Raw genomic sequence first — 55046 nt, 5'->3', positions numbered from 1 at the left:
GGCAAGGAACACGATGTCGCCATCGTGATCGCCAAGCACGGCAAGGAAGAAGTCGAGGCCCCGGCCGAGGCTCCGGCCGAAGTCCCGGCGGCCAAGGTCGCCAAGAAGGACGAAGACAAGAAGTGATCGCGAACCGGCGCGCCCTGACCGGCGCGCCGGTTCGCGTTCGCGGATTGTGCTGATCCATGGCGGGACTGCGCCTGATCGTCGGCCTGGGCAACCCCGGCGCCGAATACACCCGGACCCGGCACAACGCCGGGTTCTGGTTTGTGGACGCCGTGAACGAGAAGTTCGGCGGCCGGTTCGGCCTGGAATCCAAGCTGTTCGGCGAGACGGCCAAGGTCGAGATCGGCGGCCGTCCGGTCTGGCTGCTCAAGCCGGCCACGTTCATGAACCTGTCCGGCAAGTCCGTGACCGCGGCGCTGCGCTACTGGAAGATCGAGCCCGAGGAGGCGCTGCTGGCGCACGACGAGCTCGACCTGGCGCCGGGCATCGCGCGGCTCAAGTTCGACGGCGGCCACGGCGGCCAGAACGGCCTGCGCGACACCATCAAGCTGCTCGGGCACGGCAAGTTCCACCGCCTGCGCGTGGGCATCGGCCATCCCGGCCACAAGGACAAGGTCACCCCGTGGGTGCTGGGGCGGCCCGGCCGCGACGACGAGGCCTCGATCCTGCGTTCCATCGACGACGCCCTCGACGTGCTGCCGCTGGCGGTGCAGGGCGACGTCAACGAGGCGATGAAGCGACTGCATACGAGCCGAGATTAGGGATTGGGGATTAGGGATTCGTAAAGCCCTGGCTTTTACGAATCCCTAATCCCGAATCACGAATCCCGGATTTCCAGCCATGGGCATCAAATGCGGCATCGTCGGCCTGCCGAACGTCGGCAAGTCGACCCTTTTCAACGCCCTGACCAAGGCCGGTATCGCCGCGGCCAACTTCCCGTTCTGCACCATCGAGCCCAACGTGGGCGCGGTGCCGGTGCCGGATCCGCGCCTGAACGCGCTGGCCGAGATCGTCAAGCCGCAGAAGCTGATCCCGACCGCGGTCGAGTTCGTCGACATCGCCGGCCTGGTCGCCGGCGCGGCCAGCGGCCAGGGCCTGGGCAACAAGTTCCTGGCCCATATCCGCGAGGTCGACGCGATCACCCACGTGGTGCGCTGCTTCGAGAACCCGGACGTCATCCACGTCAACAACAAGGTCGACCCGATCGCCGATATCGAGACCATCGATACCGAGCTGGCCCTGGCCGACCTGGAATCGGTGGAAAAGGCCCTGCAGCGCGCCGAGCGCAGCGCCAAGACCGGCGACAAGGAGGCCAAGGCCCGCGTCGACGTGCTCACGCGCGTGCGCGCCGGCCTGGACGCCGGCCAGCCCGCGCGCGCCCTGGGCCTGTCCGAGGACGACGTGGCCCAGGTCCGCGACCTGTTCCTGCTGACCCTCAAGCCGGTCATGTACGTGGCCAACGTGCTCGAGGACGGCTTCGAGAGCAACCCCCACCTGGACGCCGTGCGCGCCCGCGCGGCCGGCGAGGGCGCCCAGGTGGTGCCGATCTCGGCCGCGATCGAGGAGGAGCTGAGCCAGCTCGAGGACGCCGACCGCGACGCCTTCCTGGCCGACCTGGGCCTGGCCGAGCCGGGCCTGAACCGCCTGATCCGGGCCGGCTACGCCCTGCTGGGCCTGCAGACCTATTTCACCGCCGGCGTGAAGGAAGTCCGGGCCTGGACCGTCAAGGCCGGCTCGACCGCCCCGCAGGCCGCGGCGGTGATCCACACCGACTTCGAAAAGGGCTTCATCCGCGCCGAGACCATCGGCTACGACGATTTCATCAAGTACAAGGGCGAGGCCGGCGCCCGCGACGCCGGCCGCCTGCGCCTGGAAGGCAAGGAATACCGGGTCCAGGAAGGCGACGTGCTGCACTTCCGTTTCAACGTTTGAGGCCCGGAACGGGTAGAGTCGCGCGCTCCGGAAAAAAATCTGCGAAACTTGTGTCCGGACACGTTGACTTCCTCCGTTTCGAGCGCCAGAATTGCGGGCTCTTTTGGAGGGATACCCAAGCGGCCAACGGGGGCAGACTGTAAATCTGCTGGCTTACGCCTTCGGTGGTTCGAATCCACCTCCCTCCACCAGTTAGTTCCAACGCTGTAGCGGTTTCCGGCGCGGGAGTAGTTCAATGGTAGAACCTCAGCCTTCCAAGCTGATGGTGCGGGTTCGATCCCCGTCTCCCGCTCCATTGATTCTGCTCCAGGCGACACCATTACAGCGGTAGGCAAAAGTTTCACGCTCACGTAGCTCAGTCGGTAGAGCACCTCCTTGGTAAGGAGGAGGTCGAAGGTTCGATTCCTTTCGTGAGCACCATCCAAGCAGTACGTCAAACGCAACAAGCCACCTAAAGAAACCAAGCGAGAAGCGAGTCATGGCTAAGGGTAAATTCGAGCGCACCAAGCCGCACGTGAACGTGGGCACCATCGGCCACGTGGACCACGGCAAGACCACGCTGACCGCAGCGCTGACCAAGGTGGGCGCGGAGCGTTTCGGCGGCGAGTTCAAGGCGTACGACGCGATCGACGCGGCGCCGGAAGAGAAGGCGCGCGGCATCACGATTTCGACGGCTCACGTCGAGTACGAATCGGCGAACCGCCACTACGCGCACGTGGATTGCCCGGGCCACGCCGACTACGTGAAGAACATGATCACGGGTGCGGCGCAGATGGACGGCGCGATCCTGGTGTGCTCGGCCGCCGACGGCCCGATGCCGCAGACCCGCGAGCACATCCTGCTGTCGCGCCAGGTCGGCGTGCCGTACATCGTCGTGTTCCTGAACAAGGCCGACATGGTGGACGACGCCGAGCTGCTCGAGCTGGTCGAGATGGAAGTGCGCGAGCTGCTGACCAAGTACGAGTTCCCGGGCGACGACACCCCGATCATCCACGGTTCGGCCCGTCTGGCGCTGGAAGGCGACCAGTCTGAGATCGGCGTGCCGTCGATCCTGAAGCTGGTGGACGCGCTGGACACGTTCATCCCGCAGCCGGAGCGCGCGATCGACAAGCCGTTCCTGATGCCGGTGGAAGACGTGTTCTCGATCTCGGGCCGCGGCACCGTGGTGACCGGCCGTATCGAGCGCGGCATCATCAAGGTGGGCGACGAAATCGAAATCGTCGGTATCCGTCCGACTCAGAAGACCACGGTCACGGGCGTGGAAATGTTCCGCAAGCTGCTGGACCAGGGGCAGGCGGGCGACAACGCCGGTCTGCTGCTGCGCGGCACCAAGCGCGACGACGTCGAGCGCGGCCAGGTGCTGGCCAAGCCGGGTTCGATCACCCCGCACACCGAGTTCGAAGCCGAAGTCTACGTGCTGTCGAAGGACGAGGGCGGCCGTCACACCCCGTTCTTCAAGGGTTACCGTCCGCAGTTCTACTTCCGCACCACCGACATCACCGGCGCGGTGACGCTGCCGGACGGCGTCGAGATGGTCATGCCGGGCGACAACATCAAGATGGTTGTGTCGCTGATCAACCCGGTGGCGATGGACGACGGCCTGCGCTTCGCGATCCGCGAAGGCGGCCGTACGGTCGGCGCCGGCGTGGTGGCGAAGATCATCAAGTAAGATCTCAGCGACGGTCGCAAGGCCGTCGCGAGCCGCGAACGGCGGGCCGGTAACGACGGTCCGCCTTCGCTGTTTAGAGGAAACCGAGTCTTGCGGGGCTCCCGCGGGCCAGGTCCGAAGCAATACGCCAGTAGCTCAATTGGCAGAGCAGCGGTCTCCAAAACCGCAGGTTGGGGGTTCGAGTCCCTCCTGGCGTGCCACCTAGGCAATGCGGATCCCTCCGCGCAAGCCCGGTCCTCGCGGCCGGACTTTCACCAAGAAGGCGGCTGCGCAAGCGCCCCCGCGATGGAACGGATGAACAGCAAGGTCGAACAACACGGTTCTGCGTCCGCAGGCGACTTCGTCAAGTACGCCCTGGCGGTGCTTCTGGTCGCCGGCGGCGTGTTCGCGTTCTACTGGTTCGACTGGGCGACCCCGCTGCGCGCGCTGGTCGTGGTCGCCGGCCTGATCGCCGGTATCGGCGTGTTCCTGGTCAGCGCCAAGGGCCGGCAGACGCTGGAATTCCTGTCCGAGTCGCGTTTCGAGCTGCGCAAGGTGGTCTGGCCGACCCGTCAGGAAGCCATGCGCACCACCTGGGTAGTGATGATCGCGGTCGCGATCCTCAGCCTGATCCTGGCCGGCTTCGATCTGATCATCGCCGAACTGGTCAAACTGATTTTGGGGCACTGAGGCAATGACCGAAGTACATAAGCGCTGGTACGTCGTTCACGCCTACTCCGGCTTCGAGAAGTCGGTGGCGCAGGCGCTGCGCGATCGCATCGTGCGTTTCGAGATGCAGGAGCGCTTCGGCGACGTCCTGGTTCCGACCGAGGAAGTGGTCGAGATGCGCTCCGGCCAGAAGCGCCGTTCCGAGCGCAAGTTCTTCCCGGGTTACGTCCTGGTCCAGATCGCCACCCACGACGAGGCCGGGATTCCGCGCATCGACAGTGAGAGCTGGCACCTGATCAAGGAAACCCCGAAGGTCATGGGCTTCATCGGCGGCACCGCCGACCGCCCGCTGCCGATCCAGGACCGCGAGGCGGACATGATCCTGCAGCGCGTTCAGGATGGCGTCGAGAAGCCCAAGCCCAAGGTCCTGTTCGAGCCGGGCGAGATGGTCCGCGTCATCGACGGCCCGTTCGTGGATTTCAACGGCGTGGTCGAGGAAATCAACTACGACAAGAGCCGCCTGCGCGTGGCGGTGCTGATTTTCGGCCGCTCGACCCCGGTCGAGCTCGAGTTCGGCCAGGTCGAGAAGGCCTGACCGGGGCTCCGGCGCCCTTCAGCAGGGCTCCGGAAAGCCTGCTATACTTTCCGGCTGCGCAGCCCAGGGCGCGCACCGAACCAGGAAACCGCAGCCGCCGCAAGGCGGCTGTCGGCGTCTGAAAAAACGTGAAGCCGGGACACGTGATATTCCCGGTCCGATGGGGAGCCTGAGACCCAGGCGCTTGCACCCGGAGAGAAGAAGATGGCTAAGAAAGTAGTTGGTTACATCAAGCTGCAGGTGAAGGCCGGTCAGGCCAATCCGTCGCCGCCGGTGGGCCCCGCCCTCGGTCAGCGCGGCCTGAACATCATGGAGTTCTGCAAGGCGTTCAACGCCGCGACCTCCAAGCTGGAGCCGGGTCTGCCGACCCCGGTGATCATCACCGCGTACTCCGACCGTACCTTCACCTTCATCACCAAGAGCACCCCGGCTTCGGTGCTGCTGAAGAAGGCCGCCGGCATCAGCTCGGGCTCCAAGCGCCCGAACACCGAGAAGGTCGGCAAGGTCACCCGCAAGCAGCTCGAGGACATCGCCAAGGCGAAGGAAGCCGACCTGACGGCGGCCGACCTGGACGCAGCGGTGAAGACGATTGCGGGTTCGGCCCGCAGCATGGGTCTCGTGGTGGAGGGCTAAGACATGGCGATCAGCAAGCGCGAAAAAGCAATCAAGGCCGCCGTGGTCCCGGGTAAGGCCTACGCCTTCGACGAGGCCATCAAGATCGTGAAGACCGCGACCAAGGCCAAGTTCGTCGAGTCCGTCGACGTGGCCGTCCGTCTGGGCGTGGACGCGAAGAAGTCCGACCAGCAGGTGCGCGGTTCGACCGTGCTGCCGGCCGGTACCGGCAAGTCCGTGCGCGTGGCGGTGTTCGCCCCCGCGGGCGCCAAGGCCGACGAGGCCCTGGCCGCCGGCGCCGAGGCCGTCGGTATGGACGACCTGGCCGAGAAGATGCAGGCCGGCGACCTGAACTACGACGTCGTCATCGCGACGCCGGACGCCATGCGCGTGGTCGGTAAGCTGGGCCAGGTGCTGGGCCCGCGCGGCCTGATGCCGAACCCGAAGGTCGGCACCGTCTCGCCGAACCCGGCCGAAGCGGTCAAGAACGCCAAGGGCGGCCAGGTGCGTTACCGCACCGACAAGGCCGGCATCATCCACTGCACCATCGGCAAGGCTTCGTTCGAAGACGCCTCGCTGAAGGACAACCTGCAGGCGCTGCTGCTGGACCTGATCAAGGCCAAGCCGTCGACCGCCAAGGGTCAGTACCTGCAGAAGATCTCGATCAGCTCGACCATGGGCCCCGGCGTGACCGTGGACCAGGCCTCGCTGGCGCTCAAGTAAGAAACAAACGGGAGTGGGTGCGGAGAAGTGAGGAGTGAGCGAAAAGCCAAGTTCGCTCTTACTCGTTTCTCGCTGCTCCAATCTCACTCCTAGATTTTTGAGGGCATCGCCAGGGGCAAGTCCCCGAACGAAGCCGTCAAAGACCGCAGGCGCGGTCAGCGCGTATCGACGACGGGCACGGAAGCTCGGTCTGGCAAGGAATCGCCGTCGGTACTAGCGGGTTCGCTTAATTCGGACTCTTCGGAGCCGGGCCAGCGTAGATGGTGCCGCCCTACTGAAACCTTTCAGGAAAGGCCACCACCCGGGACGCCCCAGGCGTCCCCGGCGCCATGGAAGGTGCCGCTCAGGACCGCAAGCGGCAGGAGCCGTGAGCGGAGTTCACAAGAGGAGTGTTTATGGCTCTCAATCTGTCTCAGAAGCAAGAAGTAGTCGCCGAGCTGGCAGAAGTCGCCGCGAAGGCTCACTCCTTGGTTGCTGCCGAGTACGCGGGCACGACGGTCGCTCAGATGACCGCCATGCGCAAGAAGGCTCGTGAAACCGGTGTGTACTTGCGTGTCGTCAAGAACACCCTGGCTTCCCGCGCCGTGGCTGGTACCGAATACGAGTGCGCCCAAGACGCCCTCGTCGGTCCGCTGCTGTACGCGTTCTCGACGGAAGAACCCGGCGCCGCCGGGCGTCTGATCAAGGAATTCGCCAAGGGCAACGACAAGCTGCAGGCCAAGGTGGTCGCCATGGGCGGCCAGCTGTATCCGGGCAGCCACGTCGAAGTGCTGGCCTCGTTGCCGACCCGCGAGCAGGCCCTGGCCATGCTGGCGCGCGTCCTCGCCGAACCCGCAAGCATGTTCGCCCGCGCCGTCAAGGCCGTGGCCGACAAGCAAGGCGGCGGCGAAGCCGCGCCGGCCGAAGCCGAAGCGGAAACGGCGTAATCGCCGTTCGCTCAGCGAATACCTACTGAACCGATTCGTAAGATCAATTTCCTAAAAGGTTAATCACATGTCCCTGTCCAACGAACAGATCGTCGACGCCATCGCCGAGAAGACCCTTCTCGAAGTGATGGAGCTGGTCAAGGCGATCGAAGAGAAGTTCGGCGTCTCCGCCGCCGCCCCGGTCGTCGCTGCCGCCGGCCCGGCCGTCGCCGCCGCCCCGGTCGAAGAGCAGACCGAGTTCAACGTCATCCTGAAGGCCGCCGGCGAGAAGAAGGTCGAGGTCATCAAGGCCGTCCGTGCCATCACCGGCCTGGGCCTGAAGGAAGCGAAGGACCTGGTCGAAGGCGCTCCGCAGACCGTGAAGGAAGCCGCTTCGAAGGAAGAGTCCGAGAAGATGAAGAAGGACCTCGAGGCCGCTGGCGCGACCGTCGAAGTGAAGTAAGTTGCATCGCGTCGCCGGATTCATTACTGGCGACCACCCAAGGCTGGGGACGAAAGTCCCCGGCCTTTGGCCGTTGTTGAAGTACCGGAAATAAAGTCCCGAGTTGGCAGTGTGAAGTAGCGGGAGAAGGCGTGCTGGTGCCGGCAATACCAGCGACTTCCCACTGTCAGTTCTTCGTTCCCCCTGGGTTTGCGGTCGCGGACGCGCGATCTGCCCGAGACGCCGCAACGGCGTGTCGAAAACCCACCAGAAACCGAGGCGGTAGCTCACCATGACGTACTCGTTCACCGAAAAGAAGCGCATCCGCAAGGACTTCGGCAAGCGCAAGTCGATTCTCGAAGTGCCTTTCCTGCTGGCCATCCAGGTCGACTCCTACCGCGAATTCCTGCAGGAGAACACCGAGCCGGGCAAGCGCGCCGATCGCGGCCTGCACGCGGCCCTGAAGTCGGTGTTCCCGATCTCCAGCTACAGCGGCAACGCCGCGCTCGAATACGTCGGCTACAAGCTCGGCGATCCGGCGTTCGACGAGCGCGAGTGCCGTAACCGCGGCCTCAGCTACGGCGCCCCGCTGCGCGTGACCGTGCGCCTGGTGATCTACGACCGCGAGTCCTCGACCAAGGCCATCAAGTACGTGAAGGAGCAGGAGGTCTACATGGGCGAGATTCCGCTCATGACCGACAACGGCACCTTCATCGTCAACGGCACCGAGCGCGTCATCGTCTCGCAGCTGCACCGTTCGCCGGGCGTGTTCTTCGACCACGACCGCGGCAAGACCCACAGCTCGGGCAAGCTGCTGTACAGCGCCCGCATCATTCCCTACCGCGGCTCCTGGCTGGACTTCGAGTTCGACCCGAAGGACGCGCTGTTCACCCGTATCGACCGCCGCCGCAAGCTGCCGGTCACCGTGCTGCTGCGCGCGCTGGGCTACAACAACGAAGAGATGCTCGCGCAGTTCTTCGAGATCAACACCTTCCACATCGATCCCAAGGAAGGCGTCCAGCTCGAGCTGATCCCCGAGCGCCTGCGCGGCGAGACCCTCAACTTCGACCTCGCCGACGGCGACAAGGTCATCGTCGAGGCCGGCCGCCGCATCACCGCGCGCCACGTCAAGCAGCTCGAGCAGGCCGGCGTCGCCGCCCTGGCCGTGCCGGACGAGTACCTGGTCGGCCGCATCCTGTCCAACGACGTCGTCGACGCCAAGACCGGCGAGTTGCTGGCCTCGGCCAACGACGAGATCAGCGACGACCAGCTGGCCGCGTTCCGCAAGGCCGGCATCGACACCGTCGGCACGATCTGGGTCAACGACCTCGACCGCGGCCCGTACCTGTCCAACACCCTGCGCATCGATCCGTCCAAGACCCAGCTGGAAGCCCTGGTCGAGATCTACCGCATGATGCGTCCGGGCGAGCCGCCGACCAAGGACGCCGCGCAGAACCTGTTCCACAACCTGTTCTTCACCTTCGAGCGCTACGACCTGTCGGGCGTCGGCCGGATGAAGTTCAACCGCCGCATCGGCCGCAAGGAAACCACCGGCGCCTCGGTGCTGTACGACGCCAAGTACTTCGCCGAGCGCAAGGACGAAGAGTCCGCGCGCCTGCGCAACGAACTGGGCGACAGCTCCGACATCCTGGACGTGATCCGCGTCCTGACCGAGATCCGCAACGGCCGCGGCACCGTCGACGACATCGACCACCTGGGCAACCGCCGCGTGCGTTCGGTCGGCGAAATGGCCGAGAACGTGTTCCGCGTGGGCCTGGTCCGCGTCGAGCGCGCGGTCAAGGAGCGCCTGTCGATGGCCGAGTCCGAAGGCCTGACCCCGCAGGAGCTGATCAACGCCAAGCCGGTGGCCGCCGCGATCAAGGAGTTCTTCGGCTCCTCGCAGCTGTCGCAGTTCATGGACCAGAACAACCCGCTGTCGGAAGTCACGCACAAGCGTCGCGTGTCTGCCCTCGGCCCGGGCGGTCTGACCCGCGAGCGCGCCGGCTTCGAAGTGCGCGACGTGCACCCGACCCATTACGGCCGCGTCTGCACCATCGAGACGCCGGAAGGCCCGAACATCGGCCTGATCAACTCGCTGGCCGTTTTCGCCCGCACCAACAAGTACGGCTTCCTCGAGACGCCGTACCGCAAGGTCGTGGACGGCAAGGTCACCGACGACATCGAGTTCCTGTCGGCGATCGAAGAGAACGAGTACGTCATCGCCCAGGCCAACGCGACCCAGGACGACAAGGGCGCGATGACCGACCAGTTCGTGGCCTGCCGCTACCAGGGCGAGTCGCTGCTGAAGCCGCCGAGCGAGATCCATTACATGGACGTCTCGCCGATGCAGACCGTGTCGGTCGCGGCGGCGCTGGTTCCGTTCCTCGAGCACGACGACGCCAACCGCGCGCTGATGGGCGCGAACATGCAGCGTCAGGCCGTTCCGACCCTGCGTAGCCAGAAGCCGCTGGTCGGCACCGGCATCGAGCGCGCCGTGGCGCGCGACTCGGGCGTGACCGTGAACGCCCTGCGCGGCGGCGTGATCGAGCAGATCGACGCCGGCCGCATCGTGGTCAAGGTCAACGAGGACGAGATCACCGACGTCACCGACGCCGGCGTCGACATCTACAACCTGATCAAGTACACGCGTTCGAACCAGAACACCTGTATCAACCAGACCCCTCTGGTGAAGGTGGGCAACGTGATCGCCCGCGGCGACGTGCTGGCCGACGGTCCCTCGACCGACATCGGCGAGCTCGCGCTCGGCCAGAACATGCTGGTCGCGTTCATGCCGTGGAACGGCTACAACTTCGAAGACTCGATCCTGCTCTCCGAGCGCGTGGTCGAAGAGGATCGCTACACCACGATCCACATCGAAGAGCTGACCTGCGTCGCCCGCGACACCAAGCTGGGGCCGGAGGAAATCTCGGCCGACATCCCGAACGTCTCCGAGCAGGCGCTGAACCGCCTCGACGAGTCGGGCGTGGTCTACATCGGCGCCGAAGTCCGCGCCGGCGACATCCTGGTCGGCAAGGTCACGCCGAAGGGCGAGTCGCAGCTGACCCCGGAAGAGAAGCTGCTGCGCGCGATCTTCGGCGAGAAGGCCTCCGACGTTAAGGACAGCTCGCTGCGCGTGCCCCCGGGCATGGACGGCACCGTCATCGACGTGCAGGTCTTCACCCGCGACGGCATCGAGAAGGACAAGCGCGCGCGCCAGATCGAGGAATCCGAGATCAAGCGCGTCAAGAAGGACTTCGACGACCAGTTCCGCATCCTCGAGAGCGCGATCTACGCCCGCCTGCGCACGCAGCTGGTCGGCAAGGTCGCCAACGGCGGCGCCGGCCTGAAGAAGGGCGACACCGTCACCGAGGCGTTCCTCGCGGGCCTGAAGAAGTCCGAGTGGTTCACCCTGCGCATGAAGGACGACGACGCGATCGACGCGATCGAGCGCGCCCAGAAGCAGATCGACACGCACGAGAAGGAATTCGAGCGCCGCTTCACCGACAAGCGTTCGAAGATCACCCAGGGCGACGACCTCGCGCCGGGCGTGCTGAAGATGGTCAAGGTGTTCCTGGCCGTCAAGCGCCGCATCCAGCCGGGCGACAAGATGGCCGGCCGTCACGGCAACAAGGGCGTGGTCTCGACCATCGTTCCGGTCGAGGACATGCCGTACGCCGCCGACGGTCAGACCGTCGACATCGTGCTGAACCCGCTGGGCGTGCCGTCGCGTATGAACATCGGCCAGATCCTCGAAGTGCATCTGGGCTGGGCCGCCAAGGGCCTGGGCCAGAAGATCCAGCGCATGCTGGAGGCGCAGCAGAAGATCGCCGACCTGCGCAAGTTCCTCGACGACATCTACAACCACGACCAGAAGGTGCACGGTCAGCGCGTCGACCTGAAGCAGTTCAGCGACGACGAGCTGCTGACGCTGGCGCACAACCTGACCGACGGCGTGCCGATGGCGACGCCGGTGTTCGACGGCGCGGCCGAAGTCGAGATCAAGCGCATGCTGGAGCTTGCCGACCTGCCCAGCAGCGGCCAGACCATCCTGCACGACGGCCGTACCGGCGAGGCGTTCGAACGCCCCGTCACGATCGGCTACATGCACATGCTGAAGCTGAACCACCTGGTCGACGACAAGATGCACGCGCGCTCGACCGGTCCGTACTCGCTCGTCACCCAGCAACCGCTGGGCGGCAAGGCGCAGTTCGGCGGCCAGCGTTTCGGCGAAATGGAAGTCTGGGCGCTGGAAGCCTACGGCGCGGCCTACACCCTGCAGGAAATGCTGACGGTGAAGTCCGACGACGTGCAGGGCCGCAACCAGATGTACAAGAACATCGTCGACGGCGAGTACGAGATGGTCGCCGGCATGCCGGAGTCCTTCAACGTGCTGGTGAAGGAAATCCGCTCGCTCGCGATCAACATGGAGCTGGAAGAGAACTGAGGACCGCCGGGAATCGGGAATGGGGAATAGGGAATCGCGAAAGCCTCCCACGCCCCTCCCGAAGCCCGCTTTGACGATTCCCAATTCTCGATTCCCGATTCTCGGAGAAACCCATGAAAGACTTGCTCAATCTCTTCAACCAGCAGCGCCCCGCGCTGGACTTCGACGCGATCAAGATCGCGCTGGCTTCGCCCGACCTGATCCGTTCGTGGTCGTTCGGCGAAGTGAAGAAGCCGGAAACCATCAACTACCGTACCTTCAAGCCCGAACGCGACGGCCTGTTCTGCGCCGCGATCTTCGGACCGATCAAGGACTACGAGTGCCTGTGCGGCAAGTACAAGCGCATGAAGCACCGTGGCGTGGTCTGCGAGAAGTGCGGCACCGAGGTCACCCTGGCCAAGGTCCGTCGCGAGCGCATGGGGCACATCGACCTGGCCTCGCCGGTCGCCCACATCTGGTTCCTCAAGTCGCTGCCCTCGCGCATCGGCCTGATGCTGGACATGACCCTGCGCGACATCGAGCGCATCCTGTACTTCGAAGCCTACGTCGTCACCGAGCCGGGCCTGACCCCGCTCGAGCGCGGCAACCTGCTGACCGAAGAGCAGTTCCTGCAGGCGCGCCAGGAGCACGGCGACGACTTCGAGGCCGCGATGGGCGCCGAGGCGGTCTACGACCTGCTGCGCACGATCGACCTCCAGGCCGAGATGATCCAGCTGAAGGAAGAGATCGCCTCGACCAACAGCGAAACCAAGCTCAAGCGCCTCACCAAGCGCATCAAGCTGGTCGAAGCCTTCCTCGAGTCGGGCAACCGCCCCGAGTGGATGGTCATGACCGTGCTGCCGGTGCTGCCGCCGGACCTGCGTCCGCTGGTCCCGCTGGACGGCGGCCGCTTCGCGACCTCCGACCTGAACGACCTGTACCGCCGCGTCATCAACCGCAACAACCGCCTGCGCCGCCTGCTCGAGCTCAACGCGCCCGACATCATCGTGCGCAACGAGAAGCGCATGCTGCAGGAGTCGGTCGACGCCCTGATGGACAACGGCCGTCGCGGCCGCGCCATCACCGGCACCAACAAGCGCCCGCTCAAGTCGCTGGCCGACATGATCAAGGGTAAGCAGGGCCGGTTCCGTCAGAACCTGCTCGGCAAGCGCGTCGACTACTCGGGCCGTTCGGTCATCGTGGTCGGCCCGACCCTGCGTCTGCACGAGTGCGGTCTGCCGAAGAAGATGGCGCTGGAGCTGTTCAAGCCCTTCATCTTCGCCAAGCTGCAGCGTCGCGGCCTGGCCACCACGATCAAGGCCGCCAAGAAGCTGGTCGAGCGTGAAGAGGCCGAGGTGTGGGACATCCTCGAAGAGGTGATCCGCGAGCACCCGGTGCTGCTGAACCGCGCCCCGACCCTGCACCGTCTGGGCATCCAGGCGTTCGAGCCGGTCCTGATCGAAGGCAAGGCGATCCAGCTGCACCCGCTGGTCTGCACCGCGTTCAACGCCGACTTCGACGGCGACCAGATGGCCGTGCACGTGCCGCTGAGCCTCGAGGCCCAGCTGGAAGCGCGCGCCCTGATGATGGCGTCGAACAACATCCTGTCGCCGGCCAACGGCGAGCCGATCATCGTGCCGTCGCAGGACGTCGTGCTCGGCCTGTACTACATGACCCGCGCCCTCGAGAACAAGATGGGCGAGGGCATGGCGTTCGCCAACGTGGCCGAAGTCAAGCGCGCCTACGACAACCGCGTCGTGCAGATCCACGCCAAGGTCAAGGTCCGCATCAGCGAGATCGTGATCAACGAGGACGGCACCCGCGCGCCCAAGACCTCGATCGTCGACACCACCGTCGGTCGCGCCCTGCTGCGCGAGATCCTGCCGGACGGCCTGCCGTTCGCGCTGGCCAACACCGAGCTGACCAAGAAGAACATCTCGCGCCTGATCAACAGCTGCTACCGCATGCTGGGCCTGAAGGACACGGTCGTGTTCGCCGACAAGCTGATGTACACCGGCTTCGCCTACGCGACCCGCGCCGGCGTCTCGATCGGCATCGACGACATGATCATCCCGAAGGAAAAGGAAGGCATCGTCGCCGAGGCCGAAGGGGAAGTGCTGGAAATCCAGCAGCAGTACCAGTCGGGCCTGGTCACCGCCGGCGAGCGCTACAACAAGGTCGTCGATATCTGGTCGCGCACCAACGAGCGCGTGGCCAAGGCGATGATGGACGCGATCGGTACCGATCACATCACCAACGCCAAGGGCGAAGCCGTCGACCAGAAGTCGATGAACTCGCTGTACATCATGGCCGACTCCGGCGCCCGCGGTTCGCAGGCCCAGATCCGTCAGCTGGCGGGTATGCGCGGCCTGATGGCGCGTCCGGACGGCTCGATCATCGAGACGCCCATCAAGGCGAACTTCCGCGAAGGCCTGAACGTGCAGGAGTACTTCAACTCCACGCACGGCGCCCGTAAGGGTCTGGCCGATACCGCGCTCAAGACCGCGAACTCGGGTTACCTGACCCGTCGTCTGGTCGACGTGGCGCAGGACGTGGTGATCACCGAAACCGACTGCGGCACCGTCGAGGGTCTGATGATGACCCCGATCGTCGAAGGCGGCGACGTGGTCGAGCCGCTGCGCGACCGCGTGCTGGGCCGCGTCGTGGCCGAGGACGTGTTCCTGCCGGGCAACGACGAGGATCCGATCGTCACCCGCAACACCCTGCTCGACGAAGCCTGGGTCGCCAAGCTCGAGGACGCCAGCGTCCAGTCGATCAAGGTCCGTTCGACCATCACCTGCGAAAGCGCCTTCGGCGTGTGCGCGCACTGCTACGGTCGCGACCTCGGCCGCGGCCACCTGGTCAACCACGGCGAAGCGGTCGGCGTCGTCGCCGCGCAGTCGATCGGCGAGCCCGGCACGCAGCTGACCATGCGTACGTTCCACATCGGCGGCGCGGCTTCGCGTGCGGCGGCGATCGACAACGTCACGGTCAAGACCACCGGTTCGATCAAGTTCAACAACCTCAAGCACGTCGCGCACGCCAACGGCCACCTGGTCGCGGTGTCGCGTTCGGGCGAACTGTCGGTGCTCGACCCGCACGGCCGCGAGCGCGAGCGCTACAAGCTGCCCTACGGCGCCACCATCAGCGTCAAGGACGCCGCCGAGATCAAGGCCGGCCAGCAGGTCGCCAACTGGGATCCGCATAACCACCCGATCGTCTCGGAAGTGGCGGGCTTCATCCGCTTCGTCGACTTCGTCGACGGCGTGACCGTCATCGAGAAGACCGACGAACTGACCGGCCTGGCCTCGCGCGAGATCACCGATCCGAAGCGTCGCGGCTCGCAGGGCAAGGACCTGCGTCCGGTCGTGCGCATCGTCGACAAGAACGGCAAGGACCTGTCGATTCCGGGTACCGATCTGCCGGCGCAGTACCTGCTGCCGCCGCGTTCGATCGTCAACCTGCAGGACGGCGCCCCGGTGGGCGTGGGCGACGTGGTCGCCAAGATCCCGCAGGAAGCCTCCAAGACCCGCGACATCACCGGCGGTCTGCCGCGCGTGGCCGACCTGTTCGAGGCGCGCAAGCCCAAGGATCCGGCCGTGCTGGCCGAGCGTTCGGGCATCGTCTCGTTCGGCAAGGACACCAAGGGCAAGCAGCGCCTGATCATCAAGGACACCGACGGCAACGAGCACGAAGAGCTGATCCCGAAGTACCGCCAGATCATCGTGTTCGAAGGCGAGCACGTGGAGAAGGGCGAGACCGTGGTGGACGGCGAGCCGAGCCCGCAGGACATCCTGCGCCTGCTCGGCGTGGAGCCCCTGGCCGTGTACCTGACCAAGGAAATCCAGGACGTCTACCGCCTGCAGGGCGTGAAGATCAACGACAAGCACATCGAAGTGATCGTCCGTCAGATGCTGCGCAAGGTCGAAATCACCGACCAGGGCGACAGCAAGTTCCTGCATGGCGAGCAGATCGAGCGTCAGCGCTTCGTCGAAGAGAACGCCCGCCTGCTGGCCCGCAACGAGATTCCGGCCAAGTACGAGCCGGTGCTGCTGGGCATCACCAAGGCCTCGCTGGCGACCGAGTCGTTCATCTCGGCCGCGTCCTTCCAGGAGACCACCCGCGTCCTGACCGAGGCCGCCGTGCGCGGTACCCGCGACGGCCTGCGCGGCCTGAAGGAAAACGTGATCGTGGGCCGCCTGATCCCGGCCGGTACCGGCCTGGCGTACCACACCCAGCGCCGCAAGAACGCTTCGGGTCTGACCGACTCGGAGATGGAGGCCCTGTCCGGCCCGGTCGCGGTGGCGGTCGAGGCTCCGGCCCCGGCGGTCGTCGAGGCCGAAGTCGCGGCGCAGGACGGCGACGAGTCCAGCGCCTCCTGAGGCCTGGACCCGCGCCCCGGCCCTCTCCCGTACGCGGGGGAGGGCGGTGGCGGGCCGGCGCTGGCATGCCGGCACCAAGTAACGTATAGTTAGCAGTTCGGACTGTCCTTCGGGACGTCCCAGATCACGAAAAGAGGCGCATGGAGCGCCTCGTGTTCGGCCCAGGGCAGGGCGGGATCGCAGGTAGTAGAACGGCTGTGCCACGCGGAAACCCGCGGCGGGCGGCTGTTCCGATAGCTCGCGTTGACGGTAACGTCGAACGCGGGCTATACTTTTTCGTCTCGGTGAGCCGGTTTTTGGCTTGCCGTTCGCTTCTCAACGTAGTGGCCTCACCGCCCCTCACCAAAGAGTTCCTGATGGCAACGATCAACCAGCTCGTCCGCAAGCCGCGGCAGGCGACCACCTACAAGAGCGCCTCGCCGGCGCTCGCGAACTGCCCGCAGCGTCGCGGCGTTTGCACCCGCGTGTACACCACCACCCCGAAGAAGCCGAACTCGGCGCTGCGCAAGGTGGCCAAGGTTCGTCTGACCAACGGTTACGAGGTCATCTCGTACATCGGCGGCGAAGGCCACAACCTGCAGGAGCACAGCGTGGTGCTGATCCGCGGCGGCCGAGTCAAGGATCTGCCGGGCGTGCGCTACCACACCGTTCGCGGCTCGCTCGACGCCGCCGGTGTCGCCAAGCGTCGCCAGAGCCGTTCCAAGTACGGCGCGAAGCGTCCGAAGTCCTAAGCGCGTAGCTGCCCAGGCGCGCGCCTTCCGGCGCCGCCGCCCGCAAGCACGTCTGTCAAGAATCACGAGAATAGGTACGCACCATGTCGCGTAAAGGTTCCACCCCGCAGCGTTCGGTCCTGCCCGATCCCAAGCACGGCAGCGAGACGATCGCGCGCTTCATCAATATGGTCATGCAGAGCGGCAAGAAGTCCGTCGCCGAGAAGATCGTCTACGGCGCCATGGACGTGATCGGGGAGAAGAACCCGAACGCGCTCGAGCTGGTCGAAAAGGCCCTCGGCAACGTCTCGCCCGCGGTCGAAGTGAAGTCGCGCCGCGTCGGCGGCGCCACCTACCAGGTGCCGGTCGAAGTGCGTTCGTCGCGCCGCATGGCCCTGGCGATGCGTTGGCTGATCGAGTCGGCGCGCAAGCGCGGCGAGAACAGCATGCCGCGCAAGCTGGCCGCCGAACTGCTCGACGCCTCGGAAAACCGCGGCGGCGCGATCAAGAAGCGCGAAGAAACCCACCGTATGGCGGAAGCGAACAAGGCGTTCGCCCACTACCGCTGGTGATCCGAGCGCCCCACGGCACCTGAGTGCCTGGGCCTCAGCAGCGCGTCGTGCGCTGCCGCGGCGGCGTAAAGGCCGCCTTGCGAACCGGAGGCCGCCCACGAGGCGGCGTCCGGCCATCTGGAATTCGAAAACTTATTACGAGAGGGTCCCGTGGCTCGCACCACTCCCATCGAGCGTTACCGCAACTTCGGCATCATGGCCCACATCGACGCGGGTAAGACCACCACGTCCGAGCGCATCCTGTTCTACACCGGCGTCAGCCACAAGATCGGCGAAGTGCACGAAGGTGCCGCGACGATGGACTGGATGGAGCAGGAGCAGGAACGCGGCATCACCATCACTTCCGCCGCGACCACCGCGTTCTGGAAGGGCATGGACAAGTCGTTGCCCGAACACCGCTTCAACATCATCGACACCCCCGGACACGTCGACTTCACCATCGAAGTCGAGCGTTCGCTGCGCGTGCTCGACGGCGCGGTGTTCGTGCTGTGCGCCGTGGGCGGCGTGCAGCCGCAGTCGGAGACCGTGTGGCGCCAGGCCAACAAGTACTCCGTGCCGCGCATGGCCTTCGTCAACAAGATGGACCGCACCGGCGCCAACTTCGACAAGGTCGTCGAGCAGCTCAAGGCCCGTCTGGGCGCCTACGCCGTGCCGATGCAGGTGCCGATCGGCGCCGAAGAAGGCTTCGAGGGCGTGGTCGACCTGCTCAAGATGAAGGCGATCCATTGGGACGTCGCCTCGCAGGGCACCAAGTTCGAGTACCGCGACATCCCGGCCGACCTGCAGTCCAAGGCCGAGGAAGCGCGCGCGTTCATGGTCGAAGCCGCGGCGGAAGCCTCGGAAGAGCTGATGGACAAGTACCTCAACGAGGGCGAGCTGACCGAGGAAGAGATCATCGCCGGTCTGCGTACGCGCACCCTGCGCGTCGAGATCGTGCCGGTGTTCTGCGGCTCGGCGTTCAAGAACAAGGGCGTGCAGGCCATGCTCGACGGCGTGATCAACCTGCTGCCGTCGCCGTCCGACCGTCCGCCGGTTCCCGGCATCGACGAGGACGAGAAGGAAGACAGCCGCAAGGCCTCCGACACCGAGCCGTTCTCGGCGCTGGCGTTCAAGATCATGACCGACCCGTTCGTCGGTTCGCTGACCTTCTTCCGCGTCTACTCGGGCGTGCTGAATTCGGGCGACCAGGTGTACAACCCGGTCAAGTCGAAGAAGGAACGCGTCGGCCGCATCCTGCAGATGCACGCCAACCAGCGCGACGAAATCAAGGAAGTCCGCGCCGGCGACATCGCCGCGGCCGTGGGCCTGAAGGACGTGACCACCGGCGACACGCTGTGCGCGCAGGATCACATCATCACCCTCGAGCGCATGGTTTTCCCGGAGCCCGTCATCTCGATGGCGGTGGAGCCCAAGACCAAGTCGGACCAGGAAAAGATGGGTATCGCCCTGGGCCGTCTGGCGCAGGAAGATCCTTCGTTCCGCGTGCGCACCGACGAAGAGTCGGGCCAGACCATCATCGCCGGCATGGGCGAGCTGCACCTGGACATCCTCGTCGACCGCATGAAGCGCGAGTTCAACGTCGAAGCCAACGTCGGCAAGCCGCAGGTGGCCTACCGCGAGACGATCCGCAAGTCGGACGTCAAGTCGGACTACAAGCACGCCAAGCAGTCCGGCGGTAAGGGTCAGTACGGTCACGTCGTGATCGAGCTGTCGCCGATGAACGAGAAGGACCGCGCCAACGAGGACGTCGAGAACGATTTCCTGTTCGTCAACGACATCACCGGCGGCGTGATTCCGAAGGAATTCATCCCGGCGATCGAGAAGGGCCTGCGCGAAACCATCACCAGCGGTCCGCTGGCCGGCTTCCCGGTCGTGGGCGTCAAGGTCAAGCTGGTGTTCGGCTCGTACCACGACGTCGACTCCTCGGAAATGGCGTTCAAGCTCGCCGCGTCGATGGCGTTCAAGGAAGGTTTCCGCAAGGCCGATCCGGTCCTGCTGGAGCCGATGATGAAGGTCGAAGTCGTGACGCCGGAAGAGTACGTCGGCGACGTGATGGGCGACTTGAGCCGCCGTCGCGGCCTGTTGCAGGGCCAGGACGACACGCCGTCGGGCAAGACCATCAACGCGATGGTGCCGCTGGGCGAGATGTTCGGTTACGCGACCACCATCCGTTCGCTGACCCAGGGCCGCGCCACCTTCACGATGGAATTCGATCACTACGCCGAGGCGCCGAACAATATCGCCGAAGCCGTGATCAAGAAGGGCAGTTGATGTAAGCCGGGATTCGGGAGTGGGGTTCGGGATTCGCAATAGCGGATTCCACTCGCTCCCGGGCCTCGCATCGAAGTCCGATCACACGCAAGTGCAGGGATGCGGCGGCCTCCGATCGCCAATCCCAAATCCCGAATCACGAATCACAGAACTTGAGAGAGACATCATGGCTAAGGGTAAATTCGAGCGCACCAAGCCGCACGTGAACGTGGGCACCATCGGCCACGTGGACCACGGCAAGACCACGCTGACCGCAGCGCTGACCAAGGTGGGCGCGGAGCGTTTCGGCGGCGAGTTCAAGGCGTACGACGCGATCGACGCGGCGCCGGAAGAGAAGGCGCGCGGCATCACGATTTCGACGGCTCACGTCGAGTACGAATCGGCGAACCGCCACTACGCGCACGTGGATTGCCCGGGCCACGCCGACTACGTGAAGAACATGATCACGGGTGCGGCGCAGATGGACGGCGCGATCCTGGTGTGCTCGGCCGCCGACGGCCCGATGCCGCAGACCCGCGAGCACATCCTGCTGTCGCGCCAGGTCGGCGTGCCGTACATCGTCGTGTTCCTGAACAAGGCCGACATGGTGGACGACGCCGAGCTGCTCGAGCTGGTCGAGATGGAAGTGCGCGAGCTGCTGACCAAGTACGAGTTCCCGGGCGACGACACCCCGATCATCCACGGTTCGGCCCGTCTGGCGCTGGAAGGCGACCAGTCTGAGATCGGCGTGCCGTCGATCCTGAAGCTGGTGGACGCGCTGGACACGTTCATCCCGCAGCCGGAGCGCGCGATCGACAAGCCGTTCCTGATGCCGGTGGAAGACGTGTTCTCGATCTCGGGCCGCGGCACCGTGGTGACCGGCCGTATCGAGCGCGGCATCATCAAGGTGGGCGACGAAATCGAAATCGTCGGTATCCGTCCGACCCAGAAGACCACGGTCACGGGCGTGGAAATGTTCCGCAAGCTGCTGGACCAGGGGCAGGCGGGCGACAACGCCGGTCTGCTGCTGCGCGGCACCAAGCGCGACGACGTCGAGCGCGGCCAGGTGCTGGCCAAGCCGGGTTCGATCACCCCGCACACCGAGTTCGAAGCCGAAGTCTACGTGCTGTCGAAGGACGAGGGCGGCCGTCACACCCCGTTCTTCAAGGGTTACCGTCCGCAGTTCTACTTCCGCACCACCGACATCACCGGCGCGGTGACGCTGCCGGACGGCGTCGAGATGGTCATGCCGGGCGACAACATCAAGATGGTCGTGTCGCTGATCAACCCGGTGGCGATGGACGACGGCCTGCGCTTCGCGATCCGCGAAGGCGGCCGTACGGTCGGCGCCGGCGTGGTGGCGAAGATCATCAAGTGATCCTTTGACCCGGGCGCCACTGGCGCCCGGCTTTGTCAAAGGGTCATCCCCGAGTGCTCTAGTCGGGGATCCAGGCCGCCAGCGTCGCCCGGTTACCCTGCGAACCAGGGCAATCCGAACAGCGACGGCAGGCGGTCCGGCACGCTCCGGCGGGGATCCAGTCTCACTGAGCCAAGCAACACAGGACATCGGGTTCGCCCCCGGGTTCCAGGTCCCCCGGCCCGCCGCCCTCCGGCGCGCGATCCGGGCCTCCGACCGATGCCAGGGCAGGACGCTTGCGTCCTCCCAGGCAATACGGTTAGAATGCGCGACCACCGTGCCAGTCCTGTAAATCCAGGGCGGCACGACCAGCGAAATGAGGAGCAGGACGCACCTCGTATTCGCCAGACAGGGATATGTCGCACGGCAGCGCTCCGTACGTTCCGGGCCCCGAACCTAACGGTTCACGGCTTCCAAGGAACGCTACACGGGGCCCTTCGTGCGTTCTGCTCAGTCTGGGCGGGCCGGGAAACCGGTCTGCCTTAGTTTTTTTCCAGGCAAGGAAGCTCCGGGGCGAGGGTGCTGCTCTGGAGTGTTTGCGTTTTCGTGGGGTTCGGCACACCCAGAAGCCGGCCCGTCGCTCTTTCAACCAAGGAATTCCGTCATGGCGGACCAAAAGATCCGGATTCGGCTGAAGGCGTACGATCATCGTCTGATCGACCGCTCGGCCAGCGAGATCGTCGAGACGGCCAAGCGGACCGGCGCGCAAGTGCGCGGCCCGATCCCGCTGCCGACCAAGATCGAGCGTTACACCGTTCTGGTTTCCCCGCACGTCGATAAGGACGCGCGCGACCAGTACGAGACCCGCACGCACAAGCGCGTGCTCGACATCGTCGACCCCAACGACAAGACCGTGGACGCGCTGATGAAGCTCGAACTCGCGGCTGGCGTCGACGTGCAGATCAAGCTGACCTGAGGCAAGCCACCATGACCGCGAAGAAATATTCGTTGGGCATCGTCGGCCGCAAGGCCGGCATGAGCCGCGTCTTCCTCGCCGACGGTAAGTCGGTGCCGGTGACGCTGATCGAAGCCACTCCGAACCGTATCACCCAGATCAAGACCACCGACACCGACGGCTACAGCGCCGTGCAGGTGACGGTCGGCGTGCGCCGCGCCGCGCTCGTCAATAAGCCGGAAGCCGGTCACCTCGCCAAGGCGAAGGTCGAAGCCGGTCGCGGCCTGTGGGAGCTGCGCGTGGAAGCCGACCAGATCGGCGCTTTCGAAGTGGGCGGCGAGATCAAGGCCGACATCTTCTCCGAAGGCCAGATCGTCGACGTCCAGGGCATCACCAAGGGCAAGGGCTTCCAGGGCACGATCAAGCGCTGGAATTTCCGCATGGGCGACGCGACGCACGGTAACTCGCTGTCGCACCGCTCGCCGGGTTCGATCGGCCAGCGCCAGACGCCGGGCCGCGTTTTCCCGGGCAAGAAGATGTCCGGTCACATGGGCGCCGTCCAGCAGAGCACGCAGGGCCTGGAAGTGGTCAAGGTCGACGCCGAGCGCGGCCTGATCGCCATCAAGGGCGCCGTGCCGGGCGCGCCGGGCGGCGACGTGATCGTCCGTCCGACGAGCAAGGGAGCATAACGATGGAACTTGCCATCAACGGTAGCGACAAGAAGCTGTCGGTTTCCGACGCCATCTTCGATCGCGAATTCAGCGAAGACCTGGTCCACCAGGTCGTTGTGGCCTACCGCAACGCGGGCCGCGCCGGCACCAAGGCGCAGAAGACGCGTTCGGAAGTCAACGGCACCACCAAGAAGTCGAAGAAGCAGAAGGGCGGCGGTGCGCGTCACGGCGCGCTGACGGCTCCGATCTTCGTCGGCGGCGGCGTGACCTTCGCGGCCAAGCCGCGCAGCTTCGCGCAGAAGGTCAACCGCAAGATGTACCGCGCAGCGATGGCTGCGATCCTGTCGGAATTGAACCGCCAGGGCCGCATCACCGTCGTCGAGTCGCTGGACATCGACTCGCCGAAGACCTCGGGCATGGTCGCCAAGCTGAAGTCGCTCGAAATGGGCCGTCGTCCGCTGCTCGTCACCGAGGAAGCCTCCGAGAACCTGTACCTCTCGGCGCGCAACCTGCCTTACGTGGAAGTCCGCGACGTGCAGGGACTCGATCCGGTCGCCCTCGTCGGCGCCGATTCGATCGTGTTCACGACCGATGCGGTCAAGAAGATCGAGGAGTGGCTGGCATGAACGACGCCAAGCTCTACAGCATCATCCGTGCGCCGCGCGTGTCCGAAAAGACCGCGCGTCTGCAGGAAGTTTCCAACCAATACGTCTTCGAAGTCGCGACGGACGCTACCAAGGCCGACATCAAGGTCGCCGTGGAAAAGCTGTTCGACGTTAAGGTCGAGGCGGTGAATGTGGTCAACGTGAAGGGCAAGAACAAGGCCTTCAAGTTCCGCATGGGCCGTCGCGGCGACTGGCGCAAGGCGTACGTGAAGCTGGCCGCTGGCCAGTCGATCGACGTGATTGCCAAGCCCTGAGGAAAGACCCATGGCATTGATGACTTTCAAGCCCACTTCCCCCGGCCGCCGTAGCGCGGTCCGCGTGGTGACGCCGGGCCTGCATAAGGGCGCGCCGCACGCGGCGTTGGTCGAGAAGCAGAGCAAGAGCGGCGGCCGTAACCACCACGGTCGCATCACCACCCGTCATATCGGCGGTGGCCACAAGCAGCATTACCGCATCATCGACTTCAAGCGCGACAAGGTCGGCATCCCCGCCCGCGTCGAGCGGATCGAGTACGATCCGAACCGCACCGCGCACATCGCGCTGCTGTGCTACGTCGATGGCGAGCGTCGTTACATCATCGCCCCCAAGGGCCTGAAGGACGGCGACCAGGTGATCGCGGGCCGCGACGCCCCGATCCGCGTCGGCAACACGCTGCCGCTGAGCAACATCCCGGTCGGCACCACCGTGTGCTGCGTCGAGATGAAGCCGGGCAAGGGCGCCCAGCTGGCCCGTGCGGCCGGCGCCAGCGCCTACCTGGTGGCTCGCGAGCAGGGCTACGCCACGCTGCGTCTTCGCTCCGGCGAAATGCGCAAGGTGCCGGCCGAATGCGGCGCCACGATCGGCGAAGTCGGCAACGACGAACACAGCCTCGAGAAGCTCGGCAAGGCCGGCGCCAAGCGCTGGCGCGGTATCAAGCCGACCGTCCGCGGTGCGGCCATGAACCCGGTCGACCATCCGCACGGCGGTGGTGAGGCCAAGGCTGGCCAGGGCAACCCGCATCCGGTCACGCCGTGGGGCGTGCCGACCAAGGGTTACAAGACGCGTAAGAACAAGCGTACGCAGCAGTTCATCGTTCGCGATCGCAGGAGCTAATCGGCCATGGCACGTTCACTCAAAAAGGGTCCGTTCGTCGACCACCATCTGATGAAGAAGGTGGAAGTCGCGGGCAACAACAAGAAGCCGATCAAGACCTGGTCGCGTCGCTCGATGGTGCTTCCGGAGATGGTGGGTTTCACCATCGCCGTGCACAACGGCAAGAACCACATCCCGGTGTTGGTCAACGAAAACATGGTTGGCCACAAGCTTGGCGAATTCGCCCTGACCCGTACGTTCAAGGGTCACGGCGGCGACAAGAAGTCGGGTAAGTAAGGAGATGACCATGGAAGCGAAAGCCATCCTGCGCACCGCGCGCATCTCCCCGCAGAAGGCCCGCCTGGTCGCCGACCAGGTGCGCGGTCTGTCCGCCGAACGCGCCGTCAACCTGCTGAAGTTCTCGGACAAGAAGGCAGCTGCACTGATCCGCAAGGTCGTGGAGTCCGCCATCGCCAACGCCGAGAACAACCAGGGCGCCGACGTCGACGAGCTCAAGGTCAAGACCATCATGGTGGACGAGGGTCCCGCACTTAAGCGCTTCATGGCGCGTGCGAAGGGCCGCGGCACCCGCATCCTCAAGCGCACCAGCCACATCACTGTGGTTGTGGGCGCGGGCAAGTAAGGCGGAGTCAGACAATGGGTCATAAAGTTCATCCGACCGGTATCCGCCTTGGTATCTCCAAGGACTGGAACTCCAAGTGGTTCGCCGGCAAGAAGCAGTACGCCGAGTACCTGGCCGCCGACCTCAAGGTCCGCGAGATGCTTCGCAAGAAGCTCGCGCAGGCCGGTATCTCGAAGATCTTCATCGAGCGCCCGGCCAACAACGCTCGCGTCACGATCCACACCGCCCGTCCGGGCGTGGTGATCGGCAAGCGCGGCGAGGACATCGAGAAGCTGCGTAAGGAAGTCAGCGCGCTGATGGGCGTTCCGGCGCACATCAACGTGACCGAGGTCCGCAAGCCGGAACTCGACGCGCAGTTGGTCGCCGAGTCGATCGCTCAGCAGCTCGAGCGCCGCATCATGTTCCGCCGCGCGATGAAGCGCGCCGTCGGCAACGCGATGCGCCTCGGCGCCCTGGGCATCAAGGTCAACGTCGCCGGCCGTCTCAACGGCGCCGAGATCGCGCGTTCGGAGTGGTACCGCGAAGGCCGCGTGCCTCTGCACACCCTGCGCGCCGACATCGACTACGGCTTCGCTGAAGCCAAGACGACGTACGGCATCATCGGCATCAAAGTCTGGGTCTACCGCGGCGAAATCTTCGATTTCTCGCAGGTCGGCCAGGAAAAGCAGGACGATTCGCCGCGCAGCGATCGTGGTGACCGCGGCGACCGCGGCGACCGTAACGACCGCCCGGGCCGTCCTGCCCGCGAACAGAGGTAATCCGCCATGTTGCAACCCAAGCGAACCAAGTACCGCAAGGTACACAAGGGCCGCAATGAGGGCCTGAGCTGGAACGGCAATGCCGTCAGCTTCGGCGAATACGGCCTCAAGGCGACCGCACACGGCCAGCTCACCGCGCGTCAGATCGAGGCGGCTCGCCGTTCGATCAGCCGTTACGTGAAGCGCGGCGGCAAGATGTGGATCCGCGTGTTCCCGGACAAGCCGATCACCAAGAAGCCGATCGAAGTCCGAATGGGCTCCGGTAAGGGCAACGTCGAGTACTGGGTCGCCCAGATCCAGCCCGGTCGCATGATTTACGAGATCGAAGGTGTCGCCGAGGACGTCGCGCGTGAAGCGTTCCGTCTGGCGGCCGCCAAGCTCTCGGTGACCACCACTTTCGTTACCCGGACGGTGCGCTAATGGAACTCAAGCAACTGCGCGAGAAGTCGGCAGACGAGCTCAAGGCTCACCTGGTCGATCTGCACAAGGAGAGCTTCGCCCTCCGCATGCAGAAGGCCACCGGTCAGCTCGCCAAGACCCATGAGGCCCGCCGTGTTCGCCGCGAAATCGCTCGCGTGAACATGCTGCTGGGTCAGAAGAAGTAAGGACCCACGCCATGACCGACAACAACACAGAGAAGGCGCTGCGCACGGTTGAAGGCCGGGTCGTCAGCAACAAGATGGACAAGACCGTCACCGTGCTCGTCGAGCGTCAAGTCAAGCACGCGCTGTACGGCAAGTACATCCGCCGCTCGACCAAGCTCCACGCCCACGACGCCGAGAACGCCTGCAAAGAAGGCGATATCGTGCGAGTGAAGGAAATTGCGCCGATGTCGAAGACCAAGAACTGGAGCGTGGTTGAGATCGTCAGCCGCGTGGCCGAATAAGAGGAGGCTGAACCATGATCCAGATGCAAAGCTACCTCGCAGTGGCCGATAACTCCGGTGCGAAAGAAGTGATGTGCATCAAGGTGCTCGGCGGCTCCAAGCGCCGTTACGCGCACATTGGCGACATCATCAAGGTCACCGTCAAGGACGCGATCCCGCGCGGCAAGGTCAAGAAGGGCGACGTCTACGACGCCGTCGTGGTCCGCACCCGCAAGGGCGTTCGCCGCCCGGACGGTTCGCTGATCCGCTTCGATGGCAACGCTGCGGTGTTGCTCAACAACAAGCATGAGCCGATCGGCACCCGTATCTTCGGGCCCGTGACTCGCGAGCTGCGCTCGGAGAAGTTCATGAAGATCGTCTCGCTCGCGCCTGAAGTGCTCTGAGCGGAGGAACTAGACCATGAACCGTATCAAGAAGGGCGATCAGGTGATCGTCACCGCCGGCAAGGACAAGGGCAAGAAGGGCGACGTCGTGCGCGTTCTCGGCGACAAGGTCGTCGTGGCGAACATCAACATCGTCAAGCGCCACACCAAGCCGAATCCGCAGGCCAACCAGCCGGGCGGCGTGATCGAGCGCGAAGCGCCGATTCACATTTCCAACGTCATGCTGTTCAACCCGGCCACCGGCAAGGGCGAACGCATCGGTTTCAAGGTGCTGGAGGATGGACGCAAATTGCGTGTGTTCCGCTCCAGCGGTGAGGCGGTTGACGCCTGAGGAATGCTGAGATGACCACCCGGCTCGAAGAGTTTTACAAGAAAGAAGTGGTTCCTGCCCTGACCGAGAAGTTCGGTTACAAGAACCCGATGGAAGTGCCGCGCCTGAGCAAGATCACGCTGAACATGGGCGTGGGCGAGGCTGCGACCAACAAGAAGATCCTGGAAAATGCCGTCGCCGACATGGCCAAGATCTCCGGTCAGAAGCCGATCGTGACGAAGACCCGCGTGTCGGTGGCTTCGTTCAAGATCCGCGACGGCTGGCCGATCGGCGCCAAGGTCACCCTGCGCCGCGCCAAGATGTACGAGTTCATGGACCGCCTGATCAACATCTCGCTGCCGCGCGTGCGCGACTTCCGCGGTGTCTCGGGTCGTTCGTTCGACGGCCGTGGCAACTACAACATGGGCGTCAAGGAACAGATCATCTTCCCGGAAATCGATTTCGACCAGGTCGACGCGCTGCGCGGCATGGACATCGCGATCACCACGACCGCGAAGACCGATGCCGAGGCCAAGGCCCTGCTCGAAGCCTTCCGCTTCCCGTTCCGCAACTGAGTCTAGGATTGAACTATGGCTAAGACCTCCATGATCAACCGCGACATCAAGCGGACCAAGCTGGTGAAGAAGTTCGCCGGCAAGCGTGATGCGCTCAAGAAGATCATCTCCAGCGACAGCTCGTCCTACGAGGAAAAGCTGGAAGCCGCCGTGAAGCTGCAGAAGCTGCCGCGCGACTCCTCGCCGAGCCGCCAGCGCAACCGCTGCGCCCTGACCGGCCGTTCGCGCGGCGTCTACAGCAAGTTCGGCCTGGGCCGCAACAAGCTGCGCGAAGCCACCATGCGCGGCGACGTGCCTGGTCTTCGCAAGGCAAGCTGGTAAGATAGTCGGCTGTCCCAGCTGTACCGCCGCGGCCCTCGGGTCGCGGCGGCGCTGTTGAAAGCGTTGTAACCCGTTGTATCTATTACTGAAATTCGCAATCCCGCGGATATCGGTGCTACTCATAGGTGATATTCAATGAGCATGACTGATCCCATCGCCGACATGCTGGTCCGCATCAAGAATGCGGCGGCTGTTCGGAAGCAGACGGTGAAGATGCCGTCGTCCAAGGTGAAGGTGGCCATCGCCGCCGTCCTGAAGGACGAGGGCTACATCCTGGACTCGCGCGTGACCCAAACCACGCCGGGCAAGGCCGAACTCGAAATCTCGCTGAAGTACTACGAAGGCAAGCCGGTGATCGAGCGCCTCCAGCGCTACTCCCGCTCGGGCCTGCGTCAGTACCGCGGCAAGGAAGCGCTGCCCAAGGTCCTCGGCGGCCTGGGTATCGCCATCATCTCCACCTCGAAGGGCATCATGACCGATGCGCAGGCGCGCCAGCAGGGCGTCGGCGGTGAAGTCCTGTGCTTCGTGGCCTAAGGGAGGAATCGTAATGTCCCGAGTTGCCAAGAAGCCGATCGCCCTGCCGAAGGGCGTCGAACTGAACGTGCAGGCCGACAACGTCAGCGCCAAGGGCCCGAAGGGCACCCTGTCGATCGCGAAGCCGGCGGCCATCAACCTGCAGATCGAAAACGGCGAAGCCGTGTTCACCACCGAAGACGCCGCGCTGATCCCGCTGACGGGTACCCTGCGCGCGATCCTCGCGAACATGGTCAAGGGCGTCTCCGAAGGCTTCGAGCGCAAGCTCGAGCTGGTCGGCGTCGGCTACCGCGCCTCGATGCAGGGCCAGGACCTGAACCTCTCGCTGGGTTTCTCGCACCCGGTGCTGTTCAAGGCTCCGGAAGGCATCACCATCGCCACCCCGACCCAGACCGAGATCGTGGTCCAGGGCGCGGACAAGCAGCGCGTCGGTGAAGTCGCCGCCAAGATTCGTGGTTTCCGTCCGCCGGAGCCCTACAAGGGCAAGGGCGTGAAGTACGCCGGCGAAGTCATCATCCGCAAGGAAGCCAAGAAGGCCTAAGGAACGCATCGCCCCGCGCGGGCCGTGCCGACCCCCCTTCAGCTTTCGGAGATCAGAACATGAACAAGAACATTTCCCGCCTGCGCCGCGCCAAGTCCACCCGCGCGCACATCCGCGAACTCGGCGTGCCGCGCCTGTCGGTGCTGCGCACCGGCCAGCACCTGTACGCCCAGGTCTTCACCGCCGACGGTTCCAAGGTCCTGGCTGCCGCCTCGACCGTGCAGGCCGACGTCAAGGAAGGCCTGAAGAACGGCAAGAACGCCGAGGCCGCCGTCAAGGTCGGCCACGCGATCGCCGCCAAGGCCAAGGCCGCCGGCATCGAGAAGGTCGCGTTCGACCGTTCGGGTTACCGCTACCACGGTCGCATCAAGGCCCTGGCCGATGCGGCTCGCGAAGGCGGCCTGAAGTTCTAAGCCTTGAAGGCGAGGGGATCCGTCCCCACGCCTGAACGGACAACTGCCGGCGCGGTCTGCGCCGGGCGTCAGGACGGGTTCCCGTCCTGGTCGCGGCACCCGATGCATATCACAACCATAAGCGGCGACGCCGCAAATCCCATAAACCAACGAGATATCGAAATGGCTGAAGAACAGCGTGCACCGCGGGGTCGTGATCGCGACCGTAACCGCGAAGAGATCGACGACGGCATGATCGAGAAGCTGATCGCGGTCAACCGCGTCAGCAAGACCGTCAAGGGCGGTCGCCAGTTCACCTTCACCGCGCTGACGGTGGTGGGCGACGGCAACGGCAAGGTCGGCTTCGGCTACGGCAAGGCGCGCGAAGTGCCGGTCGCGATCCAGAAGTCGATGGAATACGCCCGCAAGGCGATGAACAACGTCGATCTGAACAACGGCACCCTGTGGCACGCCGTGAAGTCGGGCCACGGCGCGGCGCATGTGTTCATGCAGCCGGCGTCGGAAGGTACCGGCGTGATCGCCGGCGGCGCGATGCGCGCCGTGCTCGAAGCGGTCGGCGTCAAGAACGTGCTGGCCAAGGCCACCGGTTCGCGTAACCCGATCAACCTGGTTCGCGCCACGCTGAAGGGCCTGACCGGCATGCATTCGCCGGCCAAGATCGCGGCCAAGCGCGGCAAGAAGGTGGAGGATCTCAACCATGGCTAAGGCTGCTAACAAGCCGGTCGAAGGCGGCACCGTCACGGTGCGCCTCGTCAAGGGTCTGCGTGGCTGCCAGTCGCGTCACCGTCTGTCGGTGAAGGCGCTGGGCCTGAACAAGCTCAACGACGTGCGGACGCTGAAGGACAGCCCGCAGGTTCGTGGCCTGATCAACACGGTCCACTACCTGGTTCAGGTCGAGGGCTAAGGAGAACATCATGCGTCTCAATACACTCAAGCCGGCTGACGGCGCCCGCGAAGACCGCAAGCGCGTCGGTCGCGGTATCGGTTCCGGCCTCGGCAAGACCGCCGGTCGCGGCCACAAGGGTTCGTTCGCTCGTTCGGGCAAAGGCAAGATCAAGGCCGGCTTCGAAGGCGGTCAGACCCCGATGCAGCGTCGCCTGCCGAAGATCGGCTTCCGCTCCAAGACCGCCAAGGACACCGCCGAAGTGTTGTCCTACCAGCTGGACAAGCTGGAAGCCGGCGAGGTCGATTTCGCCAAGCTGCTGGCGGCCAAGCTGGTGCCGACCACGGCCAAGCAGGCGAAGATCGTCAAGAAGGGCGAGCTGAACAAGGCGTTCGTGCTCAAGGGCGTGCTGGCCACGGCCGGCGCGAAGGCCGCTATCGAAGCGGCCGGCGGCAAGGTCGAGGAGTAAGCGATACATGGCGCGGAGCAGCAACGCGATGGCCGGTCTCGGCGGCGGTCTCGGTAAGTTCACCGAGCTCCGCCAACGTCTGCTGTTCGTAGTCGGCGCATTGATCGTCTACCGCATCGGTTGCTACATCCCGGTGCCGGGCGTCAATCCCGAGGCGATGCTCCAGCTGATGGAATCGCAGAAGGGCACGATCGTGGACATGCTCAACATGTTCTCGGGCGGCGCCCTTCACCGCTTCAGCCTGTTCGCGCTGAACGTGATGCCGTACATCTCGGCGTCGATCATCGTGCAGCTGCTGGTGCAGATCGTGCCCAGCCTGAAGGCCATCCAGAAGGAAGGCGAGTCGGGCCGGCGCAAGATCAACCAGTGGTCGCGCATGGGCGCGATCCCCCTGGCCGTGTTCCAGGCCTGGGGTATCGCGACGGCCCTGCAGGCCGGCGGCGCGAGCCAGGGCATCCCGGTGGTCTACAACCCGGGCCCGGGCTTCATCCTGACCGCGGTACTGGCGTTGACCGCCGGCACCATGTTCCTGATGTGGATCGGCGAGCAGGTGACCGAGCGCGGCATCGGCAACGGCGTGTCCCTGATCATCTTCGCCGGCATCGTCGCGGGCTTGCCCGCCGCGGTGATCACCATGTTCACCCAGATCAACGACGGCACCATGAACCCCATGATCGCGATCGCGGTGGTGGCCATCGTGGTGGTGTTCACCTATCTGGTGGTGTTCGTCGAACGCGGCCAGCGCCGGATCACGGTCAATTACGCCCGCCGTCAGGGCGGCCGTAACGCCTACATGAACCAGTCGTCGTTCCTGCCGCTGAAGCTCAACATGTCCGGCGTGATCCCGGCCATCTTCGCTTCCAGCATCGTGATGTTCCCGGCGACGGCGGCCACCTGGTTCAGCCAGAGCAGCTCGGCGACGTGGCTGCAGCGGGTCAGCCAGTGGCTGAACCCGGGCGAGCCGCTGCACATGATCCTGTACGCGGCCCTGATCATCGGTTTCGCCTTCTTCTACACGGCGCTGGTGTTCAATTCGCAGGAAACGGCCGACAATCTGAAGAAGTCGGGCGCGCTGATTCCGGGCATCCGCCCGGGCAAGGCGACGGCCGACTATGTCGACGGCGTGCTGACCCGCCTCACGGCGGCCGGCGCGGCTTATCTGGTGATCGTCTGTCTCCTCCCGGAGATCATGCGCACCCAACTGGGCACCTCGTTCTACTTCGGCGGCACCTCGTTGCTGATCGTGGTGGTGGTGGTGATGGATTTCATCGCTCAAATCCAGGCTCATCTGATGTCCCATCAGTACGAGAGCCTGTTGAAGAAGGCGAACTTGAAGGGCGGCTCGCGCGGCGGTCTCGCGCGCGGGTGAGTCAGGGCCATTCCGCGCGCCAGAGTAGCGCGCGGGGCGAGCAGGGCGGGATCGCCCTGTTCAGCCAGTCCTGATTCGTCGCCGGAGCATGGGCACACTCCCCATGCCGTGGTTCCGTGGCACCCCTGGGTGCCGCGGGGCTTCCTATTAACCCGAGACCTTGTTAAAATTTCCAGTTCACTCCGCCGGGATTAATCCGTCTCGGCCGCCAAACTCAGTTGGAGATCGCGTTATGGCGCGTATTGCGGGCGTCAATCTGCCTGCCCAGAAGCATGTCTGGGTCGGTTTGCAAAGCATTTTCGGCATCGGCCGTACCCGTTCGAAGAAGGTCTGCGATGCCGCAGGCGTGAATTCTTCGACCAAGATCCGTGACCTGTCCGAGCCGGAAGTCGAGCGCCTGCGCGCCGAAGTCGGCAAGTACGTGGTCGAAGGCGACCTGCGTCGCGAGGTCGGTATCGCTATCAAGCGTCTGATGGACCTGGGCTGCTACCGCGGCCTGCGTCACCGCCGCGGCCTGCCGCTGCGCGGTCAGCGCACGCGTACCAATGCACGTACCCGTAAGGGTCCGCGCAAGGCCATCAGGAAGTAAGGGGTAGACCATGGCTAAGCCGGCAGCTGCAAAAACCAAGAAGAAGATCAAGCGCGTCGTCACCGACGGCATCGCCCACGTCCACGCTTCTTTCAACAACACGATCATCACGATCACCGACCGCCAGGGCAATGCGCTCTCGTGGGCGACTTCGGGCGGCGCGGGTTTCCGCGGTTCGCGTAAGTCGACCCCGTTCGCCGCTCAGGTCGCCGCCGAAAAGGCCGGCCGTGCTGCGCTCGACTACGGCGTGAAGTCGCTGGAAGTGCGCATCAAGGGTCCGGGTCCGGGCCGTGAGTCCGCCGTTCGTTCTTTGAACAACGTCGGTTACAAGATCATGAACATCATCGACGTGACGCCTATCCCGCACAACGGGTGCCGTCCGCCGAAGAAGCGTCGCGTCTGAGGAGCTGAAGAAAAATGGCTCGTTATATCGGTCCCACCTGTAAGCTCGCTCGTCGCGAAGGCGCCGACCTCGGCTTGAAGTCGTCCGCTCGTGCACTCGATTCGAAGTGCAAGCTCGAGCAGAAGCCCGGCCAACACGGCCCCACCGCCCGCAAGGGCAAGCTGTCCGACTACGCCACCCAGCTTCGCGAGAAGCAGAAGGTCAAGCGTATCTACGGCCTGCTGGAACGTCAGTTCCGCAACTACTACAAGAAGGCCTCGACCAAGAAGGGCAACACCGGCGAGAACCTGCTGCAGCTCCTGGAGACGCGTCTCGACAACGTGATCTACCGCATGGGCTTCGCGGTTACCCGTCCGGCCGCCCGTCAGCTGGTCTCGCACCGCGGCGTCACGGTCAACGGCAAGTCCGTCAACCTGCCGTCCTACCAGGTCAAGGCCGGCGACGCGATCGCGTTGTCCGAGCGGGCCCAGAAGCAGCTGCGCGTGCAGGAATCCCTGACCGTCGCTTCGCAGATGGACCTCTCGCCGTCCTGGGTCGAGGTCGACAGCAAGAAGTTCAGCGGCGTGTTCAAGGCCGTGCCGGATCGTGCCGATCTGCCGGCCGATATCAACGAAGCGCTGATCGTCGAGCTGTACTCGAAGTAATTATCTTTTGAAGCCCCGGTTCGCCGGGGCCTCGCAGGAGACACCGAAACATGACGGTTACCGCCAACCAGGTACTGCGTCCGCGCGGTCCCCAGATCGAACGCCTTGCCGGCAATCGCGCCAAGGTCGTGATCGAGCCGCTGGAACGCGGCTACGGCCACACCCTCGGCAATGCGCTGCGCCGTGTGCTGCTGTCTTCGATCCCGGGTTTCGCCATCACCGAAGTCGAAATCGATGGCGTGCTCCACGAGTACACCACCGTTGAGGGTCTCGAAGAGGACGTGCTGGAAGTCCTGTTGAACCTCAAGGACGTCGCCATCCGCATGCACACCGGCGACGCTTCCACGCTGTCGCTGGCCAAGCAGGGTCCTGGCATCGTCACCGCCGGCGACATCAAGACCGACCACAACGTCGAGATCCTGAACACCGAGCACGTGATCTGCCACCTTACCAAGGACACGGCGATCAACATGCGTCTGAAGATCGAGCGCGGTTTCGGCTACCAGCCGGCCGCCGCGCGCCGTCGTCCGGACGAAGAGACCCGCACCATCGGCCGCCTGATGCTGGATGCCAGCTTCTCGCCGGTCCGTCGCGTCGCCTATGCCGTCGAAGCCGCGCGCGTCGAACAGCGTACCGACCTCGACAAGCTGGTGCTGGACATCGAGACCAACGGCACGATCGACGCCGAGGAAGCCGTGCGCACCGCCGCCGACATCCTCACCGACCAGCTGTCGGTGTTCGGCGACTTCACCCACCGCGACCGCGGTGCGGCGAAGCCGGCCACCAGCGGCATCGACCCGATCCTGCTGCGTCCGATCGACGATCTCGAGCTCACCGTTCGTTCGGCCAACTGCCTCAAGGCCGAGAGCATCTACTACGTCGGCGATCTGATCCAGAAGACCGAAGTCGAGCTGCTCAAGACCCCGAACCTGGGCAAGAAGTCGCTTACCGAGATCAAGGAAGTGCTGGCTCAGCGCGGCCTGTCCCTCGGCATGAAGCTGGAAAACTGGCCGCCGGCGGGCATCGCCCAGCACGGGATGATGGGTTGATCCATCAGGCCTGAGTAACGACGGACCCCGTGCATTCGTGCGCGGGGTTCGTAGTAAGACCGCAACACCGCAACACAGACGTCGACGGGCCTCAAGGCTCGCGACGATGCCCGATCAGGACGACCGGGCTAGGGCCATCCGCAGTCCATGCAACAACGCCATGAAGGCGACAGCGAACCTCAATAGCGACAGCATTCATCAGGAATCACGACCATGCGCCACCAGAAGTCCGGACGTAAGTTCAGCCGCACCAGTGCCCATCGCGATGCGATGTTCACCAACATGGCTGCGTCCCTCATCAAGCACGGCCTCATCCGCACCACCCTGCCCAAGGCCAAGGAGCTGCGCCGCGTCGCGGAGCCGCTGATCACCTTGGCGAAGATCGATGGCGTCGCCAACCGTCGCCTTGCCTTCTCGCGCCTGCGCGACAAGGAAGCCGTGGGCACGCTGTTCACGACCCTGGGCCCGCGCTACCAGTCGCGTCCGGGCGGTTATCTGCGCATCCTCAAGTGCGGTTTCCGCGCTGGCGACAATGCGCCGATGGCCTACGTCGAGCTGGTCGATCGCCCCGAAGCCGCCGAGTAATCGACGGCGCGGAGATCGATCCGCAGCGGTACTCCGCAACGCCGCGCCAGCGGCGATGCGCGTAAGAGCCCCGGCCCAGGCCGGGGCTTTTGCGTTCTGGCGACGGTTACGACGGCAACGGTTTCGCAGGCAACCACCGGCAACTTTTGCCGCCTGTCGGAGTCTTCTGACGTCATAACCGAACCGGCGCCGCTGCCCGCTAGGCACGGCGCTGCCCACGACGTAAGGTGACCACCATGACTGCCAGCCCGCTGACCGCCTCGTTCCGAATCCAGTACCTGTTGGGCTTCCTCGCCTGCGCGGGCCTGCTGGGCTATGCGTTCTACCTGCAACTGCACGACGGCCTGGAGCCGTGCCCGCTGTGCATCTTCCAGCGCGTGGCCTTCTTCGTCCTCGGCCTGGTGTTCCTGGCGGGCGCGCTCCACGGCCCCAAGGGCGCGCGCGGCCGCAAGGCTTACGGCGCGTTCGCGCTGCTGGCCGCGCTGGGCGGCATCCTGGTCGCCGGCAACCACGTGCGCCTGCAGCACCTGCCGCCGGACCAGGTTCCGGCCTGCGGCCCCGGCCTGGACTACATGCTCGAAGCCATGCCGATCGCCGGCGTGATCCGCAAGGTCATGACCGGCTCCGGCGAATGCGCCGCGGTCGACTGGACCTTCCTGGGCCTGGCGATGCCGGCCTGGAGCCTGATCTGCTTCCTGGTGTTGGCCGCCTGGGCGGCCTACGCCGCCTTCCGCAAGCGCGCCACCGTTTGACCGCCGCCGCGCCTAGCGCGCGACCTTCGCAATCCGTACCGCAACCACTGGATCCAAGGAAATGAGCGCCACCGACCGCAACCTCCGAGCCGTCAATCTGCCTGCCAACTGGACGCCCACGTCCTGGCGCGAGCGCACCGCGCTGCAGTTGCCGACCTATCCGGACGCGGCCGAGCTCGCCGATGCCCTGCAGGAGCTGCGCAACCTGCCGCCGCTGGTGACCTCGTGGGAGATCCTCGCGCTCAAGCAGCAGCTGGCCGAAGCCCAGGAGGGCAAGCGCTTCCTGCTGCAGGGCGGCGACTGCGCCGAGAGTTTCGACCAGTGCTCCTCGGACGTGATCTCCAACCGGCTCAAGGTGCTGCTGCAGATGAGCCTGGTGCTGGTGCACGGCATGCGCAAGCCGGTGGTGCGGGTCGGCCGTTTCGCCGGCCAGTACGCCAAGCCGCGCTCGGCAGACACCGAGACCATCGGCGAGGTGACCCTGCCCAGCTACCGCGGCGACATGGTCAACGCGCCGGCCTTCACCGAGGCCGCGCGCCGTCCCGATCCGCGCCGCATGATCAAGGCGCATGCGCGTTCGGCCATGACCATGAACTTCGTGCGCGCCCTGATCGACGGCGGTTTCGCCGACCTGCACCATCCCGAGTATTGGAACCTGAGCTGGGTCGGGCATTCGCCGCTGGCCGACGAGTACCGGCGCATGGTCAACGCGATCGGCGACGCGGTGCGCTTCATGGAAACCCTGTCGGGCTCGGAAGTGCACAACCTCAACCGGGTCGACTTCTACACCTCGCACGAAGCGCTGCTGCTGCCCTACGAAGAGTCGCTGACCCGGCAGGTGCCGCGTCACTGGGGCTACTTCAACCTCAGCACCCACTACCCGTGGATCGGCATGCGCACCGCCGCGGCCGACGGCGCCCATGCCGAGTACTTTCGCGGCATCCGCAATCCGATCGCGCTCAAGGTCGGTCCCTCGGTCACGCCGGACCAACTGCTGCGCACCATCGACCTGCTCAATCCCGAGGACGAGCCGGGCCGCCTGAGCTTCATCCACCGCATGGGCGCGAGCACCATCGCCGACAAGCTGCCGCCGCTGCTGGATGCGGTGCGTCGCGACGGCCGCCGCGTGTTGTGGGTCTGCGATCCGATGCACGGCAACACCGAGAGCACCAGCAACGGCTACAAGACCCGCCGCTTCCGCAACATCCGCAGCGAGATCGAGCAGGCCTTCGAACTGCACGCCGCGGCCGGCACCCGCCTGGGCGGCGTGCACCTGGAGCTGACCGGCGAGGACGTGACCGAATGCCTGGGCGGCGCCCGCGAGCTCACCGAGAGCGATCTGGAACGCGCCTACCACTCCACCGTCGATCCGCGCCTGAACTACGAGCAGGCGCTGGAAGTGGCGATGTTGATCGTGCGCAAGCAGGCGCAGATCGCCGCACCGGCCTGAGCCGGGCGGCTGGAGCGGACCGGTCGCGCTGCGCCGCCGGTCCGGGCCCTCGCCAGAGCATCGCAGTACATGACGCGCGAGCGAACTCGGTCTGATTTCCGCCCCGCCGTGGCGACGATCAGGCCATCCGAGCGGAGAGGGTGCGGTTGTCGCCGCACCCTACGGCATCCGCGAAACCGACCGTAGGATGCGGTGAGCGCAGCGAACCGCATCGTCCGCGCGGCCGCCCGCTCGAAGCGGGATGGCGAAGGTGCGGTTATCACCACACCCTACGGCGTCCGGATCGATTCCGTCGGCAAGCTGGGCAGATAGCGCGGCGCGATGCGCGCGCGCGTGAGTTGCTCGAAGGCATAGCCGTAGCCCAGCAGCTTGGCCTCGCTCCATTTCGGTCCCAGGAAGGCCAGCCCCAGCGGCAGGCCCTGGGCGTCGCCCATGGGCACGGTCAGGCTGGGATAGCCGGCGACCGCGGCCGCGCCGTAGCCGGCGCCCTTGAAGTGATCGCCGTTGATCGGATCGACGATGAAGGTCGGCCCGGTGGTGGGCGCGACCAGCGCGTCCAGCTGATGTTGCTTGAGTACGGCGTCGATGCCCTCCGTGCCTGCCAGCCGGCGCGCCTTGGCGGCGGCTTCGCGATAGCGTGGCTCGGTCAGCGGGCCACGCTTGGCCGCGCGTTCGAAATGCTCCTGGCCGAAGTAGGGCAGCTCCTCCTTCGCGTGCTCGCGGTTGTAGGCGATCACCTCGTCCAGGCTGCGCAGCGGCGCCTCACTGTCGCGCAGGTAGCGCTGCAGGCCGTCCTTGAATTCGTACAGCAGCACGTTGTATTCGGCTTCGTCCCATTGCCCGGCGGTCGGGATCTCGACTTCGATGACGGTGGCGCCGGCCTGGCGCAGGGTCGCGATCGCGCGTTCCAGCGCCGCATTGAGCTCGCGCTGGTAGCCGACGCCGGATTCGTGCAGATAGCCGATGCGCGCGCCCTTGAGCGCGTTCGGATCCAGCGCGCGGGTGTAGTCGTCCAGGCGATGCCCGGCCGCGGCTTGCGCGGCCGGGTCGCCGCCGGCCTCGGCCGCGGCCAGCACGCCCAGCAGGCGCGCGGCGTCGGCGACGCTGCGGGTCATCGGGCCTGGGCTGTCCTGGCTGGCCGAAATCGGAATGATGCCGGCGCGGCTGATCAGGCCCACGCTGGGCTTGAGGCCGACCAGGCCGTTCATGGCCGCGGGGCAGAGGATGCTGCCGTCGGTCTCGGTGCCCACGCCGACCGCGGCCAGGCTGGCGGCGATCGCCGCGCCGGTGCCGCTGCTGGAACCGCAGGCGCTGCGGTCCAGGGCATAGGGATTGCGGGTCAGCCCGCCGCGCGCGCTCCAGCCCGACACCGAGTGAGTGGAGCGGAAATTGGCCCACTCGCTGAGATTGGTCTTGCCCAGGACCACCGCGCCGGCCGCGCGCAAGGCGGCGACCAGGGGCGCGTCGGTCTTGGGCCTGTGCGCCGCCAGCGCCAGCGAGCCGGCCGAATTGGCCATCGGGGTGGCGTCGACGTTGTCCTTGACCAGCACCGGAATACCGTGCAGCGGCCCGCGCGACGTGCCGGCCTTGCGCTCGCCGTCCAGGCGCTGCGCTTCGGCCAGGGCGTCGGGATTGAGCTCGATCACCGCGTTGAGCCTGGGCCCGGCGTCGTCGAGCGCGGCGATGCGGTCGAGGTAGGTCTGGGTCAGCTGGACGCTGCTGAGTTTGCCCTCGCGCAACAGGGCGGTGAGTCGCTCGAGATCGGCCTCGGCGATGCCGTGCGGATCGGCGACGGCGGTCGTCGCGGTCTGGCCCGTTGCGGACTCGGCGGGGGGCGGATTGCGCGCCTGCGGCGCCAGCGCGCAGGCGGTCAGTGCCAGCGCCAGGGTCGGCGCGGCGAGTCTCGGCAAGCACGGCATCGGCATTCCCCAGCCCTGGACTGGGCGGAGTATGCCCGAGCGAGGGGCCTGGGGCAGGCGGGGCGCCGCCTCAGCGGCGGCGTTTGAACAGGTCGCGGCCCAGCACCCAGACCACGATCAGGTTGATCGTCAGCACCGCCACCGAGATCCAGCCGGGGTGCTTGTACAGGGCGTAGAGATCGAAGGGCAGGTAGGCGGCGGCGCCGATGCAGCCCAGCCACGAGGCCCAGGCCTTGGCGCGCCACAGGCCCCAGGCTTCGATCAGGTGCAGCACGCCGTAAGCCAGTACGACCGCGGCGGCCAGATGCACAGAATGCGGGCTGATCGCGTCGGCGAACTTGGCCAGCCCGCCGTGCTCGGGATTGAGGTGGAAGCGCGCGATCAGTTCGTGGATCCAGCGCTGCAGCGGCGCCGGACCCAGCAGTTCCAGGCCGCTTGCGGCCAGCAGGGCCAGCAGGCCCTTGCCGGCTTCGACCAGCGCGATCACGTGCAGGCCCGGGTGGGCCTGCGGTCGTGGGTCGTAGTGCGCGTCGTCGCTCAAGCGGTGCCTGTCCTTGCGCCGCCGTACATCGCGATCAGGCCGCGCGCGAGGCGCGCTTGCGATCGCTTTCGCTGAGGAACTTCTTGCGCAGGCGGATTTCCTTCGGGGTGACTTCGACCAGCTCGTCGTCCTCGATGAAGTCCAGGGCCTGCTCCAGCGAATACTTGATGGCCGGGGTCAGCTTGATCGCGTCGTCCTTGCCCGAGGCGCGCATGTTGGTCAGCGGCTTGGGCTTGATGGCGTTGACGGTCAGGTCGTTGTCCTTGGAATGGATGCCGACCAGCTGGCCTTCGTACACCTGGTCGCCTTCGGCGGCGAACAGGCGGCCGCGCTCTTCCAGCGGCCCCAGCGAATAGGCGGGGGTGGTGCCGGCGGCATTGGCGATCATCACGCCGTTCTGGCGCTTGGCGATCGCGCCGGTTTCCTTCGGGCCGTAATGGTCGAACACGTGGAACAGCAGGCCCGAACCCTGGGTCAGGGTACGGAACTCGTTCTGGAAGCCGATCAGGCCGCGCGCCGGAATCATGTAGTCCAGGCGCACGCGGCCCTTGCCGTCGGATTCCATGTTCTTCAGCTGGCCCTTGCGGATGCCGAGCTTTTCCATCACGCCGCCCTGGTGCTGCTCTTCGATATCGACCACCAACTGCTCGACGGGTTCCATCAGCTGGCCGTCGATTTCCTTGATGATGACTTCCGGGCGCGACACCGCCAGCTCGAAGCCTTCGCGGCGCATGTTCTCGATCAGCACCGACAGGTGCAGCTCGCCGCGGCCGGAGACCAGGAACTTGTCCGGATCCGAACCTTCCTCGACCTTCAGCGCCACGTTATGCAGGGTCTCGCGCTCCAAGCGCTCGCGCAGCTGGCGGCTGGTGAGGAACTTGCCGCCGCTGAGCTCCTTGTGACCGGCGAACGGCGAATTGTTGACCTGGAAGGTCATGCTGATCGTCGGCTCGTCCACGGTCAGGGCGGGCAGCGCTTCCGGGGCGTCCAGGGCGCAGACGGTGTCGGAGATCGACAGGTCGGCGACGCCGGAGATGGCGACGATGTCGCCGGCCTCGGCTTCCTCGGTCTCCAGGCGCTCCAGGCCCATGAAGCCCAGCACCTGCAGGACCTTGCCCTGGCGCTTCTTGCCTTCGCGGTCGACCACGCTGACCGGCATGTTGCGGCGGACCTTGCCGCGCTGGATGCGGCCGATGCCGATCAGGCCGACGAAGTTGCTGTAGTCCAGCTGGCTGATGCGCATCTGGAACGGGCCGTCGAGGTCGACCTGCGGCGGCGCCACGTGCTTCATGATCGCTTCGTACAGCGGGGTCATGTCGCCGTCGCGCGCGCTGTCGTCCAGGCTGGCGTAGCCGTGCAGGGCCGAGGCGTAGACGATCGGGAAATCGAGCTGCTCGTTGGTCGCGCCGAGCTTGTCGAACAGGTCGAAGACCTGGTCGATCACCCAGTCGGGACGCGCGCCGGGGCGGTCGATCTTGTTGACCACCACGATCGGCTTGAAGCCCATCGCGAAGGCCTTCTGGGTCACGAAGCGGGTCTGCGGCATCGGGCCGTCCATCGCGTCGACCAGGATCAGCACCGAGTCGACCATCGACAGCACGCGCTCGACCTCGCCGCCGAAGTCGGCGTGTCCCGGGGTGTCGACGATGTTGATGCGGTTGCCCTGCCAAGTGATGGCGGTGTTCTTGGCCAGGATCGTGATGCCACGTTCCTTTTCCTGGTCGTTGCTGTCCATCGCGCGTTCGGCCAGCACCGTACGTTCCGACAGGGTGCCCGATTGCTTCAACAGGCAGTCGACGAGGGTGGTCTTGCCATGGTCGACGTGGGCGACGATGGCGATATTGCGGAGGTTTTGGATGGACATGCGGAGAGCGCCCCTTGTGAAGAGCGTGGAGGCCTGGAGAGAAGCCGATCATTATACCTGTCAATGATGACGCCTGCCCGTTCAGCTGAACGGGGTGGGGTATCCTTGTGGATTGGCCCGGCCGTCGCCATGTCGGCGACAGGTTTCCGGACCCCGACCCACCCCCCCCAACCACCCCAGGAGACGGCTATGAGCCTGACCGCCACTTTCGACACCGACCGCGGCCCGATCCGCATCGAGCTCGCCGCCGACAAGGCCCCGCTCACCGTCGCCAACTTCGTCAACCTGGCCCAGCGCGGCTTCTACGACGGCCTGAACTTCCACCGCGTGATCGCCGACTTCATGGTCCAGGGCGGCTGCCCGCTGGGCACCGGCACCGGCGGCCCCGGCTACCGCTTCGAGGACGAGACCCGCAACGGCCTGCCCCACGAGCGCGGCGTGCTGTCCATGGCCAACGCCGGCCCGGGCACCAACGGCAGCCAGTTCTTCATCACCCACATCGCCTGCCCCTGGCTGGACGGCAAGCACACCGTGTTCGGCAAGGTCGTCGAGGGCCTGGACGTGGTCGACGCGGTCAAGCAGGGCGACAAGATCAAGTCGGTCAAGATCGAGGGCGACGCCGCCGCCGCGCTGGCCGCCAAGGCCGACCGCGTGGCCGAGTGGAACAAGATCCTGGCCGCCTGAGCGGATCCTGATCGATCCGGCCCCGCCGCGGCGGGGGCCGGCTTCCTGTGGGAGCGGCGTAAGCCGCGATTCTTGGCCGCCGGGCGGTGGAATCGCGGCTTACGCCGCTCCCACAGCGTTCTCGTCGCGGACCGGTCCCGTGCGGTCCCCTGGGGCTTCTTCGCCGATGCCGCGCCGCGCGCGTGCGGATCCGGCCCGTACCCGCGCCGACGCCGCGGACCTGGGTTTCGCGGCTCGCACCGGCCGGCGCCGGGATGCCGCTGTGCTACCATTTTGGGGCTCGATTCCGGTGGTTCCGGACGCATTCGGACACCGTACGCAGCGCGTTCGCTCGCACACCTCCCCGCATCCGTCGTACACCATCCCACGAGGTTTCACGATGCCCCAGCTTGCCCGGCGCATCGGTCGCGCCAAGCCCAGCGCGATCATGCAGGTCGCCGAAAAGGCCAAGCGGCTCAAGTCCGAAGGCCGCGACATCATCAGCTTCTCCATCGGCGTCCCCAACTTCCTGCCCGGCGAGCACGTCTACGCCGCGGTGCGCGAGGCGCTGAGCAAGGACAGCGGCCAGTACGGCAGCAACCGCGGCGCCGACGCGCTGCTCGACGCCTTCCTCGAGCACATCGGCAAGATCGGCCTGACCGGCTACGGCCGCGTCAACGTCGCCACCGGCATCGGCGCCAAGCACGTGATCTACAACATCGCCGAGGCGCTGCTGGACGAAGGCGACACCATCGTCTTCCCGACCCCGTACTGGACCAGCTATCTCGACATCGCCGAGATCGTCAACGCCAAGATCGACCTGCTGCCGTGCCCGGCCGAGCAGGACTACAAGCTCACCCCCGCGCAGCTCGACGCCGCGCTGGCGCGCAAGCCCAAGGTGTTCTTGTTCAACAACCCGTCCAACCCGACCGGCATGGTCTACGGCAAGGACGAGATCGACGCGCTGGCCGATGTGCTGGTGAAGTATCCGGACACCTGGATCATCACCGACGACATCTACAACCGCATGGTGTTCGACGGCCTGGGTTACCACAATTTCGTGCACGCGCGCCCCGAGCTGCGCGACCGGGTGATCTTCCTGGATTCGCTGTCCAAGACCTACGGCATGCCCGGTTGGCGCGTGGGCTTCATGGCCGGTCCGGAGTCCGTGGCCCAGGCCCTGGTCACGATGAATTCCAACCACATCACCAACATCCCGGAAATGGTCACCGCGGCCGCGGTCGCCGCGCTGAACGGTCCGCAGGACATCCCGACCCAGAAGTGCGCCGAATTCCAGGCCAAGCGCGACCAGGTCATGGCGGTGATGGAGGCGATCCCGGGCGTGGTCTGCCCGCGTCCGCAGGGCGCGTTCTACGTGTTCCCGGACATCAGCGTCGCCTACGGCAAGACCCATGCGCCCAGCGGCCTGAAGATCGGCAACGACATGGACTTCTGCAACGTGCTGCTGGAAACCAAGGGCGTGGCCTGCGTGCCGGGCTCGGCCTTCGGCGAACCGCGCGCGCTGCGCATCAGCTACACCTGTCCGACGCCGCAGCTGGCGCCGGGCCTGCAGCGTTTCCAGGAGTTCTTCGCCGAACTCGTCTGAGTCCGGCGCGGAACCGTCAGCGGCGATCGGAAAAGGATTCTCGGCATGCGCGTGGTCACCGTCCTGTGGATCGCCGGAGCGCTCGCGCTCGGCGTGGTCGGCTACAAAACGCTGGGCGACGATGTCGCGGCGATGCTGGGCGCGGGGCCGCAGCAACTGCATCCGGACGACCCGCGCCAGCTCACGGGCGAGACCAAGATCGTGATGCTGGCGGCGGAATGGTGCGGCTACTGCCGCAAGCAGCAGCAGGACTTCGAGCAGGCGAAGGTGCGTTACCGCGTGCTCGATGTCGACACGCCGGAAGGCGAGCGCGCGGCGCGTGCGCTCGGCTCGCGCGGCGTGCCGGTGACCGTGGTCGGGCAGGACGTGATCCACGGCTACCAGACCGACGCGCTCAAGGAAAAACTGACCCCTCTGGGTTACTCCATTTACTGAAGCGGGCCCGCCCGCATCTCACACCAGCGTAAGGAACCACCCCCATGAAGAATCCCGTCCGCGTTGCCGTCACCGGTGCTGCCGGCCAGATCGGCTACTCGCTGCTGTTCCGCATCGCCTCCGGCGAAATGCTGGGCAAGGACCAGCCCGTGATCCTGCAGCTGCTGGAGCTGCCGCTGGACAAGGCCCAGGCCGCGCTCAAGGGCGTGATGATGGAGCTCGAGGACTGCGCGTTCCCGCTGCTGGCCGGCATGGTCGGTACCGACGACGCCGAGGTCGCGTTCAAGGACGCCGACATCGCCCTGCTGGTCGGCGCGCGTCCGCGCGGCCCGGGCATGGAGCGCAAGGACCTGCTGCTGGAGAACGCCAAGATCTTCACCGCCCAGGGCGCCGCGCTGAACAAGGTCGCCTCGCGCGACGTCAAGGTGCTGGTGGTCGGCAACCCGGCCAACACCAACGCCTACATCGCCATGAAGTCGGCGCCGGACCTGCCGGCCAAGAACTTCACCGCGATGCTGCGCCTGGACCACAACCGCGCGCTGAGCCAGCTCGCCGCCAAGGCCGGCGTCGCCGTGGGCGACATCGAGAACCTGATCGTGTGGGGCAACCACAGCCCGACCATGTACCCGGACTACCGCTTCGCCACCGTCAACGGCCAGTCGCTGAAGGACAAGATCAACGACGCCGACTGGAACGCCAACACCTTCATCCCGCAGGTCGGCAAGCGCGGCGCGGCGATCATCGAAGCCCGCGGCCTGTCCTCGGCCGCCTCGGCCGCCAACGCCGCCATCGACCACATCCGCGACTGGGTGCTGGGCAGCAACGGCAAGTGGGTCACCATGGGCGTGCCGTCCGACGGCAGCTACGGCATCCCGGAGACGGTGATGTACGGCGTGCCGGTGATCACCGCCAACGGCGAGTACACCCGCGTCGAGGGCCTGGAAGTCGACGCGTTCAGCCGCGCTGCGATGGACAAGACCCTGGCCGAGCTCGAGGAAGAGCGCGCCGGCGTCGCCCATCTGCTGGGCTGATCCGCGCGGTTTCGATCCACCGCGAATAGGCACGATCGCAGGGCGGCTTCGGCCGCCCTGTTTTTTTGTGCGGTGCAAAGGCCGGCGACGCGAGCGGCGTGTAGGATCGGGCTGCGCCGAGCGGGCGCGCCGAACGACGCCACGATGGACCAGGGCCTGCGCCTGCTGATCGCCGACGACCACCCGATGTTCCGGGCGGCGCTGCGCCATGCCCTGGGCGCGATCGCGCCGGGCGCGCAGATCGGCGAAGTCGCCAGCCGCAGCGCGCTGGAGGCCGCGGTCGCCGACGGTACGCCCTACGACCTGGCGATGCTGGACCTGGCCATGCCGGGCGCGATGGGGTTCTCCTCGCTGGTCTATCTGCGCGGCGAGCGTCCCGAGCTGCCGGTGTTGATCGTGTCCTCCGACGACCACCCGCGTACGATCCGGCGCGCGCAGCAGTTCGGCGCCGCCGGTTTCGTGCCCAAGTCGGCGCCGGCCGAGGCCCTGGCCGAGGCGGTGACCGCGGTGCTGGCCGGCGGCCTGTGGTTTCCGCCGCAGCAGGCAGAACGTAACGAAGCCGATGCCCAGCTCGCCCAGCGCCTGGCCCAGCTCACGCCGCAGCAGCTGCGGGTGCTGATGCGCATGGCCGACGGGCTGCTCAACAAGCAGATCGCGCACGAACTGTCGCTGGCCGAGAACACGGTCAAGATCCACGTCACCGCGGTGCTGCGCAAGCTCGGCTGCCACTCGCGCACGCAGGCGGCGGTGCTGGTGAAGGCGCTGGCTTTGGACGATGGCGCGCGTGCGGACGAGGGCGAGTCCGGCGGGTAGGGGGGCGTTGAAAAGCAAATCCCTCTCAGTCCCCCTTTTTCAAAGGGGGAAGACAAGTGGCTTTCGCGAACAGGTGCATGCTCCTCTCTGCTATGGAGTGTGCCGCTCCCCGCTGTGATGAAGTGCGGCGCTCTCCGCTGCTGCAGAAGAGACCGGCTGCCTTCGTCGTCGCAGCAAGGGCCTCCCCCTTTGAAAAAGGGGGATTGAGGGGGATTTGCTCTTTGCTTCTTGCTCTCCGCGCTTTGGCCCTCTCGGCCCGATCCTCAGCCCAGCGCACGCATCAGCAAGGCGCGCAGCGCCGCCGGCCGCAAGGGCTTGGGCAGGAAGCTCCAGCCCAGCGCTTCGGCGCGCTGGCGCAGCGCTGCGTCGGCGTCGGCCGACATCAGGATCACCGGCGGCAGTCGCTGCCAGGCACGCTGCAGGCGCGGCGCCAGGGCCAGGCCGGTGTCCTCGCCCAGGCGATAGTCGAGCAATAGCAGCTCCGGCATCGGCGCGATCCGCGCCTGCATTTCCGCATCCGCGGCCGAACCGGCCGAGGTCACCGCGCAGCCCCAGTCGGCGAGCAGCCGCGTGGCCGCGTCGCGCGAGGCCGGGTCGTCGTCGACCACCCAGACCCGGCGCCCGCTGAGAGGCGCGTCGTCGGGCGGTACGGCGGCGACCTGCTGCGCGGCGAGGGCGGACGCATCGCCCAACGGCAGCTCCACCGAGAACACGCTGCCACGCCCGGGCCAGGAACGCACGCGCACCGGATGGTCCAGCAGCAGCGCGATCCGGCGCACGATCGCCAGGCCCAGGCCGGCGCCGCGCGCGGGCGCTTCGATACCGCTGTCCAGGCGTTGGAACTCTTCGAAGATGGCTTCCAGCTTGTGCTCGGGGATGCCGCTGCCGCTGTCCCAGACCTCCACCCGCACGCCCTTGGGCGTGCGGCGCGCGCCGAGCACGACGCGACCGCCGCGCGCGGTGAACTGCAGCGCGTTGGAGACGAAGTTCTGCACGATCCGGCGCAGCAGCGCTTCGTCGCTGTCGACGACGGCGCGGCTGGCGATCACGTGCAGGCGCAGCCCGCGCGCCTGCGCCAGGATCCGGAACGGGCCCTCTATGGCCGCGAACAACCGCGCCAGCGGAAACGCGCCGCGCCGCACCTGCAGGGCGCCCGATTCCAGGCGCGCGATATCCAGCAGGCTGGCCAGGATGTCGTCCTGCGCCGACAGCGCCGCGTCGATGTGCTCGACCAGTTCCACGCCCTCGCCGTCGACGCGCCGGCGCAGCGAGGACAGGTACATGCGCGCGGCGTTCAAGGGTTGCAGCAGGTCGTGCACGGCGGCGGCGACGAAGCGGGTCTTGGAGCGGTTGGCGCGTTCGGCCTCGCCCTTGGCCTCGCGCAGGTCGCCGGTGCGCTCCTCGATGCGGCGCTCCAGGCTGTCGGCGAGCGTGCGCAGGTCGCGCGCGGCCTGCTTGTAGGCGGTGATGTCGGCGTAACTGGTGACGAAGCCGCCGTCGGGCATGGGATTGCCGCGGATCTCGATCACGGTGCCGTCGGCGCGCTCGCGTTCGTGCAGATAGGGCTGGGCGCGCTGCAGGTGTTCGAGCCGGCGCCGGATTGCCTCCTCCGGATCGTCGCCCAGCAGGCCGCGGCGCGCGTTGTAGCGGATCAGATCCTCGATCGGGCGCCCGACCTGCAGCAGCTCTGGCGGATAGCGGAACAGTTCGGCGTAGCGCTGGTTCCAGGCCACCAGGCGCAGTTGCGCGTCGACCACGCTCACGCCCTGCGGCAGATGCTCCAGGCTCTGGCCTTCGCCGATGCTGGCGCGGTGCGCGGCCTGGACCACGCCGTCCTGGGCGGTGCGCAGGGCCTGCGCGTGCTGTTCCACCATCTGCTCCAGTTCCTGGCGGCTGCGCAGGCGCAGGCGCGCGATGCGGTGGCGCTGCCACAGCAGCAGCGCCAGCGACACCAGCAGCAGCCAGGCGCCGGCGGCGACCGCGCGCGCGATCCAGGCCGCGCGCACGCTGGGGCCTGCGTCGCGCAGCAGGTGCAGGGTCCAGCCTTCGCGCTTGAGGCTCAGCGACTGCCAGACCAGGTCGCGGCGGCCGCCGAATTCGCGCACGCGCACCACCCGCGCGTCGCCGCCCAGCGCGCGCTGCTGAGCGATCGCGACCGGCTGCAGGCGCTGGCCGCGGTACTGCTGGGTGCGTTGCAGGTGCTCGCGCTGGGCGGCGTTCAGCGGCGCGAGCCGGCGATAGCGCCATTCCGGCCGTCCGGTCAGGAACACGATGCCGTTGGCGTCGCTGAGCAGGACCAGGTCGCCGCGTTCGCTCCAGTCCGATTGGATATCGTCCAGCACCACCTTCACCGCGACCGCGCCGATCGCGCGGCCCTGGGCGTCGCGCACCGCGCGCGCGATGAAGTGGCCCGGGCGCTGGGTGGTCACGCCGATCGCGTAGAACTCGCCGCTGCCGCGCGCCATCGCCAGTTGGAAATAGGGGCGGAACGCGTAGGAGTGGCCGACGTTGCTGTTGGGCAGGGTCCAGTTGCTGGCGGCGACGCCGACGCCGTCGCGGTCGATCAGGGTCAGGGTGCTGGTGCGGTTGGCGAAATTCAGTTGCACCAGGCGTTCGTTGGCGCGCTGGCGCTGGGCCTGGTCCTGCGGATCGAGCAGGGTGGCCTTGAGCTGCGGATCCAGCGACAGCACCGCCGGCATGATGCGGTAGCGGTCGATGTGCTGTTCCAGGGCCTGCGCGCGCTGGGCCAGCAGGGCGCGGGCTTCCGCTGCCTGCGCCTGCAGCGCGCGCTGGTAGGCGATGCGGCCGGCGACCAGCATCGACAGCAGCATGACGGCCAGGATCAGGGCGATCCACAAGGCGGTGTGCAGTTGGCGGCGGCGCGGGATCACGGTCGGCTAAGCTCGGTGGCGGCCCTGGGCCAAGACTAACGGCTTTTGCGCGCGATCCCGGTCGGGGCTTCGGCTCAGAAATTGACCTGCGCGCGCAGCTCCAGCACGCGCGGATCCGCCGCCAGCGCGCCGCGCTCGGCGGCCACGCGCACGTAGTTGGCCTGGAACTTGAAATGCGTGCTCAGGTACCAGTTCAGGCCCAGGGTCAGGTCGCGCTGGTGGCCGCCGGCGATGCCGGCATGGTCGAGGTCGAGCTCGCCGTAGCGCAGCAGCGCTTCGACCGCGCCGTAGGCATGCGCGGGTTTGACGTTGCCGACGTTGCCGGCCGCGTAGGGCCGGGTCTCGCCGGTCAGCACCCAGCTGCCGGTGACGTAGTAGCCGTTGGCCGTGTAGTCGTCCAGGCCGTTCTCGCGTTGCGCGCTCGCGCGCAGGACCTCGGCCTGCACCGACAGCGGGCCTTCGATCCACAGGGCCTCCAAGCCGTTGCGCACGATGCGGTCGACGCCGCGCAGGCTGCCGCTGTCGACCAGGCGCACCGCGGTCAGGCCGGCCTGCGGGCGCGCGCGGAAACGCGCCGAGGGGCCGAACCAGGTGCCGCGGCCGTCGCGGTATCCGTGCGGGTTCTCGACCGAGCCGGACAGGGCCAGGTGCACGACCCGGTCCTTGTCCTTGACCGGGGTCCAGATCGCGCGCCCGGCGGCGGTGGTGCCGGGATTGTCGCCCTGCAGGTCGGTGCCGAAGAAATAGGCCGCGCTCAGGCCGTAGCGCGGGCGGTCCAGCGACCATTCCACGCCGGTGCGGCGGCCCTCGTAGATCGCCTGCGAGGCCGCCGAGGCCTCCAGCATGCTGCCCGCGCGCGAGGCGGCCGTGCTTTCCATGCTGACCGGCGTCTTGAAGTAGCCGATGCGGATCTTGCCGTAGTCGCGCTCGAACAAGGCGCGGGTTTCCACCCGCAAGGCCACGTCCAGCCAGAGCTTGGACTGGAAATCCATGACCGCGGTGAAGTCGTAGACGTCTTTTTTCTTGACCACGATGCCGAACTCCTTGCGCCGGTTCGTATGCGCGTCCTCGAGCGCGGTCGCGGCGGTGCCGTAGCCGTTATCGCCGGAGAAATTGTTGAGGTCCCAGGCGTAGTTGAGGGTGCCCGAGATCTCGGTGCCGTCGTCGAGGGCGAACTTGGTCGGCCAGTCGTCGCCGGCGCGGGCGGCGGTGGCGGCGGACAGGGCGAGTGCGAGCCCGCAGGCGCGACAGGGCAGGGATGACATGGTCGGTCTCTCCGATACGCGACGCGCAGGCGCGCGCCGCCGACGGGCGCGGCGACGCCCGGGGCTTGCGGTGGGTGGCGAAGCGTGCGCGGGGCGGGCCCGCGCGCGGGATCAGACGGCGCGGATCAGCCGCCGGTTTCGGATGCGCGCGGCGCGGGTTGCAGGGCCGGATCGTCGTCGAGGTCGGCGACGCTGGGCGGATTGAGCAGTTCGCGCTGCAGCTGGTCGCGGTCCAGCTCGTTCTCCCAGCGCGCGACCACGATGGTGGCCACGCCGTTGCCGATGATGTTGGTCAGCGCGCGCGCCTCGCTCATGAAGCGGTCGATGCCCAGGATCAGCGCCAGCCCGGCCACCGGCACCGACGGCACCACGGTCAGGGTCGCGGCCAGGGTGATGAAGCCCGCGCCGGTCACTCCCGAGGCGCCCTTGGAGGTCAGCATCGCGACCGCCAGCAGGGTCAGCTCCTGGGTCAGGCTGAGGTCGACGTTGAGCGCCTGGGCGACGAAGATCGCGGCCATGGTCAGGTAGATGTTGGTGCCGTCGAGATTGAACGAGTAACCGCTGGGCACGACCAGGCCGACCACCGGCTTGGAGCAGCCCAGGCGTTCGAGCTTGCGCATCAGCGGCACCAGCGCCGATTCCGAGGACGAGGTGCCCAGCACCAGCAGCAGTTCGTCGCGGATGTAGCGGATGAAGCGCAGGACGCTGAAGCCGGTGAAACGCGCGATCAGGCCCAGCACGATCAGCACGAACAGGGCGCAGGTCAGGTAGAAGCTGCCCATCAGCTTGAGCAGCGGGCCCAGCGAGTCGATGCCGAACTTGCCGATGGTGAAGGCCATCGCCGCGCCGGCGCCGATCGGGGCCAGCTTCATGATCATGCTCATGATGCCGAAGAAGGCCTTCGACAGCGTCTCGAACAGGTCCATGACCTTTTCGCCGGCCTTGCCCATGTGCAGCAGGGCGAAGCCGAACAGCACCGCCAGCAGCAGCACCTGCAACAGGCTGCCTTCGCCGGTGAAGGCATCGGTGAAGGTCTTGGGAATGATGTGGAGCAGGAAATCGACCGTGCTTTGCTCCTCGGCCTTGTGCGCGTAGCCGATGGCTTCGGCGACCTTCTTGGGGTCGAGGTCGGCGACGTTGACGTTGAAGCCGGCGCCGGGCTTGAGCGTATTGACCACCACCAGGCCGATCACCAGTGCGATGGTCGATACCACCTCGAAATAGAGAATCGCCTTCGCGCCGACCCGGCCGACCTTCTTGACGTCGGCCACGCCGGCGATGCCCAGCACCACGGTCAGGAAGATGATCGGCGCGATCAGCATCTTGATCAGGCCGATGAAGCCGTCGCCCAGCGGCTTGAGCTTGACGCCGAAGTCCGGGAAGAAGTGGCCGATGACGCCGCCCAGCACGATCGCGCCGAGCACCCAGAGATAGAAACGCGAGCCGGAGGATTTCATGGGTTCAGTTCCGAGGCGTGAGTGGGTTCAGTCGCGGTCGATGCGCGAGGTCTTGCGGGTGTCGGGCATCAGCGCGTAGACCAGCAGCGAGCAGAAGATGCAGGCGCTGACGTACCAGAAGAAGCCGCTTTCCATGCCCATTTGCTTGAACTTGATCGCGACCGGTTCGGCGGTGCCGCCGAACAGGGCTACGGTGAGCGCGTAGGGCAGGCCCACGCCCAGCGCGCGGATCTCGACCGGGAACAGCTCGGCCTTCACCACCGCGTTGATCGCGGTGTAGCCGCTGACCGCGCTGAGCAGGATCATGATCAGCCAGAACGCCTGCATCGGCGTCTGCGCGTCCTGGATCATGTGCATCACCGGCACCGTCAGCACCGTGCCGAGCACGCCGAACGCGATCAGCAGCGGGCGCCGGCCGATGCGGTCGGAGAGCGCGCCCACCAGCGGCTGCATCAGCATGTAGACGAACAGGCTGCCGGCGTTGATCAGCGAGGCGGTCTGCTTGTCGAAGCCGGCGCTGAGGGTGAGGTACTTCAGCATGTAGTTGGTGTAGGTGTAGAACGCCAGCGTGCCGCCCATGGTCAGGCCGATCACGGTCAGCACCGCGCGCGGGTGGCGCATCAGGGTGCGCAGCGAGCCTTCGCGCGATTTGGCGGCCTCGTTGTTCTGCAGCTTGGTGAAGGATTCGGTCTCCTGCATGTTGCGGCGCAGGTAGAGGGCGATGATCGCGGCCAGGGCGCCGATCGCGAACGGGATGCGCCAGCCCCAGGCCTTGAGCTGGGCCTCGTCGAGCACGAACTGCTGCAGCACGATCAGCACCAGCAGGGCCAGCAGTTGGCCCATGATCAGGGTCACGTACAGGAAGCTGGACCAGAAGCCGCGGTTGGCGCGCGTGGCCATCTCGCTCAGGTAGGTCGCCGAGCTGCCGTACTCGCCGCCCACGCTCAGGCCCTGCAGCAGGCGCGCCAGCACCAGCAGGATCGGCGCGAGCACGCCGATGGTCTCGTAGCCCGGGGTGAAGGTGATGATCAGCGAGCCGCCGCACATCAGCAGCACCGACAGCATCAGCGCCGCCTTGCGCCCGTGGCGGTCGGCGTAGCGGCCGAACACCCAACCGCCCAGCGGCCGCATCAGGAAGCCCACCGCGAAGATCGCCGCGGTGTTCAGGGCCTGCGACAGGCTGTCGCCCGCCGGGAAGAAGGTCTTGGCGAAGTACAGCGAGAAGGCGGTGTAGACGTACCAGTCGTAGTACTCGACCAGGTTGCCGATCGAACCGCTGAAGATCGACTTCAAGCGCTGCCCGGCGCCTATCGGCGCGGCCTGGGGGAGGGCTAGCTCGGCGGGGCTGATGGCGCTCAAAGGACGGCTCCTGCTCGGTTGCGCCGGATGGAGGGCCCATCGCGACGCCGGGGACGATGTTGGACGCGGCGCGGCGGCCGGCCAATAGCACCTTAAGGCTAGCCGGAAGGGGTTAGAGGGTGGGGAGGCGGCGCTGGCTGGAGGCGCCGGCGTCGTGGGGCCGCGCGGCCGGTCCGTTCATGCTTCGACGGCCTCATCAGGAACGGATCCTTGAGCGGCGTCGGCGCCCCGCACCCCCGCCTAGACCAAGGTCGTAACGCGCCCTTGCGCGCCCTGGTCTAGCCTGCCGACAGACCCGGACCGTACAGGCGCCGCATGAGCTACGAGGAGTTCTACCGCCGTTCGATCGAGCAGCCGGAGGCCTTCTGGGCCGAGCAGGCGCGCGCGATCCATTGGCACAAGCCGCCCGAGCGCATCCTCGACTATGCGCAACCGCCGTTCCGGCGCTGGTTCGCGGGCGGCGAAACCAACCTTTGCTACAACGCCATCGATCGCCACCTGGACGAGCGCGGCGAGCAGCTCGCGCTGGTGGCGATCTCCAGCGAGACCGGGCAGACCCGCGAGCTCAGCTACCGCGAGCTGCACCGCGAGGTGAACGTGTTCGCCGCGGTGCTGAAGTCGCTGGACGTCGGTCGCGGCGACCGGGTGGTGATCTACATGCCGAACATGGCCGAGGCGGTGTTCGCGATGCTGGCCTGCGCGCGCATCGGCGCGGTGCATTCGGTGGTGTTCGGCGGTTTCGCCGCGCACAACCTGGCCCTGCGCATCGACGATGCCAGGCCCAAGCTGCTGATCTGCGCCGACGCCGGCATGCGCGGCGGCAAGGTGATCCCCTACAAGCCGCTGGTCGACGCCGCCTGCGCCGAGGCCGGGACGCCGCCGCCGCGGGTGCTGGTGGTCGATCGCGGGCTGGACCCCGCGCTGGAGCTGACCGACGGCCGCGATCTGGACTACGCCGGCCTGCGCGCGCGGCACGAGGGCGCGACGGTCGAGGTCGAGTGGCTGGAGTCCAACGAACCCAGCTACCTGCTCTACACCTCCGGCACCACCGGCAAGC

At 66.3% G+C, this 55046-nt stretch carries 58 protein-coding genes and 4 tRNA genes (2 of these 62 running past the window's edge); 55 read left to right on the top strand and 7 right to left on the bottom strand.

The genetic code is table 11. The annotated features are described in order from the left end of the window. From V1318_RS09405 to V1318_RS09165, 49 genes are all read left to right on the top strand, one after another. Positions 1 to 126: the final stretch of a 50S ribosomal protein L25/general stress protein Ctc gene (locus V1318_RS09405; RefSeq protein WP_332939382.1), read on the top strand. It extends 531 nt beyond the left edge of the window; 126 of the gene's 657 nt are visible here — the last part of the coding sequence; its start codon lies off the left edge, out of view; its stop codon occupies positions 124 to 126. Positions 127 to 185: 59 nt separating this feature from the next. Beyond that, entirely contained in the window at positions 186 to 767 is a 582-nt protein-coding gene (gene pth / locus V1318_RS09400; RefSeq protein ID WP_332939381.1) for an aminoacyl-tRNA hydrolase, read from the top strand. 79 nt (positions 768 to 846) lie between these two features. Continuing rightward, positions 847 to 1938 carry a redox-regulated ATPase YchF gene (ychF, locus tag V1318_RS09395; RefSeq protein WP_332939380.1) on the top strand — a complete coding sequence of 364 codons (1092 nt, stop codon included), beginning with the start codon at positions 847 to 849 and terminating at the stop codon, positions 1936 to 1938. Positions 1939 to 2043: 105 nt separating this feature from the next. Beyond that, positions 2044 to 2129: transfer RNA gene (locus V1318_RS09390), tRNA-Tyr, on the top strand. Between the two features lie 30 nt (positions 2130 to 2159). Then, positions 2160 to 2233 (top strand) — tRNA-Gly (locus tag V1318_RS09385). A 49-nt stretch (positions 2234 to 2282) separates the two neighbouring features. Further along, a tRNA-Thr gene (locus V1318_RS09380) sits at positions 2283 to 2358 on the top strand. A gap of 58 nt (positions 2359 to 2416) precedes the next feature. Continuing rightward, entirely contained in the window at positions 2417 to 3607 is a 1191-nt protein-coding gene (gene tuf / locus V1318_RS09375) for an elongation factor Tu (RefSeq protein ID WP_332939373.1), read from the top strand. A 124-nt stretch (positions 3608 to 3731) separates the two neighbouring features. Beyond that, positions 3732 to 3807 (top strand) — tRNA-Trp (locus V1318_RS09370). A 94-nt stretch (positions 3808 to 3901) separates the two neighbouring features. Then, the gene (gene secE / locus V1318_RS09365) at positions 3902 to 4276 is read left to right on the top strand and encodes a preprotein translocase subunit SecE (RefSeq protein WP_332939379.1); all 375 of its coding nucleotides are present in this window, start codon (positions 3902 to 3904) and stop codon (positions 4274 to 4276) included. Between the two features lie 4 nt (positions 4277 to 4280). Next, positions 4281 to 4850, top strand: coding sequence for a transcription termination/antitermination protein NusG (gene nusG / locus V1318_RS09360; RefSeq protein WP_056183347.1), 570 nt, complete (start codon positions 4281 to 4283; stop codon positions 4848 to 4850). A gap of 204 nt (positions 4851 to 5054) precedes the next feature. Continuing rightward, on the top strand, positions 5055 to 5483 hold the full coding sequence (rplK, locus tag V1318_RS09355) for a 50S ribosomal protein L11 (RefSeq protein ID WP_091638452.1): 429 nt from the start codon (positions 5055 to 5057) through the stop codon (positions 5481 to 5483). A 3-nt stretch (positions 5484 to 5486) separates the two neighbouring features. Then, complete coding sequence (gene rplA, locus V1318_RS09350; RefSeq protein WP_055902452.1) at positions 5487 to 6185, top strand: 50S ribosomal protein L1; 699 nt, start codon at positions 5487 to 5489, stop codon at positions 6183 to 6185. Positions 6186 to 6580: 395 nt separating this feature from the next. Further along, positions 6581 to 7111 (top strand): 50S ribosomal protein L10, encoded by a 531-nt coding sequence (gene rplJ / locus V1318_RS09345; RefSeq protein ID WP_057160015.1) that lies wholly within the window; start codon positions 6581 to 6583, stop codon positions 7109 to 7111. Positions 7112 to 7178: 67 nt separating this feature from the next. Continuing rightward, entirely contained in the window at positions 7179 to 7553 is a 375-nt protein-coding gene (gene rplL, locus V1318_RS09340; RefSeq protein WP_332939378.1) for a 50S ribosomal protein L7/L12, read from the top strand. A gap of 271 nt (positions 7554 to 7824) precedes the next feature. After that, positions 7825 to 11976 carry a DNA-directed RNA polymerase subunit beta gene (gene rpoB / locus V1318_RS09335; RefSeq protein ID WP_332939377.1) on the top strand — a complete coding sequence of 1384 codons (4152 nt, stop codon included), beginning with the start codon at positions 7825 to 7827 and terminating at the stop codon, positions 11974 to 11976. Positions 11977 to 12089: 113 nt separating this feature from the next. Further along, entirely contained in the window at positions 12090 to 16337 is a 4248-nt protein-coding gene (gene rpoC / locus V1318_RS09330; protein ID WP_332939376.1) for a DNA-directed RNA polymerase subunit beta', read from the top strand. A 356-nt stretch (positions 16338 to 16693) separates the two neighbouring features. Then, positions 16694 to 17068 (top strand): 30S ribosomal protein S12, encoded by a 375-nt coding sequence (gene rpsL, locus V1318_RS09325; RefSeq protein ID WP_036115437.1) that lies wholly within the window; start codon positions 16694 to 16696, stop codon positions 17066 to 17068. An 83-nt stretch (positions 17069 to 17151) separates the two neighbouring features. Continuing rightward, complete coding sequence (gene rpsG / locus V1318_RS09320; protein WP_332939375.1) at positions 17152 to 17619, top strand: 30S ribosomal protein S7; 468 nt, start codon at positions 17152 to 17154, stop codon at positions 17617 to 17619. Positions 17620 to 17769: 150 nt separating this feature from the next. Next, positions 17770 to 19890 carry an elongation factor G gene (fusA, locus tag V1318_RS09315; RefSeq protein WP_332939374.1) on the top strand — a complete coding sequence of 707 codons (2121 nt, stop codon included), beginning with the start codon at positions 17770 to 17772 and terminating at the stop codon, positions 19888 to 19890. A gap of 166 nt (positions 19891 to 20056) precedes the next feature. Next, a complete protein-coding gene (tuf, locus tag V1318_RS09310; RefSeq protein ID WP_332939373.1) occupies positions 20057 to 21247 on the top strand; it encodes an elongation factor Tu in 1191 nt (396 codons plus the stop codon). Between the two features lie 643 nt (positions 21248 to 21890). Then, the gene (rpsJ, locus tag V1318_RS09305) at positions 21891 to 22202 is read left to right on the top strand and encodes a 30S ribosomal protein S10 (protein WP_022968186.1); all 312 of its coding nucleotides are present in this window, start codon (positions 21891 to 21893) and stop codon (positions 22200 to 22202) included. 11 nt (positions 22203 to 22213) lie between these two features. Next, a complete protein-coding gene (rplC, locus tag V1318_RS09300) occupies positions 22214 to 22870 on the top strand; it encodes a 50S ribosomal protein L3 (protein ID WP_056172304.1) in 657 nt (218 codons plus the stop codon). Positions 22871 to 22872: 2 nt separating this feature from the next. Further along, complete coding sequence (gene rplD, locus V1318_RS09295; RefSeq protein WP_332939371.1) at positions 22873 to 23478, top strand: 50S ribosomal protein L4; 606 nt, start codon at positions 22873 to 22875, stop codon at positions 23476 to 23478. Further along, entirely contained in the window at positions 23475 to 23771 is a 297-nt protein-coding gene (rplW, locus tag V1318_RS09290) for a 50S ribosomal protein L23 (protein WP_232909393.1), read from the top strand. Before rplD ends, rplW begins: the two co-directional genes overlap by 4 nt. Positions 23772 to 23781: 10 nt before the next feature. After that, on the top strand, positions 23782 to 24609 hold the full coding sequence (gene rplB, locus V1318_RS09285) for a 50S ribosomal protein L2 (RefSeq protein WP_332939370.1): 828 nt from the start codon (positions 23782 to 23784) through the stop codon (positions 24607 to 24609). A gap of 6 nt (positions 24610 to 24615) precedes the next feature. Continuing rightward, positions 24616 to 24885 carry a 30S ribosomal protein S19 gene (rpsS, locus tag V1318_RS09280; protein WP_091636279.1) on the top strand — a complete coding sequence of 90 codons (270 nt, stop codon included), beginning with the start codon at positions 24616 to 24618 and terminating at the stop codon, positions 24883 to 24885. A gap of 10 nt (positions 24886 to 24895) precedes the next feature. Further along, on the top strand, positions 24896 to 25231 hold the full coding sequence (rplV, locus tag V1318_RS09275) for a 50S ribosomal protein L22 (RefSeq protein WP_056176302.1): 336 nt from the start codon (positions 24896 to 24898) through the stop codon (positions 25229 to 25231). A 14-nt stretch (positions 25232 to 25245) separates the two neighbouring features. Then, on the top strand, positions 25246 to 25989 hold the full coding sequence (gene rpsC / locus V1318_RS09270; RefSeq protein WP_056172314.1) for a 30S ribosomal protein S3: 744 nt from the start codon (positions 25246 to 25248) through the stop codon (positions 25987 to 25989). Between the two features lie 6 nt (positions 25990 to 25995). Next, positions 25996 to 26409 (top strand): 50S ribosomal protein L16, encoded by a 414-nt coding sequence (rplP, locus tag V1318_RS09265; RefSeq protein WP_055902334.1) that lies wholly within the window; start codon positions 25996 to 25998, stop codon positions 26407 to 26409. Continuing rightward, the gene (rpmC, locus tag V1318_RS09260; protein ID WP_056172318.1) at positions 26409 to 26594 is read left to right on the top strand and encodes a 50S ribosomal protein L29; all 186 of its coding nucleotides are present in this window, start codon (positions 26409 to 26411) and stop codon (positions 26592 to 26594) included. Before rplP ends, rpmC begins: the two co-directional genes overlap by 1 nt. Positions 26595 to 26605: 11 nt before the next feature. After that, positions 26606 to 26875: a 30S ribosomal protein S17 gene (gene rpsQ / locus V1318_RS09255; protein ID WP_055902341.1), complete on the top strand. Its 270-nt coding sequence runs from the start codon at positions 26606 to 26608 to the stop codon at positions 26873 to 26875. A gap of 14 nt (positions 26876 to 26889) precedes the next feature. Further along, positions 26890 to 27258, top strand: a complete 369-nt coding sequence (rplN, locus tag V1318_RS09250; RefSeq protein ID WP_056172322.1) for a 50S ribosomal protein L14 — start codon at positions 26890 to 26892, stop codon at positions 27256 to 27258. A gap of 16 nt (positions 27259 to 27274) precedes the next feature. Continuing rightward, on the top strand, positions 27275 to 27589 hold the full coding sequence (rplX, locus tag V1318_RS09245; RefSeq protein ID WP_056172324.1) for a 50S ribosomal protein L24: 315 nt from the start codon (positions 27275 to 27277) through the stop codon (positions 27587 to 27589). 11 nt (positions 27590 to 27600) lie between these two features. Continuing rightward, on the top strand, positions 27601 to 28143 hold the full coding sequence (rplE, locus tag V1318_RS09240) for a 50S ribosomal protein L5 (RefSeq protein ID WP_332939369.1): 543 nt from the start codon (positions 27601 to 27603) through the stop codon (positions 28141 to 28143). Positions 28144 to 28158: 15 nt separating this feature from the next. Then, positions 28159 to 28464: a 30S ribosomal protein S14 gene (gene rpsN, locus V1318_RS09235; RefSeq protein WP_332939368.1), complete on the top strand. Its 306-nt coding sequence runs from the start codon at positions 28159 to 28161 to the stop codon at positions 28462 to 28464. A 135-nt stretch (positions 28465 to 28599) separates the two neighbouring features. Continuing rightward, positions 28600 to 28998, top strand: a complete 399-nt coding sequence (gene rpsH / locus V1318_RS09230) for a 30S ribosomal protein S8 (RefSeq protein WP_056172334.1) — start codon at positions 28600 to 28602, stop codon at positions 28996 to 28998. A 13-nt stretch (positions 28999 to 29011) separates the two neighbouring features. Then, positions 29012 to 29539 (top strand): 50S ribosomal protein L6, encoded by a 528-nt coding sequence (gene rplF / locus V1318_RS09225; protein ID WP_091636274.1) that lies wholly within the window; start codon positions 29012 to 29014, stop codon positions 29537 to 29539. Between the two features lie 59 nt (positions 29540 to 29598). After that, positions 29599 to 29952, top strand: coding sequence for a 50S ribosomal protein L18 (gene rplR, locus V1318_RS09220; RefSeq protein WP_056172342.1), 354 nt, complete (start codon positions 29599 to 29601; stop codon positions 29950 to 29952). Between the two features lie 162 nt (positions 29953 to 30114). Continuing rightward, entirely contained in the window at positions 30115 to 30657 is a 543-nt protein-coding gene (rpsE, locus tag V1318_RS09215) for a 30S ribosomal protein S5 (protein WP_055902361.1), read from the top strand. Further along, a complete protein-coding gene (rpmD, locus tag V1318_RS09210; protein ID WP_036111762.1) occupies positions 30650 to 30856 on the top strand; it encodes a 50S ribosomal protein L30 in 207 nt (68 codons plus the stop codon). Before rpsE ends, rpmD begins: the two co-directional genes overlap by 8 nt. A gap of 10 nt (positions 30857 to 30866) precedes the next feature. Further along, on the top strand, positions 30867 to 31304 hold the full coding sequence (rplO, locus tag V1318_RS09205; RefSeq protein WP_332939366.1) for a 50S ribosomal protein L15: 438 nt from the start codon (positions 30867 to 30869) through the stop codon (positions 31302 to 31304). Positions 31305 to 31311: 7 nt separating this feature from the next. Continuing rightward, entirely contained in the window at positions 31312 to 32673 is a 1362-nt protein-coding gene (gene secY, locus V1318_RS09200) for a preprotein translocase subunit SecY (RefSeq protein ID WP_332939365.1), read from the top strand. Positions 32674 to 32905: 232 nt separating this feature from the next. Next, the gene (rpsM, locus tag V1318_RS09195; RefSeq protein WP_056172351.1) at positions 32906 to 33262 is read left to right on the top strand and encodes a 30S ribosomal protein S13; all 357 of its coding nucleotides are present in this window, start codon (positions 32906 to 32908) and stop codon (positions 33260 to 33262) included. A 10-nt stretch (positions 33263 to 33272) separates the two neighbouring features. After that, positions 33273 to 33665 carry a 30S ribosomal protein S11 gene (gene rpsK, locus V1318_RS09190; RefSeq protein WP_055902370.1) on the top strand — a complete coding sequence of 131 codons (393 nt, stop codon included), beginning with the start codon at positions 33273 to 33275 and terminating at the stop codon, positions 33663 to 33665. Positions 33666 to 33679: 14 nt separating this feature from the next. Continuing rightward, positions 33680 to 34309: a 30S ribosomal protein S4 gene (gene rpsD, locus V1318_RS09185; protein ID WP_055902372.1), complete on the top strand. Its 630-nt coding sequence runs from the start codon at positions 33680 to 33682 to the stop codon at positions 34307 to 34309. Positions 34310 to 34359: 50 nt separating this feature from the next. Next, a complete protein-coding gene (gene rpoA, locus V1318_RS09180; protein WP_055902375.1) occupies positions 34360 to 35358 on the top strand; it encodes a DNA-directed RNA polymerase subunit alpha in 999 nt (332 codons plus the stop codon). 213 nt (positions 35359 to 35571) lie between these two features. Beyond that, positions 35572 to 35943, top strand: coding sequence for a 50S ribosomal protein L17 (rplQ, locus tag V1318_RS09175; protein ID WP_091636266.1), 372 nt, complete (start codon positions 35572 to 35574; stop codon positions 35941 to 35943). 236 nt (positions 35944 to 36179) lie between these two features. Continuing rightward, positions 36180 to 36695: a disulfide bond formation protein B gene (locus V1318_RS09170; RefSeq protein WP_332939363.1), complete on the top strand. Its 516-nt coding sequence runs from the start codon at positions 36180 to 36182 to the stop codon at positions 36693 to 36695. Between the two features lie 61 nt (positions 36696 to 36756). Continuing rightward, a complete protein-coding gene (locus V1318_RS09165; protein WP_332939362.1) occupies positions 36757 to 38145 on the top strand; it encodes a 3-deoxy-7-phosphoheptulonate synthase class II in 1389 nt (462 codons plus the stop codon). 269 nt (positions 38146 to 38414) lie between these two features. Here the strand turns inward: V1318_RS09165 and V1318_RS09160 are convergent, their stop codons facing one another. From V1318_RS09160 to typA, 3 genes are all read right to left on the bottom strand, one after another. Further along, positions 38415 to 39920, bottom strand: a complete 1506-nt coding sequence (locus V1318_RS09160) for an amidase (RefSeq protein ID WP_332939560.1) — start codon at positions 39918 to 39920, stop codon at positions 38415 to 38417. A gap of 214 nt (positions 39921 to 40134) precedes the next feature. Beyond that, positions 40135 to 40605: a DUF2127 domain-containing protein gene (locus tag V1318_RS09155; RefSeq protein WP_332939361.1), complete on the bottom strand. Its 471-nt coding sequence runs from the start codon at positions 40603 to 40605 to the stop codon at positions 40135 to 40137. Between the two features lie 34 nt (positions 40606 to 40639). Next, complete coding sequence (gene typA / locus V1318_RS09150; RefSeq protein ID WP_332939360.1) at positions 40640 to 42469, bottom strand: translational GTPase TypA; 1830 nt, start codon at positions 42467 to 42469, stop codon at positions 40640 to 40642. Positions 42470 to 42658: 189 nt separating this feature from the next. On the opposite strand from typA, the gene V1318_RS09145 reads away from it, so the two are divergent. From V1318_RS09145 to V1318_RS09125, 5 genes are all read left to right on the top strand, one after another. Further along, positions 42659 to 43153: a peptidylprolyl isomerase gene (locus tag V1318_RS09145; protein ID WP_332939359.1), complete on the top strand. Its 495-nt coding sequence runs from the start codon at positions 42659 to 42661 to the stop codon at positions 43151 to 43153. 379 nt (positions 43154 to 43532) lie between these two features. Next, positions 43533 to 44738 (top strand): aminotransferase class I/II-fold pyridoxal phosphate-dependent enzyme, encoded by a 1206-nt coding sequence (locus tag V1318_RS09140; RefSeq protein ID WP_332939358.1) that lies wholly within the window; start codon positions 43533 to 43535, stop codon positions 44736 to 44738. 45 nt (positions 44739 to 44783) lie between these two features. Next, positions 44784 to 45173 (top strand): glutaredoxin family protein, encoded by a 390-nt coding sequence (locus V1318_RS09135; RefSeq protein WP_332939356.1) that lies wholly within the window; start codon positions 44784 to 44786, stop codon positions 45171 to 45173. Between the two features lie 44 nt (positions 45174 to 45217). Further along, on the top strand, positions 45218 to 46204 hold the full coding sequence (locus tag V1318_RS09130) for a malate dehydrogenase (RefSeq protein WP_332939355.1): 987 nt from the start codon (positions 45218 to 45220) through the stop codon (positions 46202 to 46204). 144 nt (positions 46205 to 46348) lie between these two features. Next, entirely contained in the window at positions 46349 to 47017 is a 669-nt protein-coding gene (locus V1318_RS09125; protein WP_332939354.1) for a response regulator transcription factor, read from the top strand. Positions 47018 to 47280: 263 nt separating this feature from the next. Here the strand turns inward: V1318_RS09125 and V1318_RS09120 are convergent, their stop codons facing one another. The 4 genes from V1318_RS09120 to V1318_RS09105 all read right to left on the bottom strand — a co-directional run bounded on the left by V1318_RS09120 (position 47281) and on the right by V1318_RS09105 (position 53989). After that, positions 47281 to 49848 (bottom strand): PAS-domain containing protein, encoded by a 2568-nt coding sequence (locus V1318_RS09120; protein WP_332939559.1) that lies wholly within the window; start codon positions 49846 to 49848, stop codon positions 47281 to 47283. 134 nt (positions 49849 to 49982) lie between these two features. Then, positions 49983 to 51173, bottom strand: a complete 1191-nt coding sequence (locus tag V1318_RS09115; protein WP_332939353.1) for a porin — start codon at positions 51171 to 51173, stop codon at positions 49983 to 49985. Positions 51174 to 51298: 125 nt separating this feature from the next. Continuing rightward, positions 51299 to 52630, bottom strand: coding sequence for a dicarboxylate/amino acid:cation symporter (locus V1318_RS09110; protein ID WP_332939352.1), 1332 nt, complete (start codon positions 52628 to 52630; stop codon positions 51299 to 51301). Between the two features lie 27 nt (positions 52631 to 52657). Next, a complete protein-coding gene (locus tag V1318_RS09105) occupies positions 52658 to 53989 on the bottom strand; it encodes an MFS transporter (protein ID WP_332939351.1) in 1332 nt (443 codons plus the stop codon). A 315-nt stretch (positions 53990 to 54304) separates the two neighbouring features. Between V1318_RS09105 and prpE the strand changes: the two genes are divergently transcribed. Continuing rightward, on the top strand, positions 54305 to 55046 hold the start of the coding sequence (prpE, locus tag V1318_RS09100) for a propionate--CoA ligase (RefSeq protein WP_332939350.1). 1148 nt of this gene lie beyond the right edge of the window; 742 of the gene's 1890 nt are visible here — the first part of the coding sequence; it begins with the start codon at positions 54305 to 54307; its stop codon lies beyond the right edge, outside the window.

It is taken from the genome of Lysobacter sp. CCNWLW3, from assembly GCF_036697405.1.
In the GTDB taxonomy this organism is placed as follows: domain Bacteria; phylum Pseudomonadota; class Gammaproteobacteria; order Xanthomonadales; family Xanthomonadaceae; genus Lysobacter.
Note: the sequence above shows the minus strand (reverse complement) of the source record. Positions and strands in the feature narration are given on the sequence as shown.

What these genes read in the sequence shown, in the direction of transcription:
- pth (WP_332939381.1), top strand. Translation starts at nt 186, where the DNA reads ATGGCGGGACTGCGCCTGATCGTCGGCCTGGGCAACCCCGGCGCCGAA.
- ychF (WP_332939380.1), top strand. Translation starts at nt 847, where the DNA reads ATGGGCATCAAATGCGGCATCGTCGGCCTGCCGAACGTCGGCAAGTCG.
- tuf (WP_332939373.1), top strand. Translation starts at nt 2,417, where the DNA reads ATGGCTAAGGGTAAATTCGAGCGCACCAAGCCGCACGTGAACGTGGGC.
- secE (WP_332939379.1), top strand. Translation starts at nt 3,902, where the DNA reads ATGAACAGCAAGGTCGAACAACACGGTTCTGCGTCCGCAGGCGACTTC.
- nusG (WP_056183347.1), top strand. Translation starts at nt 4,281, where the DNA reads ATGACCGAAGTACATAAGCGCTGGTACGTCGTTCACGCCTACTCCGGC.
- rplK (WP_091638452.1), top strand. Translation starts at nt 5,055, where the DNA reads ATGGCTAAGAAAGTAGTTGGTTACATCAAGCTGCAGGTGAAGGCCGGT.
- rplA (WP_055902452.1), top strand. Translation starts at nt 5,487, where the DNA reads ATGGCGATCAGCAAGCGCGAAAAAGCAATCAAGGCCGCCGTGGTCCCG.
- rplJ (WP_057160015.1), top strand. Translation starts at nt 6,581, where the DNA reads ATGGCTCTCAATCTGTCTCAGAAGCAAGAAGTAGTCGCCGAGCTGGCA.
- rplL (WP_332939378.1), top strand. Translation starts at nt 7,179, where the DNA reads ATGTCCCTGTCCAACGAACAGATCGTCGACGCCATCGCCGAGAAGACC.
- rpoB (WP_332939377.1), top strand. Translation starts at nt 7,825, where the DNA reads ATGACGTACTCGTTCACCGAAAAGAAGCGCATCCGCAAGGACTTCGGC.
- rpoC (WP_332939376.1), top strand. Translation starts at nt 12,090, where the DNA reads ATGAAAGACTTGCTCAATCTCTTCAACCAGCAGCGCCCCGCGCTGGAC.
- rpsL (WP_036115437.1), top strand. Translation starts at nt 16,694, where the DNA reads ATGGCAACGATCAACCAGCTCGTCCGCAAGCCGCGGCAGGCGACCACC.
- rpsG (WP_332939375.1), top strand. Translation starts at nt 17,152, where the DNA reads ATGTCGCGTAAAGGTTCCACCCCGCAGCGTTCGGTCCTGCCCGATCCC.
- tuf (WP_332939373.1), top strand. Translation starts at nt 20,057, where the DNA reads ATGGCTAAGGGTAAATTCGAGCGCACCAAGCCGCACGTGAACGTGGGC.
- rpsJ (WP_022968186.1), top strand. Translation starts at nt 21,891, where the DNA reads ATGGCGGACCAAAAGATCCGGATTCGGCTGAAGGCGTACGATCATCGT.
- rplC (WP_056172304.1), top strand. Translation starts at nt 22,214, where the DNA reads ATGACCGCGAAGAAATATTCGTTGGGCATCGTCGGCCGCAAGGCCGGC.
- rplD (WP_332939371.1), top strand. Translation starts at nt 22,873, where the DNA reads ATGGAACTTGCCATCAACGGTAGCGACAAGAAGCTGTCGGTTTCCGAC.
- rplW (WP_232909393.1), top strand. Translation starts at nt 23,475, where the DNA reads ATGAACGACGCCAAGCTCTACAGCATCATCCGTGCGCCGCGCGTGTCC.
- rplB (WP_332939370.1), top strand. Translation starts at nt 23,782, where the DNA reads ATGGCATTGATGACTTTCAAGCCCACTTCCCCCGGCCGCCGTAGCGCG.
- rpsS (WP_091636279.1), top strand. Translation starts at nt 24,616, where the DNA reads ATGGCACGTTCACTCAAAAAGGGTCCGTTCGTCGACCACCATCTGATG.
- rplV (WP_056176302.1), top strand. Translation starts at nt 24,896, where the DNA reads ATGGAAGCGAAAGCCATCCTGCGCACCGCGCGCATCTCCCCGCAGAAG.
- rpsC (WP_056172314.1), top strand. Translation starts at nt 25,246, where the DNA reads ATGGGTCATAAAGTTCATCCGACCGGTATCCGCCTTGGTATCTCCAAG.
- rplP (WP_055902334.1), top strand. Translation starts at nt 25,996, where the DNA reads ATGTTGCAACCCAAGCGAACCAAGTACCGCAAGGTACACAAGGGCCGC.
- rpmC (WP_056172318.1), top strand. Translation starts at nt 26,409, where the DNA reads ATGGAACTCAAGCAACTGCGCGAGAAGTCGGCAGACGAGCTCAAGGCT.
- rpsQ (WP_055902341.1), top strand. Translation starts at nt 26,606, where the DNA reads ATGACCGACAACAACACAGAGAAGGCGCTGCGCACGGTTGAAGGCCGG.
- rplN (WP_056172322.1), top strand. Translation starts at nt 26,890, where the DNA reads ATGATCCAGATGCAAAGCTACCTCGCAGTGGCCGATAACTCCGGTGCG.
- rplX (WP_056172324.1), top strand. Translation starts at nt 27,275, where the DNA reads ATGAACCGTATCAAGAAGGGCGATCAGGTGATCGTCACCGCCGGCAAG.
- rplE (WP_332939369.1), top strand. Translation starts at nt 27,601, where the DNA reads ATGACCACCCGGCTCGAAGAGTTTTACAAGAAAGAAGTGGTTCCTGCC.
- rpsN (WP_332939368.1), top strand. Translation starts at nt 28,159, where the DNA reads ATGGCTAAGACCTCCATGATCAACCGCGACATCAAGCGGACCAAGCTG.
- rpsH (WP_056172334.1), top strand. Translation starts at nt 28,600, where the DNA reads ATGAGCATGACTGATCCCATCGCCGACATGCTGGTCCGCATCAAGAAT.
- rplF (WP_091636274.1), top strand. Translation starts at nt 29,012, where the DNA reads ATGTCCCGAGTTGCCAAGAAGCCGATCGCCCTGCCGAAGGGCGTCGAA.
- rplR (WP_056172342.1), top strand. Translation starts at nt 29,599, where the DNA reads ATGAACAAGAACATTTCCCGCCTGCGCCGCGCCAAGTCCACCCGCGCG.
- rpsE (WP_055902361.1), top strand. Translation starts at nt 30,115, where the DNA reads ATGGCTGAAGAACAGCGTGCACCGCGGGGTCGTGATCGCGACCGTAAC.
- rpmD (WP_036111762.1), top strand. Translation starts at nt 30,650, where the DNA reads ATGGCTAAGGCTGCTAACAAGCCGGTCGAAGGCGGCACCGTCACGGTG.
- rplO (WP_332939366.1), top strand. Translation starts at nt 30,867, where the DNA reads ATGCGTCTCAATACACTCAAGCCGGCTGACGGCGCCCGCGAAGACCGC.
- secY (WP_332939365.1), top strand. Translation starts at nt 31,312, where the DNA reads ATGGCGCGGAGCAGCAACGCGATGGCCGGTCTCGGCGGCGGTCTCGGT.
- rpsM (WP_056172351.1), top strand. Translation starts at nt 32,906, where the DNA reads ATGGCGCGTATTGCGGGCGTCAATCTGCCTGCCCAGAAGCATGTCTGG.
- rpsK (WP_055902370.1), top strand. Translation starts at nt 33,273, where the DNA reads ATGGCTAAGCCGGCAGCTGCAAAAACCAAGAAGAAGATCAAGCGCGTC.
- rpsD (WP_055902372.1), top strand. Translation starts at nt 33,680, where the DNA reads ATGGCTCGTTATATCGGTCCCACCTGTAAGCTCGCTCGTCGCGAAGGC.
- rpoA (WP_055902375.1), top strand. Translation starts at nt 34,360, where the DNA reads ATGACGGTTACCGCCAACCAGGTACTGCGTCCGCGCGGTCCCCAGATC.
- rplQ (WP_091636266.1), top strand. Translation starts at nt 35,572, where the DNA reads ATGCGCCACCAGAAGTCCGGACGTAAGTTCAGCCGCACCAGTGCCCAT.
- V1318_RS09170 (WP_332939363.1), top strand. Translation starts at nt 36,180, where the DNA reads ATGACTGCCAGCCCGCTGACCGCCTCGTTCCGAATCCAGTACCTGTTG.
- V1318_RS09165 (WP_332939362.1), top strand. Translation starts at nt 36,757, where the DNA reads ATGAGCGCCACCGACCGCAACCTCCGAGCCGTCAATCTGCCTGCCAAC.
- typA (WP_332939360.1), bottom strand. Translation starts at nt 42,469, where the DNA reads ATGTCCATCCAAAACCTCCGCAATATCGCCATCGTCGCCCACGTCGAC.
- V1318_RS09145 (WP_332939359.1), top strand. Translation starts at nt 42,659, where the DNA reads ATGAGCCTGACCGCCACTTTCGACACCGACCGCGGCCCGATCCGCATC.
- V1318_RS09140 (WP_332939358.1), top strand. Translation starts at nt 43,533, where the DNA reads ATGCCCCAGCTTGCCCGGCGCATCGGTCGCGCCAAGCCCAGCGCGATC.
- V1318_RS09135 (WP_332939356.1), top strand. Translation starts at nt 44,784, where the DNA reads ATGCGCGTGGTCACCGTCCTGTGGATCGCCGGAGCGCTCGCGCTCGGC.
- V1318_RS09130 (WP_332939355.1), top strand. Translation starts at nt 45,218, where the DNA reads ATGAAGAATCCCGTCCGCGTTGCCGTCACCGGTGCTGCCGGCCAGATC.
- V1318_RS09125 (WP_332939354.1), top strand. Translation starts at nt 46,349, where the DNA reads ATGGACCAGGGCCTGCGCCTGCTGATCGCCGACGACCACCCGATGTTC.
- V1318_RS09120 (WP_332939559.1), bottom strand. Translation starts at nt 49,848, where the DNA reads ATGCTGCTGTCGATGCTGGTCGCCGGCCGCATCGCCTACCAGCGCGCG.
- V1318_RS09115 (WP_332939353.1), bottom strand. Translation starts at nt 51,173, where the DNA reads ATGTCATCCCTGCCCTGTCGCGCCTGCGGGCTCGCACTCGCCCTGTCC.
- V1318_RS09110 (WP_332939352.1), bottom strand. Translation starts at nt 52,630, where the DNA reads ATGAAATCCTCCGGCTCGCGTTTCTATCTCTGGGTGCTCGGCGCGATC.